At 67.2% G+C, this 50,386-nt stretch carries 36 protein-coding genes and 3 pseudogenes; 19 read left to right on the forward strand and 20 right to left on the reverse strand.

From position 1 onward, the window contains the following. The 7 genes from IE170_RS00480 to IE170_RS00510 all read right to left on the reverse strand — a co-directional run. Positions 1 to 2,883 (reverse strand): hypothetical protein (locus tag IE170_RS00480; protein ID WP_229884528.1); only part of this gene is annotated, 2,883 nt, incomplete at its 3' end. Positions 2,884 to 2,927: 44 nt separating this feature from the next. Next, positions 2,928 to 5,102 carry a hypothetical protein gene (locus IE170_RS00485; RefSeq protein WP_229884529.1) on the reverse strand — a complete coding sequence of 725 codons (2,175 nt, stop codon included), beginning with the start codon at positions 5,100 to 5,102 and terminating at the stop codon, positions 2,928 to 2,930. A 171-nt stretch (positions 5,103 to 5,273) separates the two neighbouring features. After that, positions 5,274 to 6,152, reverse strand: coding sequence for a hypothetical protein (locus tag IE170_RS00490; protein ID WP_229884530.1), 879 nt, complete (start codon positions 6,150 to 6,152; stop codon positions 5,274 to 5,276). Between the two features lie 525 nt (positions 6,153 to 6,677). Further along, positions 6,678 to 7,328 (reverse strand): topoisomerase C-terminal repeat-containing protein, encoded by a 651-nt coding sequence (locus tag IE170_RS00495; protein ID WP_223856620.1) that lies wholly within the window; start codon positions 7,326 to 7,328, stop codon positions 6,678 to 6,680. 26 nt (positions 7,329 to 7,354) lie between these two features. Further along, entirely contained in the window at positions 7,355 to 8,455 is a 1,101-nt protein-coding gene (locus IE170_RS00500) for a hypothetical protein (RefSeq protein WP_189807285.1), read from the reverse strand. Beyond that, entirely contained in the window at positions 8,452 to 8,757 is a 306-nt protein-coding gene (locus IE170_RS00505) for a hypothetical protein (RefSeq protein WP_223856619.1), read from the reverse strand. The genes IE170_RS00500 and IE170_RS00505 overlap by 4 nt, the downstream gene beginning before the upstream one ends. A gap of 217 nt (positions 8,758 to 8,974) precedes the next feature. Next, entirely contained in the window at positions 8,975 to 9,769 is a 795-nt protein-coding gene (locus IE170_RS00510; protein ID WP_229884531.1) for a hypothetical protein, read from the reverse strand. 596 nt (positions 9,770 to 10,365) lie between these two features. Between IE170_RS00510 and IE170_RS00515 the strand changes: the two genes are divergently transcribed. Then, the gene (locus IE170_RS00515) at positions 10,366 to 10,650 is read left to right on the forward strand and encodes a hypothetical protein (RefSeq protein ID WP_189807287.1); all 285 of its coding nucleotides are present in this window, start codon (positions 10,366 to 10,368) and stop codon (positions 10,648 to 10,650) included. Positions 10,651 to 11,007: 357 nt separating this feature from the next. On the opposite strand, the pseudogene IE170_RS32305 reads toward IE170_RS00515, so the two are convergent. Both IE170_RS32305 and IE170_RS00520 read right to left on the reverse strand, forming a co-directional pair. After that, positions 11,008 to 11,509 (reverse strand): annotated as a pseudogene (locus tag IE170_RS32305) (transposase family protein); the annotation flags it as partial. Positions 11,510 to 11,948: 439 nt separating this feature from the next. Further along, the gene (locus tag IE170_RS00520) at positions 11,949 to 12,185 is read right to left on the reverse strand and encodes a hypothetical protein (protein WP_189807288.1); all 237 of its coding nucleotides are present in this window, start codon (positions 12,183 to 12,185) and stop codon (positions 11,949 to 11,951) included. A 426-nt stretch (positions 12,186 to 12,611) separates the two neighbouring features. Here IE170_RS00520 and IE170_RS00525 point away from each other — a divergent pair, with 426 nt between their 5' ends. The 5 genes from IE170_RS00525 to IE170_RS00545 all read left to right on the forward strand — a co-directional run bounded on the left by IE170_RS00525 (position 12,612) and on the right by IE170_RS00545 (position 19,410). After that, complete coding sequence (locus IE170_RS00525) at positions 12,612 to 15,557, forward strand: PEP-utilizing enzyme (RefSeq protein ID WP_189807289.1); 2,946 nt, start codon at positions 12,612 to 12,614, stop codon at positions 15,555 to 15,557. Beyond that, a complete protein-coding gene (locus IE170_RS00530; protein ID WP_189807290.1) occupies positions 15,554 to 16,216 on the forward strand; it encodes a gamma-glutamyl-gamma-aminobutyrate hydrolase family protein in 663 nt (220 codons plus the stop codon). Before IE170_RS00525 ends, IE170_RS00530 begins: the two co-directional genes overlap by 4 nt. 24 nt (positions 16,217 to 16,240) lie before the next feature. Beyond that, positions 16,241 to 17,041 carry a phosphocholine cytidylyltransferase family protein gene (locus tag IE170_RS00535; RefSeq protein ID WP_189807291.1) on the forward strand — a complete coding sequence of 267 codons (801 nt, stop codon included), beginning with the start codon at positions 16,241 to 16,243 and terminating at the stop codon, positions 17,039 to 17,041. Next, positions 17,038 to 18,438: a glutamate ligase domain-containing protein gene (locus IE170_RS00540; RefSeq protein ID WP_189807292.1), complete on the forward strand. Its 1,401-nt coding sequence runs from the start codon at positions 17,038 to 17,040 to the stop codon at positions 18,436 to 18,438. The genes IE170_RS00535 and IE170_RS00540 overlap by 4 nt, the downstream gene beginning before the upstream one ends. Positions 18,439 to 18,957: 519 nt before the next feature. After that, the gene (locus IE170_RS00545) at positions 18,958 to 19,410 is read left to right on the forward strand and encodes an NUDIX domain-containing protein (protein ID WP_189807293.1); all 453 of its coding nucleotides are present in this window, start codon (positions 18,958 to 18,960) and stop codon (positions 19,408 to 19,410) included. 113 nt (positions 19,411 to 19,523) lie between these two features. On the opposite strand, the gene IE170_RS00550 is transcribed toward IE170_RS00545, so the two are convergent. Then, a complete protein-coding gene (locus tag IE170_RS00550; protein ID WP_229884532.1) occupies positions 19,524 to 20,276 on the reverse strand; it encodes an NUDIX hydrolase in 753 nt (250 codons plus the stop codon). 1,248 nt (positions 20,277 to 21,524) lie between these two features. Here IE170_RS00550 and IE170_RS00555 point away from each other — a divergent pair. From IE170_RS00555 to IE170_RS00570, 4 genes are all read left to right on the forward strand, one after another. After that, on the forward strand, positions 21,525 to 21,752 hold the full coding sequence (locus IE170_RS00555; protein ID WP_189807294.1) for a hypothetical protein: 228 nt from the start codon (positions 21,525 to 21,527) through the stop codon (positions 21,750 to 21,752). Between the two features lie 854 nt (positions 21,753 to 22,606). Further along, on the forward strand, positions 22,607 to 23,788 hold the full coding sequence (locus IE170_RS00560) for a hypothetical protein (protein ID WP_223856618.1): 1,182 nt from the start codon (positions 22,607 to 22,609) through the stop codon (positions 23,786 to 23,788). Positions 23,789 to 24,175: 387 nt separating this feature from the next. Then, positions 24,176 to 24,748: a P-loop NTPase family protein gene (locus tag IE170_RS00565; protein ID WP_189807295.1), complete on the forward strand. Its 573-nt coding sequence runs from the start codon at positions 24,176 to 24,178 to the stop codon at positions 24,746 to 24,748. An 88-nt stretch (positions 24,749 to 24,836) separates the two neighbouring features. Next, positions 24,837 to 25,433 carry a MerR family transcriptional regulator gene (locus tag IE170_RS00570; RefSeq protein WP_114055104.1) on the forward strand — a complete coding sequence of 199 codons (597 nt, stop codon included), beginning with the start codon at positions 24,837 to 24,839 and terminating at the stop codon, positions 25,431 to 25,433. 111 nt (positions 25,434 to 25,544) lie between these two features. On the opposite strand, the pseudogene IE170_RS33565 reads toward IE170_RS00570, so the two are convergent. The 4 genes and pseudogenes from IE170_RS33565 to IE170_RS00590 all read right to left on the reverse strand — a co-directional run. After that, positions 25,545 to 26,484: pseudogene (locus IE170_RS33565) on the reverse strand (pentapeptide repeat-containing protein); the annotation flags it as partial. Positions 26,485 to 26,492: 8 nt separating this feature from the next. Further along, positions 26,493 to 27,773, reverse strand: coding sequence for an acetate and sugar kinases/Hsc70/actin family protein (locus tag IE170_RS00580; RefSeq protein WP_189807296.1), 1,281 nt, complete (start codon positions 27,771 to 27,773; stop codon positions 26,493 to 26,495). A 58-nt stretch (positions 27,774 to 27,831) separates the two neighbouring features. After that, complete coding sequence (locus IE170_RS00585; protein ID WP_189807297.1) at positions 27,832 to 28,299, reverse strand: hypothetical protein; 468 nt, start codon at positions 28,297 to 28,299, stop codon at positions 27,832 to 27,834. A gap of 3,081 nt (positions 28,300 to 31,380) precedes the next feature. Continuing rightward, the gene (locus tag IE170_RS00590) at positions 31,381 to 31,716 is read right to left on the reverse strand and encodes a histone-like nucleoid-structuring protein Lsr2 (protein WP_114055107.1); all 336 of its coding nucleotides are present in this window, start codon (positions 31,714 to 31,716) and stop codon (positions 31,381 to 31,383) included. Positions 31,717 to 32,092: 376 nt separating this feature from the next. Here IE170_RS00590 and IE170_RS00595 point away from each other — a divergent pair, with 376 nt between their 5' ends. The 6 genes and pseudogenes from IE170_RS00595 (at position 32,093) to IE170_RS00620 (ending at position 38,812) form a co-directional block, all read left to right on the forward strand. Then, on the forward strand, positions 32,093 to 33,775 hold the full coding sequence (locus IE170_RS00595) for a CPBP family intramembrane glutamic endopeptidase (protein WP_189807298.1): 1,683 nt from the start codon (positions 32,093 to 32,095) through the stop codon (positions 33,773 to 33,775). Between the two features lie 191 nt (positions 33,776 to 33,966). Continuing rightward, positions 33,967 to 35,141, forward strand: a pseudogene (locus IE170_RS00600) (IS110 family transposase); the annotation flags it as partial. A gap of 372 nt (positions 35,142 to 35,513) precedes the next feature. Next, positions 35,514 to 35,906 carry a hypothetical protein gene (locus IE170_RS00605; protein ID WP_189807299.1) on the forward strand — a complete coding sequence of 131 codons (393 nt, stop codon included), beginning with the start codon at positions 35,514 to 35,516 and terminating at the stop codon, positions 35,904 to 35,906. A 194-nt stretch (positions 35,907 to 36,100) separates the two neighbouring features. Continuing rightward, positions 36,101 to 36,664 (forward strand): hypothetical protein, encoded by a 564-nt coding sequence (locus IE170_RS00610; protein ID WP_189807300.1) that lies wholly within the window; start codon positions 36,101 to 36,103, stop codon positions 36,662 to 36,664. 8 nt (positions 36,665 to 36,672) lie between these two features. After that, the gene (locus IE170_RS00615; protein ID WP_189807301.1) at positions 36,673 to 37,908 is read left to right on the forward strand and encodes an MAB_1171c family putative transporter; all 1,236 of its coding nucleotides are present in this window, start codon (positions 36,673 to 36,675) and stop codon (positions 37,906 to 37,908) included. A gap of 274 nt (positions 37,909 to 38,182) precedes the next feature. Next, entirely contained in the window at positions 38,183 to 38,812 is a 630-nt protein-coding gene (locus IE170_RS00620; protein WP_189807302.1) for an HAD-IA family hydrolase, read from the forward strand. 242 nt (positions 38,813 to 39,054) lie between these two features. Here the strand turns inward: IE170_RS00620 and IE170_RS00625 are convergent, their stop codons facing one another. Further along, the gene (locus IE170_RS00625; RefSeq protein ID WP_189807303.1) at positions 39,055 to 39,930 is read right to left on the reverse strand and encodes a helix-turn-helix domain-containing protein; all 876 of its coding nucleotides are present in this window, start codon (positions 39,928 to 39,930) and stop codon (positions 39,055 to 39,057) included. 241 nt (positions 39,931 to 40,171) lie between these two features. Between IE170_RS00625 and IE170_RS00630 the strand changes: the two genes are divergently transcribed. Continuing rightward, entirely contained in the window at positions 40,172 to 40,690 is a 519-nt protein-coding gene (locus tag IE170_RS00630) for a hypothetical protein (protein ID WP_189807304.1), read from the forward strand. A 102-nt stretch (positions 40,691 to 40,792) separates the two neighbouring features. Here the strand turns inward: IE170_RS00630 and IE170_RS00635 are convergent, their stop codons facing one another. Continuing rightward, positions 40,793 to 41,257: a LysM peptidoglycan-binding domain-containing protein gene (locus tag IE170_RS00635; protein WP_189807305.1), complete on the reverse strand. Its 465-nt coding sequence runs from the start codon at positions 41,255 to 41,257 to the stop codon at positions 40,793 to 40,795. Between the two features lie 704 nt (positions 41,258 to 41,961). Here IE170_RS00635 and IE170_RS00640 point away from each other — a divergent pair. After that, positions 41,962 to 42,369, forward strand: coding sequence for a hypothetical protein (locus IE170_RS00640; RefSeq protein ID WP_189807306.1), 408 nt, complete (start codon positions 41,962 to 41,964; stop codon positions 42,367 to 42,369). Next, entirely contained in the window at positions 42,329 to 42,874 is a 546-nt protein-coding gene (locus tag IE170_RS00645) for a hypothetical protein (protein WP_189807307.1), read from the forward strand. The genes IE170_RS00640 and IE170_RS00645 overlap by 41 nt, the downstream gene beginning before the upstream one ends. Before the next feature lie 178 nt (positions 42,875 to 43,052). Here the strand turns inward: IE170_RS00645 and IE170_RS00650 are convergent, their stop codons facing one another. The 4 genes from IE170_RS00650 to IE170_RS00665 all read right to left on the reverse strand — a co-directional run bounded on the left by IE170_RS00650 (position 43,053) and on the right by IE170_RS00665 (position 50,318). Next, positions 43,053 to 43,367, reverse strand: a complete 315-nt coding sequence (locus IE170_RS00650; RefSeq protein WP_223856616.1) for an HU family DNA-binding protein — start codon at positions 43,365 to 43,367, stop codon at positions 43,053 to 43,055. A 132-nt stretch (positions 43,368 to 43,499) separates the two neighbouring features. Continuing rightward, complete coding sequence (locus IE170_RS00655) at positions 43,500 to 43,865, reverse strand: hypothetical protein (RefSeq protein WP_189807309.1); 366 nt, start codon at positions 43,863 to 43,865, stop codon at positions 43,500 to 43,502. A gap of 41 nt (positions 43,866 to 43,906) precedes the next feature. Beyond that, entirely contained in the window at positions 43,907 to 45,646 is a 1,740-nt protein-coding gene (locus IE170_RS00660) for a hypothetical protein (protein ID WP_189807310.1), read from the reverse strand. Position 45,647: 1 nt separating this feature from the next. Further along, positions 45,648 to 50,318 (reverse strand): hypothetical protein, encoded by a 4,671-nt coding sequence (locus tag IE170_RS00665; protein WP_229884533.1) that lies wholly within the window; start codon positions 50,316 to 50,318, stop codon positions 45,648 to 45,650. Positions 50,319 to 50,386 lie beyond the last annotated feature (68 nt).

Genomic DNA, 50,386 nt, shown 5'->3' on the forward strand with positions numbered 1-50,386 from the left:
ACCCTGGGAGCCCGCGCCGAACTGCGTCGGTCCCGTCTGACCGGCGACAGCCCCACGGGCTCCGCTGGTCGGGACAGAACCAGCGCCGTTGGCGCCGCTCTCGCCCTGAGCACCACCACGAGAACTCGACGGGTCCGTCGACGAGGAAAGCACCTCACCTTGGATGACCTTGTGGCCGTCCGCGGTGTACCCGAGGTTCGACAGGCCACCCTGGGCGCTCAGACCCTGCGCCGTCTGCTTGTCCGAGCGCGAGCTGCCCGCTCCGCCACTCGTCAGCTGCAGCGGACCACCCTTGTCAGCCGGTCCGTCGCGACCGGGCGTGCCCAGACCACCGGCGGGACCGATGCCGCCCGGCAGAGCCTTGACGCCGTCACTGCCGCCGCCGGAGCCACTACCACCAGGACCACCATCCAGCACCGGACTGTCCGGTCCATCCGGACCATCGTGCCCGCCGCCCTCGAGGGCCAGCTGCTGCTTGCCGGACGTCAACTCCGTGGCGCCACCGTTCGTGCCGCCGGCGTTCGTCGACGCCGTCTTGCCCGTGGGCTTGCCCCCGCTCGGGGACGCCCGACCGCTGGTCTTGCTGTCGAACCCGTTGGCGAGCTTGTTGCCCATGGCCATACCCGCGCCGGCCCCCGCACCCGAGGCCAGAGCAGGCATCAGCCCGCCCTTGTCCGGCTTCGGCGTGCTGTTCGTCTCGAGGAACTTGTCCACGAGCTTGGTGACCACCTCGTCCATCGCCTGCAGCACAGTCTTGCGCACCCGTAGCAGGGCGAAGGTGATGCCTATGATCACCAGCGAGGAGATCAGGGTCAGGATCACCACGATGATCCCGCCGAGCGTGGGGCTGCCCCACAGGCCACCCGGGCTCATGAAGCTCGACACGGGGCCGGCCATGATGTCCGGGACCGAGATCAGGAATTCCGAGACGAACTGGTAGACGAACAGCGTGACGAGGACTTCCATGATCATGGCCGTGGAGTACACGATCACTTTGGCGATCGCCTGCAGGGCGCCCAGCGTCGCAAACGGTACGGCGGCCACCAGGCCGAAGGTCCGCTTGATCGCCCCGGCCAGCATGCCGATGGCGTACCAGAAGCCGAGCAGGACGATGGAGCCCAGGACCGTGGCCGCGTTGCTCCAGTACATGAACTTCGCCGGCCCCGTGCCCACCTGGCTGACGGCCATGTGGTTCTCGCGGGTGAACCCGCTGGTGGCGTTGTTCGATGAGTACATGGCCAGTGAGCCGGGGTTGAACCCGGTGTTGAGGTAGTTGTACGCCGCCAGGGGAGACAGGTTGCACGAGGAGGGTGTCTTGCCCACCGTGAAGCCGCAGCCACCCTTCGTCCCCGTCGTGGTGAAGACCGTCGAATCCTTACCGGGGTGAGAGGAGGTCAAGCCCGTGCCGTCGGTCGAGATCACCGGGTGATCGACCGGCTTCGGCCCGTTTTCCTCACCGAACTCCGCCACGTCGCCGTAGCTTTTCTTGTCGACGAACCAGCGCTTCTTGGTATCCGCGCTCTCGTCCAGTTGCGTGATCGAGGTCTTGATCCCCGACTCGAAGTCCGAGGCTGCGATCTCGTTGCTCGCGATGTACTTGCCGATGATCCCGAAGGTCGAGAACACCGCTTTGAAGTCGTCCGAGGCACGGCCTCCGACGGAGACGGTGCCGTCCTTCCAAGCCGACTCGGCGTCTTTGGCCTTCGTCCCGATGTTGATGCCGTTGAACGTCGCCCCGTGGGACTGCTTGTTGATCGCCAGCGCACTCGTGCGCACAGACATCATCGCGTCCGGGCTGGCCTGGCCATCGTTCCAGGAAACAGTGGCCTGGTCCGGAATCCCCAGGCGGTCGTTCATCATCCACGCCTCGAAGTCGACGTAAGTGCTCAGCACGACGCGCGTCGGGCCGGCGTGTTGACCGAGAACGGAGTCGTCGAACTTTCCGAGCACGCTGGAGTACATCGACCCGACGAGTGGCAGGCCGACGCCGATGAAGACGACGCGCACGACGAGCTTCTTGATCGCCGAGCCTCGGTCCATCTTCTTGAACATGACCAGGCCGATGAGCAGGAAGCCGATGAAGATCGGCACGAGCGCCTGCCACGAGATGTCGACGAGCAAGCCGTACCAGCCGCTGATCCAGTGCTGCAGACCCGCGAGGGCGCCGCCTCCGGTAGCGCCTCCCGTCATGCCCTCGGCAAAAGTCGGATTCACCGCCGCGACCGCGTTGTAGAACCACAGGAAGGGGTTGACGAGCTTCAGGAACTGGATGATGACGTAGAACAGCGTGCCGACCGCCAGCGCCAGGGCGTAGAGGACCCAGATGATCGACCCCCCGATCACGCTCACGATCTGGCCGCCGATGCCCGAGGACATCGTGTCCAGGCCGAGATCGTTGTTGGCCGCCCCGAAGTGCGCGTAGTCGAGCATGCCCGCGTACTTGGCGTTGCCCTTGTCGTCCTTCGCGGCCAGCGTTTCGTAGGTGACGGTCTGCGAGGAACCCGACACCTCGGCGAAGAACCAGCCCACGATGTTGCCCAGGCTGAACTCCGGGTCGGCGTAGCCGAGAATGGAACCGCCCGAGGACGGGCTGGACGTGACCGGCTTCCAGTTCTCGTGCATGCCCTTGTCGTTCTGCGGCGAGTTCTTCTCGCTGAAGTACGAGCTCGCGTTCGAGGCCAGCTGGTAGAGGCTGTAGTTGTCGCGCTCCTTCTTGTCGTCCGCAGACGCCGGCGAAGACGTCGCCATCATGAAGACCGGCACGAGCAGCGCCGCCAGGAGCATGAGGGCGAGCCCGCGCACGGGCCTGCCCGGGCGGACTGCACCCACGCTGTGGCCGGCCCGGGCACGCAGCCTCGCCACCGCCGTGATCGTCCGGTTCATGCTCTCTCCTCTGCTCCTCGTCCTCGTATCAGTGCCGACCTCGCTCATGTCTTTTCCAGCTTCTTGGGCTTGGGCCTTGTTGCCGGTCGCCTTGCGTTGCCATCGGGCCGCTGCAGGCTCTTGGTCTCGCTGCGCTTGATCGCGTCAGCCTGGCCCGCGTCGGCCCCACCGCCGTCGCCCTCGCTGTGCTTCCGGATGCTGGTGAGGTTCGCGCCAGGCGTCGGCTTGTCGTGCATGATCGAGTCCATCCGCGCCGTCTCTTCGGCCTTGGCCGCCTCCAGCCGGACCTGCCTGCGTTGGGCCTCGCGGTAGGGGTTGATCCCCAGTGCCAGATCCAGGTGGAAGACCACGTTGGAGACGCCCCGGCGCAGGTACGTGAGGTTCTCGTCCTTGGTCGTGATGAGTCGGGCGAGATCCGGCGGGATCCGCTGGTGCAACTGCTTCTGGTACTCCGCCACCGTTTTGTCGCGCATCGGGCCGAAGAGCGTGTAGTCCGCAGCGTCGAACTTGTTGAAGTCGCTGTCGGCCAGCATCTTGTCGACGTCGTTGTAGCTGTAGACCACCCGGCCGCCGCGTTCGTGCATATGGTCGAACTGGTCCTTGAGGTACTTCTTCACCCGGTCGTCGATGTGCTCGGTGCCGTGGATGATCACCGTGTCGCCGATTCCCAGCTTGCCGACGGCGAAGCCGACGATGTTCACCAGCTGCGCCATCGCCACGCCCTTGCCGCGGCGCATGAGCCGCGAGAAGTCGTAGACCACGCGCCGCGAATCCCGGACCCCGTCCACGGCCGAGGCCGTGTGGTTGTTGAACAGGTCGCCATTGGTGCTCAGCATCGCGTTGGCGATGCCTCTGAGCACGTTGTAGGCGCGCAGCTGGTCCGGGTCGGTCTTGCTGGAGTTCAACAGCGCCTTGTGCGCGGTCGCCAGGTAGGAGACGAACATCTGAAGACGCGGCACCTGGGTGTGCGGGATGTTCACCACGCGCAGGCGGTTGCGCTGCTCCTTGGCGTTGTGCCGCCACATGCCCTGCTCGATGTAGAAGTCCGTGGCCGTGTCCTCGAGGGCACTGCGGATGATCGAGCCGACGGCGCCGTCGGTGGACTCGTAGAGCTGCTCGAACATCAGCTTGAGCTTCTCCATCTGAGCGGAGAAGACCGTCAGCTCGTCCTCCTCCTCGCCGAACATTTCGAACATGTTCACGTCGCCCTGGTTCAGGTCCACGCGCGAGGTGAGCCGCTCGAACCTCGGGCCGAGCTTGTCGAGATTCGCCCCGTCAAGGACGAGGTGGACGACCTGGCCGTTGTTCAGCAGCGTCGCTTGCGAGATCTTCGAGCACCACATGTTGGCCACCCGCTGGCGGTCGAGGTACTCGCTGAGGGTGGCGTCGGCGACGATCACGTGGTGGGCGTAGGCGTTTACGTCCATGAGCACGGCGCTGTTGTTGACGTCGCCGACCATGTAGCCGACGTACTCGCCGCCCTTGTCGTTGAGGCCGTTGGTCACCAGTGAGTACGAGCCGGCCAGCTCGGTCGAGGTGAAGTGGAAGCCCTTGCCCTTCTTCTTCTCGTTGTTCTTCCACAGGCCCGAGAGCTCCTGCCGCTGCTCGCCTGCGTAGGGCGCAGCCTTCAGCGTGCCGAAGCGGTCGATGTACAGGCGCGTGACCCGGTCGATCGTGTCGTCCAGGGTCGCCAGATCCGGGGCCTTGAGAAAGAGCCGGTTGTGCACCGAGAGGTAGCTCGCGCCGTCTTGGAGCTCTCCGATCGTGACCCCGAGGTCACCGGAGATCTTCGCGGCCTTGCGCTTGGAGGAGGTTGTGCCCGTCTCCTCCTGCTCGTTGGCATCGAGCCGTTCCAGCTTCTCGGACTGTTTCGTATATGAGTCGATCCACTTGTCGTCCATCCGCTTGACCTGCTCAAGCACGACCGCGGTGACCCGCTCGTCGAGGCCGTCCGGGATCCGATCGATGCCCCAGAAGGCGGCGAAGTTGTCGTGCGCGGCGTCGTCGTGGAAGTACGCCAGGATGCAGGCGACCGAGCCGTCGACCTCGAAGTAGTCGGAGCGGAAGAGGTACTTCTCCTTCGGCTTCAGCGCGAGCAGATGCGGATAGGCGTCGAATGCGCCCTGGAGGTGCTTCACCTCACGGCGGCGCTGCCACCAGTTCTTCTTCGGCTCGGCGGCTTCGTCGGCCACGCCGTGGACTGCCGCAGTGGTCTGCACGCCCTCAGCCCGAGCAGCGTCGTCCGCGGGCAGATCACCGACCGGAAGCTCCCCGCTCTCATTCGTCTCGTCAGGCTTCTTTCCCGGGACGCCGAGCTGTGCCCGGACTTTCGTCATCAGCGCCATGGTGTCCTTCGTTCGTTCCTCGTCGTGCGGGTCGGCCTGGCGCTGTCAGTTCAGCGACGTCTTGAGGTCGAGCAGTTCGTCGTCGATGCCCTGGTAGAAGACCCGCAGCATCGGCTCGACCTCCTCGCGGTCGAGCATCGTGGCTTCCTTGATCATGAGGGTGGAGCCGCCGACCTCGGCCTGGAGGACTTGGTGTCCCTTGCGCAGTGCGTCGGTGTTCTTGCCCTTGAGCAGCAGGTACTGGTGGATCGAGGGGAACTTGCCGCCCACGTGCTGCGTGAGGATGTCGTACTGCTCGTTCTGCAGCTCGATCAGATCGGGGTCACGGAGCTGAAGGGCCTGGTTGCGCCGCTCCAGGTTCGCCACCTGGTGGTAGATCCGCTGCGGCTCCTTCGTCGTGATGAAGCTGTGCTCGCACGTCGTCTCGACTTTGCGCCAGAAGGAGTCGACCCGGTCGAGGATCCCGATCCGGTCCTCGTCGAAGAGCAGATAGCTCGCTGAGCCGACGACCAGGTAGACCCGGCCTTCGCCGCCGTCGGAGAAACGGATCAGCCCGTCCTCGTCGATCCCGTCGATGCCGACGATCGAGTAGAAGTCCGTGGGGTTCGAGCTGCGACGGGTGAAGACGTGGCGGGCGCTGCGGGGCAGGTAGGCAAGGAAGGCCGGCACCCGCATGATGCGCAGCTCCTTCGTCTTCATCAGCCCGCCGAAGTAGGCGATCGCCGCCAGTCCCCAGAGAACGAAGAACGTGATGGCGACTGGGCCCGAGCTCGCGACGAACGTCGACGTGCTGAACCACAGCAGGGTGAGGATGCCGCCGCCGAAGAAGAGCAGTTGCTTGATCGGGGAGGGCTTCGCCGCCCAGCCGCCCTTGCTGAGCGTGATCTCGTGATCCAGAAAGCTCCTGTTCAGCGAACTTGGCACCTTATAGGACAGTTTCGCCATGAAACTCCCATCCCCCCTGCCATCGCAATGGCCATTGCTCGACCTGTCGAGAAGCCTTCATGTGTGAGGCGCGCGAATGGCATCCTATCTTAGGCGAGTCATTCGAAACGAGAGCGAAAGGGAGTCGGATGGCTGTGTGAGGCGAGTCTGACTGGCGGGTCCGAGTCATCGAGTGTTGTTTGAACGGCTGACGGATCAGTCGCACCGCGGAAGCGGTGGCGCTCATTCCATCGCTTCCGCCGCGAGGCGCGGAACGTCGTCGCCCAGGCCGAGCACGGCCAACGCATCGGCGGAGCCGTACTGGTCGAGGCGTTCCTGACGAACCGACATCCCGTCGAGGACTGCCGGCTCAGAGTGCCGAGGGGGGCGTGCCCGGCGCCGCACAGCGTCTCCCTGACCGGACCGGACCGGACACGACCGGACGCCTCCTGTCAGGAAATGGCAGCAGCGGGAGCGGGCCCCGAGGTCCGGGACCCGCTCCCACTCGGCACTACCCGGCCGCCATCAACCGAACGACGGGACGATCTTCTTCTTGCCGCCCTGTTTCTTCCACGAGATGCGGGCGTCGAAGGTCTTGCCCTTGGCCGAGACGAAACCCGTGCCCTGGATGGTCTTACCGGCCGCCAGGTCCTTGCGCTGCGCATCGGTGAAGGTCACCTGGCACCAGGACCGCGGTGGCTCGTCGTCGGAGCCGAAATCAGGGATGATCTTCCTGGCCTGCGCGTCCCAGGTGACCTTGCAACCGAAGGTCTTGCGAGTCCGCGCGCTGACGAAGTCGTCGATTTCCAGCGCTTGGCCCGCCAGGAGCGCCGCGACCTCCGCCGGCGTGAACGTCCGGCCAGACCACTTCGTCGGCTTGTCCGGCGCCTCCAGCTGGAACCCGACGAACTTGCGACCCCTGAAGGTGCCCACGCCGAGCGCACCGGTGGCCGGGAAGGGCTTGTTCTCCTTCGACCTCGCCTCGAACGAGATCGTTTCGCCCGCGAGCAGCTCTGCCACCTCGTCATCGCTGAACTCGTGGCCCGACCAGACCTTCTTGAAGACGACCCTCTTCGGGCCACCTGGAGCGGCCTGCCACACGCCCTCGGCGCGGGCGGCGCCGACCTGGTCTTCCAGGCCCAGCTCGGCGCGCATGGACGAGGCGTTCTTCGCCATCGTGGCGAGCTCCTTGCTCCTCGCGGTCATCGGATCGGCCTCCCTTCCCGCTCGCGTTCGAGCCTCGACTGCTTCCTGGTCGCCTCACGGGCCATGTCCCGGAGATGGATCGCCTCCTTGTGTGTGATCGGCGCGTCATGAAGGTTGTGCGAGCCCCGCAGGAAGTTCTCCGTGCGGTCGGCGATGGAGTATGCGAGCGCCTGCTCGATCACCGCGCTGGTCTGACGCACCTCGCCCAGCTCGTCGCGCAGCTTGCGCAACAACCCGTCCCGCTCGCGTTCGACAGCCTCGATGCTCATCAACCGTGTCAACACGCTGCCCAGCAGCGGGTCGCGGGAGCGGAACAGCTCCACGGCGCGCTCGGTGGCGGGATCGGCATCAAGGCGCAGGTCGAGCTGTGCCAACAGGAACGCCATCACCAGCGTGCCCTGGCTCAGCCGCCGGCTGAACTCCCGAGCGGCGCTGTCGCTCACGCCCAGCTCACGGACCGCGGCTGCTCGCAGCTGCTCCCGCAGCGCGTTCATGACGCTCTCGGGCAGCGCCTTGATGTGCGGCTGGCTCTGCATGCCGACGAGCCGGAAGCCCGACTGGGGGAGCGTGGCGGTCTCGGCTGTGCTGCCCGAGCCCCTCTTCGACGGCGCGCTCTGCGCGGCGCGCCGATCACCGGTGAACTGCAGCGATCCGGGCCCCACCTGCTCGGGTTCGTCCGGTGGGGCGATGTCGTCGGCCGCAGGGCCCGCCGGCACACCGCCCGGGAACACCCCGTCAGCAGTGTTCTGCCCGCCGCCGGCGCCACCGCGCTGATTGGATCTGCCGGCGCGTTCGGACTTGCCGACGTCGGGCTCGCGGTCCTGCTCCAGGTTCGGGCGATCCGTTCCGGCTCCCCCGTCGAGATCAGCCCGCGGACCTTCGACCCCGAGCTGAGAGTCGATGGCGCCGGTCGCATCGAACCGCACCTCCGGCTCGGGTGCTGCCGCCGCAGGCCCAGGCTGTGCGGCCTGAGCCTGGACGCGCTTCAACTCCTCGCTCCCACCACGCCGGTAGGCGTCGAGGAAGGACGTGTCCACATCCATCACCTCGTCGGTGGGCGTGGCCGCCTCCAGCATCTCTGCGAAGTCCCGGCTCATACGAGCTCACCGTCCTCCTCGTCGAGCAGGTAGTTGTCGCCGCGGGTGAGCCCGATCAGCGAGTCGAAGCCCGTGGTGACGACGCGTTCGAGGTTCGCCGAGTTCTTCGCCAGCGCCGCGACCTGATCGACGAGCTCATTGAGCCGCGCGATCTCCAGGGTCGGCAGGTCATAGTCGAGGTTCTCGCGCCGGATCTTCTCGACCACCGCCTCGGCCACGTACTCGCTCACCGAGGAGAACCCGCGCTTGTCGGCCCAGTACTCCGCGCGCTGCTTCTCGTCCGAGCTCAGCCGGACGAACATGCCCTGGCGGCCACCGCTGCTGGCCTGTGTCCCGCCCGACGGCTTTTTCCTCACGCCGCGCACAGGTTGCGTCGTCCTGTCCAACTCGTGTGCGGCATTCATCTGCGGCTTCTCCATGCCTTGCCTCGCCAATCCGTGAAGTCGCCCTATCGGCGCTGGTGGATAAGACATCTGCCACTCTTTTGGTTTCAGGTGGGCCAGTCTGATTGGCGCCCGCTCAGGGTTCGGACTGGGGAGTCGGCGTCGCGTTCGCCGTGCAGTCGACAAGCTCCTGGGTGAACCTCGGGGATTGCCAGATCGCCTTGTCTTTGTCGTTCGGCACGTGGTCGACGATCGACCCGGTGCCGAGCGGCGCGCCACCGGCGAGGAAGTGCAGCGTCTCCTGGCTGAAGCCTGCCTTGTACACCGAGGTCGCCAGGCACTGGCCGGCCGCCGCGTAGGTCTTCTTCTGGCTCTCGTCACGGGCGTAGGAGGAGAACATCGAGACCAGGCCCTTGGTGAGCTCGATGGATGAGCTGACCGGCTGATCCGCGCGGACTGGGTAGGCGGGCGTCGGGTTCGGCTTGCCCACCACTGGCTTCGCGGCTGCCTCCGGCGGCGTGTAGCTCTGGGCCTTGGGGCTACCGCTGTTCGGAAGTACGGCCTCGCTGACGCATCCGTCGAAGGCCTCGCGCAGCGACCGCGAGGCCAGCAGAGCGGCGTCGTGCTCGCTCACCTTGCTCAGTCCGCCGATGACCGTGCCCATGTCGTCGCTGTCGGCCTTGATGATGTAGGCCAGCGCCTTCTCCGACACTCCCGCCTTCCGCACCGCGCCACCCAGGCAAGCTCCGCTGTTCTTTCCGGAGCTTCCGGCGCCCTGGAAGGCGAGCTTGTCCAGCGCCTTGCCGAGAGCCGTGTCGGCGACCTGGGCTGTGCTCGCGGTCGGGCTTGGTACAGGCGACGGCTGCGCCTCCTTGGCCGTTCCGCCGTTGCCGCTGGAGCACCCGGCGAGCACAGCGCCCGCAGCCAGCACCGCAGTGGAGAGTCCAACCTTCCTCGTCCTCCAGGTCCTCATCTCTTCTCGCCTCGCATCCCCTGTGCCGACCAGTCTGATTGGATCCACTGGTCTCTGAGGGTATCTTATTCGAGTGACCATTCAATGGTGGTCTGTGGTGAGTCGGAATGTCGCGCGATAGGGGTTGTAGAGGCTGCACAGAGCGGGACTCGGTTGCGCAGAGTGGCTGCGGGCCCGTCTGGCGCTTGGGGATCAACAGAGTTGATCCGGAGGGCTCTGCGAAAGCAGGGCGCAGCCTGGTGCAAGGAACGGCCGTGCCTCGCAGTCGAGATCGCCTCGACCTGCTGCTGTCGGCTCCCCAGGAGAGCGCCGGGCAATGCACGGCGCTCACCACCCAGACCTTGGCGTTGCCTGGGGTACGACCCGCCAGGGCGCAGCAGGCGCCGGCCCCAACCGGTCAGCACCGTGGTGAACCCGTCGCGGTGGTGAGTTGCCACCACCGCGAACCGCAAGGTCCACGAGGCACCCGAGGACCTCACATACGACACGAGCGCAGATGCCGCCGCCGGCGTCTTCCGCGCCGCCAACACCACCACGACGGACGGAGACACGACATGGCGTTCGCGATCGGCGCGCTGCTCGGCTGCGTGGCCACTCTGCTCGCCCTCGCCATCCGGCGCAGCCTGACCCGGACGCCGCACTGCGGGTGGTGCGCGACCGCCTCGAACTGGCCCACCTCCCAGCACGACGCCCTGCTCTGCCGCGGCTACGTCCAGGACCGCCGCCGCGAACGGCTGCGCGACATCAGGCACGGCCGCCCCGTCGAGGAGCCGAACCCGTGGGGCGAGGCGTACCTACTCGACGAAGAGATCGCCCAGCGAACGAAAGCCGACGCATGAGTGCCGCGACCACCTCGGCCGCCGCCGGTCCCGCCCAGGCGCTCGCCGGGCCGGCCGCCGCATACCCGACCGACCCGGAAGGCACAGCACCCGTGATCGCCAAAGTCACCGACCCGGCGACAGGCGAGCAGCACCGGTCTCGATCGACCCCGGCCGGCCCGGCTGGGTGAACGCCCTGGTTCGGGGCGGGCGGGACACCTGCCGCGCCGCCCGGTGCCGCGGCGCTCTTTCACCCTGATCCGCCGGCCCGGTGTCATGCCGTCCGTCATTCCTCGTCTTCGCAATGCCCCTGGTGTTCCGGTTCATCACCGCAACGCTCCACGGGGTCGAGATCACGGATCCCGGACACGTACAAGTCTTCATCCGGGCGAAGGTGTGCTCGACGCGGGCACGGACCCGCCGGTGTCCGGCGTTGTCCCCCTCCTGCCCCCGCAACGGGCCGACCGGCCCTTCTGTGGTGCTGGGTGATCAGCCCGGTGCCCAGGTAGGCAACGTCCCCGGTCACCGTCGTCCCGGCGGCCACGGCCGGCAGGTTCGACGCCCCGCCACACGTGGGCATCGGCCTTGTTCTCGGCGCCGCCAGGCCGATGCCATGACCAGCCGGGTGTGTACGACCGCGACGGGCCAGCGTTGCCGGCTCCAGCGCCGGCAACGGCCTCAGCCGCTGGGTGACCCGGCCGACCACGCCGGGGAGATACCGAACAGGGGGGGGGCGCCTGCCGCATCGTGAGGTTCGTGCGGTAGTACACCGCCACCGGCAGAAGGCGGCCCGTCAGCGGCAAACATCACGGTCGGCCGCCACCGGTCCTTTCCCGCCCCGCTCCCGCACCACTCTCACCGGCTTCACGAACCGATCCATCCGCAAGCCGTGAACGTCTGCGGGATGGTGACGGCTGCCGGGAGCCGTGGTTCTTGTCCGCCGGCCCGGCGGACCTTGACGGTGTCCATGACCTCCTCGAAGCGGGTTGAGTCGGCGGCGTTGCCGCCGGTGAGGATGAAGCCGAGAGGCCGGCCGCGGCCGTCGCAGGACAGGTGGACTTTCGTGGTCAGTGCGCCTGGGGATCGTCCAAGGGCGTGATCACATATTTCGTCCCGCCGCCCTGCCCCTTTTTACGGGCGCCCACGGCATGCCGGTGGGCCCGCGGGACCGTGGAGTCGACCGACGCCAGCCAGCCGTCACCAGTCGCGTCCCTCCTGGCCTGGGTGGGGCGGCCGGCACTCGCGTGAACGTCCGGTCCATCACCCACCTGCGGAAACGGGCGTAGAGGGTCCTCCAGGGCCCGTACCGTGCCGGCACGTCACGTCACGCCGACCCCGTCCGCGGCTTCCACACGATTCCGTTCAGCACCCGCCGGTCGTCCAACCTCGTTGTCGAACTGGGGGCGTCGCGCCGTGAGTGGTCGGTTGCTCGCGAGGAGCGTGATGTTGATCGGCGAAGCCGATCCGGGGTTCGGAATGGCGAGGTATTCGGTCAGCGCGGCCGTCTCGGAACTCGTCGACTCATGACGACGCCCCGTGCCGACATGATCCCGCATCAGCACCCCTGGAAGACACGCCTCGGCGCAGGTCAAGTGACTGCCGAGCCAGGGGACATCACGCCGTGGTCTGGTCGGGAGTGGCCGGTTGCTTGGTGAAGAACACGAGTTTGATCGGCGAAGCCGATCCGGGGCTCGGAATGACGACGCATTCGATCAGCACAGCTGATTCGGATGAAGCACTGAAAGAGAAAATCATGTGATCGGCAAAGCCGATCCGGATGGGGGCATGACGGACAACTGAATATCTCGTCCCAATCAGCCAATTGCGCTCGGGCGACGTCGTCGATCCGAGCGCTGTGTTGTGTGTTGAACCCATCGGGGTTGGCCGTGTTCAGGCCGGATCCCGCACTTGACCCCTTTTCCCTGAACACCCATGTGGTGGGCAGCGCTTTGTGCTGCCCGCGCTGTAGGAGGAGAAATCTGATGGATCACGAGTCCACGATGTTGCCGGTCGCTTTCAATGGGGCCGATGACACAGGTAAGACCACGCAGGTCGGCCCGCCGGCCCGCCGGACCGGTCCGGCTGCGGCGCCCGCCGGCGCCCTGCACGACCACGACTCTTCTGCGAAGGACGCCACTACCGGCTTCCCGTCGGCCAAGCAGGTGGCCGTGATACTTCCCCGACCGGCGGGGACGGCGGGACCGTGGTCCGACAACGACCGTCTCGCCTCGGTCCTGACCGAACTTGTGGGCACCCGTGTCACGGTCGTCGAACTCCAGGACACGGACACGGACGCCGATCTCCGGTCGCTGCCGGACCGTACCGCCTTCGCCTCCGTGCTGTGGTGCCAGCTGAGGGCACTGCCCGCCGCCGAGTGCAGCGGTGCCCTCCTTGACGACCAGGGAATCAGGGTGTGGACGGGCAAGGAGGCCGACGAGGTAGTCGCCTACAGCTTCGGACATCTTGCTCTGCGCGCCCACGCCGCCTGCATCGTCAACTGCCCGCCGCGCGCCAAGGCAACCATGATCGAGACTGTCCGGCACCTCATCGAGGAGCATCACGTTCCGTTCCACGGACGTGAGCACGGACTGGTGCCCCTGACCGACGGAGACCAGCGGGCACGGCTCCTGCTCGGAGGGAAGGACGTGTCGCTGCGCAGGCTTGCTCCCGTCTTGCCGGAACTGCATGTCGACCGTGGCCACACGCTCACCTGGACGGCGTGGCAAGACAACCGGGCAGCCGCACTCCGCGATATCCGCCGCGTCTACGGCACCTCGCCCGTGATCGTCCGCAGCTGCGCCGTTGCCGAAGACTCCTGGGAGCGCTCGGCCGCCGGCGAATACGACAGTGTGCCTGTGACCGGTGGCGGTGACACGCTTCTGGCCCAGGCGATCACCAAGGTGTTCGCCTCCTACCCGGCCCCCGACGCCGCCAACAAGGTGCTCGTCCAGCGCTTTCTGCAGCCGGTGCTCGCCGCCGCAGTGGTGACCACCCGCACAGTGTCCGGAGCGCCCTACTACGTGGCGGCGCTCGACAGCACCTCAGGGCGCACGGACATGGTCACCAGCGGCACCGGCGACCACGTCGACACCTGGTACGTCCACCGGGACAGCCTGGAGCGTGTTCTGGAGAACCCGTCCGCTCACGGCCTGCCGGACTTCGCCGCCCGCGTTTTGGGGGCAGCGGCCCAGACGGAGGATGCGGCAGGGACGAACCGCCTCGACACCGAACTGGCGATCACCGAAGACGGCGTGCACCTGCTGCAGGTCAGGCCGCTTGCCGCGGGGCGGGGCCGGACGACCGACGACGCCCAGATTACCGCCATCCTGTCGGCAGCCCGGCGGACAGTCGAGGACATGAGCATCTCGGACAACCGTCTGCTCGGAGACCGGCCCGCCCTGTCCTGTATGGCGGACTGGAACCCTGCCGAGATGCTGGGCCGGCGACCTCGCCCGCTCTCCATCTCGCTCTACCGCCACTTCATCACCGATTTGTCATGGGCACGTCAGCGAAAGGAGTACGGGTACCGCGATCTGCGCGGTGTCCCGCTCATGCACACCCTGGCCGGACACCCCTACATCGACGTGCGCGCGTCGTTGGCCTCCTTCCTGCCGGCCGGCCTCGGCGAGAAGCAGGCGCGCGAGGTGCTCCAGGCGCAGATCGCGCGACTGAGCCAGGACCCGGACTCGCACGACAAGATCGAATTCGAGATCGCGGCCACCTGCTGGACGCCCGACCTGAGCCAGCGCACCTCCTACCTCACACAGTCGGGAGTCGGCCAGACGACCCTCGACAACCTGCACGACCATCTCCTGCGCATCACGCGGACCGGCATCGGGCGGCTGACGGGCGACATGAACGATCTCGCCCGGCTGGGCCTGCCGACGGAGAAGGACACCCACCCCAGTCGCCTCGAGGCCACCCTCGAACGGACGCGCCGCGCGGGCCAGGTCTTCGCTCATCTCGCCCGCGCAGGCTTCGTAGCCGTCGATCTGCTGCGCTCGCTGCGCGGGGCGGGGCAGGCCGACCGCTACGACGACTGGATGCGTGGTCTCGGGACCGTCACCACGCGCATGCAGCGTGACGCCGCCGAGGTTGCCGCAGGTCGCCTGAGCTGGGAGACGTTCGTCGACCGGAACCGATGGGTCCGACCCGGCACCTACGACCTCACGGTCCCCAGTTATGGGCAGGACCCGGAAGGCTACCTCCGCCCCCTGCTGGACCAGCACTACCACGTCGAACCTCTTTGCGGCGCTCCGTGGTCCCCAGATCTCAGCGACCAGGTCTCCGGCGTATTGGAGCCCCTGGGGATCGATGCGGACGGCGCGGAGGACTTCTTCCGCAAAGCCATAACCGCCCGCGAACACGGCAAGGCCGTCTACGCGGCATGGGTCAGCGCCTCACTGGAAAGCATCGCGGCGCTGGGTGGAACCGCTGGCCTGAGCCGTGACGACATCACCCACCTCACCATCGCCGACCTCCTGACCACACCCTCGGACACCTGGCCTGCGACCGTACTTCGCCGTCGGGCCATTGGGGCCGCGGAGGCGCAGGTGGAACTGCCCGAGGTCATCACCGACACCGGCGACCTGCACTGCTTCCGCCGGGGATCGGGGCGCACCAACTTCATCGGCACCGGACGCGTGGACGGACGTGTGCACGCTGCTCCCGCACCGGCCAGCCCGCCGGAGCCCGGCAGCATCATCGTCATCGAATCCGCCGACCCCGGCTACGACTGGATCTTCGCTCACCGGCCGGGAGCACTGGTGACCGCATACGGCGGGGCCAACAGCCACATGGCCATCCGGTGCGCAGAACTCGGCATCCCGGCAGCCATCGGAGCCGGCCCCCAATCCCATGCCGCCTGCGCAGTCGCCGACCGCCTGGTCGTCGACTGCGACGCACGCCGACTGGAAGTGATCCGATGAAGGGACCTGGATGGATCGCGATCACACAGCGCCACGTCCCCTACCCGCACCGATCCGAAGAAGGCGACTACCTGGACCGCCAGTGGTACGCCCTGGAAGCGGTCAGCAACCGACGCCTCCTGGCCGTACCGAACAATCTCCCCCTCGCTCAGCGCACACTGCGGGGCCTGCCCCTGGCGGCTGTGATCCTCACCGGCGGCAACGATCTGCCGTCCGTCCCGGACCCGAACGACGTGGCTCCTGAACGAGACCGCGTCGAAACGTGGCTCCTTGAGCAGGCGGAGGAACTGCGGACACCAGTCATCGGCATCTGCCGTGGTGCTCAATCCATCGCCCACCGCTTCGGTGCCCGGCTCGTGGACGGACAGCACGGCCACTCCGGTACCCGCCACCACGTCCGAAGCACAGGTGACGCCCCCTGGCCGTGGCCCGAGCAGTTCACTGTCGCCTCCCACCACCGCTGGGCCATCCCAGCCGATGGTCTGCCCGAACAACTGCGCTCCCTCGCCCTGGCGGAGGACGACACCGTCGAGGCGTTCGCCCACCGTGACCTGCCCTGGTGGGGACTGATGTGGCATCCCGAGCGAGAGTCTCCCGCAGGTCCCGCCGCTGATGCCCTCACCTTCATCCTCAACCACTCCACGAATCCGTCCCACTGATCCCAGACGAAGGAGCACCCGCAAATGCGCACCATCATCCTCGCGGCTGGCCGCGGTTCACGTCTCGGTCCGCTCACCGACCAGCGCCCCAAATCCCTCGTGCCGCTGGCCGGAATCCCCCTGCTGACCCGGCTTCTCAACGCCCTCCGTACCGCGGGGCTGAGTGACATCACCATCGTCACCGGCTACCAGTCGGACCTCATCAACAGGGCTGCTCCCGGCTGCCGGACCCTGCACAGCCCCCGGTGGGCCCACACCAACATGGCCGCCAGCCTCCTGGTGGCCGCAGACGCGGGCCTGCTGGAGGACGGCGCTGTCATCTCCTACAGCGACATCGTTGTTGAGCCTCGCGTCGTGACCACTCTGCTGAGCGCCCCGCGCGCTCCGCTGACCCTGCCAGTCAACACCGCCTGGCTCGATGTGTGGAGCGAGCGCATGGCGGATCCCCTTGCCGACGCGGAACGCCTCATCCTCGACGCCAACGGAAGGCTGCTGGACATCGGCGGCGCCCCTCGTGGCCTGCACGAGGTGCATGCGCAGTTCATGGGGCTCCTGCGTCTGGACCCGGACGGGGCCCGACAGCTCATCTCCTTCTACCGCGAGGCCCTCGACGCCGACAGTGCAGCCGAGCGCTGGGACACCACCACTCTCCTCAGCGCCTGGCTGAAGGCTGGCGGAACAGCCCACACCGTGCCTGTCCGCGGCGGCTGGCTGGAGGTCGACACCCCCGAGGACAAGGACCGCTACGAGGAACTGCACAGCCTTGGGCGCCTGGCCGCCATCTGCGCACTCGACACCACCGAAAAGGACGGCGACAACCGATGACGAACACCCTCCCCAGCACCAAACTCCCGACGGCTGTGCACTTCAGCGGTCTCGGTGGCAAGGGAATCGCCCCCGCCGCCTCCCTGGCCTTGGCCGCCGGCATGCGAGTGACCGGCGACGACCTGGTGCCCAACCACCGCACTGACATCTTCACCGCCCACGGCGTACCTGTGGCTCTCGGCGTCAATCACATGCCCCGTGACGTCGACCTGCTCGTCTCCAGTGCGGCTGTGCCCGTGAACACGGCTGCCCCCATCCACCAGATGGGGCGGCTGGAATTCGTCCAGCACCTGTTCTCCGAGCACCGCAAGCGCATCCTGGCCGTCGCCGGATCGCTGGGCAAGTCCACTGCCGCAGCCATGGTTCACCGCATCCTGTCCAGTATCGCTCCCTCCGCCTACATCGGAGCCGACGTGCCGGGGCTGCTGTGCGGCGGAGAACTCGCGACCGGGGAATGGGCCGTGGTCGAAGCCTGCGAGTACCGCAGTGCCTACAGCGCTCTGACCCCTGAGATCGTGATCGCCCTGAACATGGTGCAGAACCACGAGGACGATCTGGGCGCCGGAACGGCCGGGTTCGAGCGGAGCATGACCAGGTTTCTCACCGAAGGAGCCACTCCTCCCGGCCTGATCGTCATGCCCTCCGAGGTGGCAGGCCTGATGTCCCCCCACCTCACCGCTGCCGGAACTGCCGGGCAGATCGAGGTGATCGGGGCCGGCGGTCCGTGGCAGGTTCACGTTCTGCGGCAGGACACCAAGGGCTCCACCTTCCGGCTCACCCATGGCGGGCGCGATGCCGGAACATGGACCGTCCCCGCTCCCGGACCACATCTGATTCCCGGCGCAGCCTGCGGCATCGTCTCCGCGCTGCACCTCGGGCTCCAGACGAGCGACATTGCCGCCGGACTGGCTGACTTCCGTCTGCCGGGACGGCGCATGAGCGTCGTGCACTCGGACGAGCGACTGGTCGTCGTGGACGACAACGCACGTCAGCCGGACCAGGTCCGTGCCCTCATCCAGGCACTCCGCCAGGCCCACCCCGACCGAACCCTCGTCATCGCGGTGGCCCCTTGGGGACGCCGCAACAAGCGTGACCTGACCGCCTGGCCGGAAGCGCTGTCCGGGGCAGACGCGGTATGGGTCCTGCCTGTCGGCGACAACGCGGCCCCGGGAGGGGAGGACCCGGACGCTGATGTCCGGCTTACCGCGTTGCTTCGCCGCTCGGGAACCGTCGCACACGCCATCCAGAATGACATGAACCTGCCAATCCGGGGAGGTGGTGCGAAGGGCCTCGTCATCGCCACCGCCGGCTACGACGCCAATGCAGCCGAATTCGCCACGCTGCACCGGCAGGCCGTCAACGCCCTCGGCAGTCCCGCACAGGAAGCCGGAGAGTAAATGTCCACCCGCCGCCGACCGGCACGCTTCACCGCCCTGCTGGTCACTACGCGCGAAGGGGCCGTCCTGCTCACGCAGGGCGGCCCCCGCCCCGGGGACCTACCCCATAGCAGAATTCGGGCCCACGAGAACCCCTACAGCGCAGCCCAACGTCTGGCAGCCGGCCTGAACCTCTCCCTCGCAGGGACGACGCTCCTGGCCATCGACGAAGCCGAGGGTTGCAACGGGCCGCAGACCGTCCATGTCATGTCCGCACGCCTGTCTCCCGGCAGTGCTCCACCCTCAGCCGGACACTGCCTGACCCCAGTGGGTCAGGCAACCGCTGCCATGACACCCTCTGCCGCGTCACGGCTGAAAGCCGTATGCCGGGCAACGATCCTCAACACCATGTCGCGGACCTGCCAGGAGCCCCTGAGGCTTGTCGACGGCCGCAACATTCTCCAACCCGCAACCAAAGCAGAGCGAACCCGATCCCGCTTCACCTGGCATCCCCGCCTCACACCGCCCGAAGAGATACCAGTGCAACAGACCTGGGGATGGCTCGTCGATCCACATGGCCGTGTTCTGGTGATGCTCGACCGGCACGGCGTTCCGAGCCTGCCGGGAGGGCGCCCCGAAGCCGGGGAGAGCCCCTGCGAAACCCTGGCCCGGGAGGCAGAGGAAGAAGTGCAAGCAAGGCTGAGCACCCCCTACCCGCTGGGCTATCAGCAAGTGCGGGAGCACGGCCGTCCGCCTTACGCTCAGTTGCGCCTGGGAGCACTCCTGCGGGGCCTCGATTCCGCAGCCCCAGACCTCGACACCGGGGAGAAGTACCAACGAGTACTCATTCCTGCTCGACAGGCGAACCTGCTGCTCGGCTGGGGGCCGGAGGGAGACGCACAAGCACACGCAGTCTCACGGATCTGGCCTCCCCGCACGACACGTCCCGCCCAGTACGTGCCTGAAACCGGCCTGGATTTCACCGAGGAATGACTGCATGTGCTGCCTGGCCATCGGACCAGGCAGCACATGCCGCACCATGCACAGAGAGAAAACCGGCGGGCCTCCCCTGGGAGGGCGAACCCAGCCCAGAGCCTCGACAGGAACTAAGCGGAACCAGAAGAAGCAGAAAACTCAAAATTCCGCCGGACGATCGGCTGCAGGTAGTCTACTTGTTCCCCGGCAAGAAAGGACAACTCGGCTTCGGAGTCGATCAGCGCGATCCTGTCGAGTTCAGAAGCCCGACCCTGTTCTTGCTCCGAGGACACCAAAGCCGCAAATCGTTGATGCAGGAATTCGGCGGGCAGGGCAGGGGCGCGAAACACAAAACCGACACTACCCCGCGCGCCACGCGTGACAACCCACAGAGACAGGGATTCAGGCAATGGGTCGATGCCGAGCTCCTCCATAAGCTCTCGGGCCGCATGTCGGCGAAGCGGAGCCACATCGAGAGACTCACCCCTAAGAGGGGGCTCCATGGAGCCCCCCGGCAGTTGCCATCGGCCGGGGGTGGACGTTGAAGAAGACATACGGGCCACCAGAAGACGTCCGTCCTCCGTCGGCTGGGCAACGCACACGAAAACGGATGAAACGGAGGGAGCGTCGGGAATCTGACGCAGCATACGGTATCTGTATGCCGCCCTTGCCCAGGAGAGAATCAAACTCCCTGGTTCCTTCCACTCTACATCCATGCAAGCTACTGTGGGCCCATCGAAAAGGTTCGGATTTTCCTGAACCGCTTCAGACCAAGCACGTTCCATAGTCAGGCGGTCTGGCTCAGAAATTGGGTGCCACGCCTTTTCGACGAAGCGGATGCGACGGACATCGAAAATCTCTACACCAGAGGATGCGTTAGTCACTGACCTATGCTCTCACATCGCGTGCGACGTGCGAGCAGATTGGTCCGGATCGAAGGATGGCGGTCTCTTTCCAGAACGTCCATGCCGGCCACAGCTACACCTTCAGGAGTCAGGTGCGCCGGCTGATCCTCGGCGTACGCCAGTGGGCACACCGTGCAGACCGACCACGGAAGAGGTTTGATGCCTGAGCGCTGCAGATGATCCCTGGGGCGTGTCCCTGGAGATCTCTGCAGCTCCGACTTCCCCAGCACCCCGGTGCACGCTCTGCCTTCGGGCAGGTGCGGCGCCGGGGGGCTGTGTTTTTTCGTGGCCCGCCTTACTCGCCCCGTGAAGGCAGTGAGCACAAGGGATCAGCAGAGCTGATCCGGATCCGACGTTGAAGAACATCCCTGTTCCGTCGGGAGTCGAACCATGAACTGCCCGAACTGCGCCAGCGATATGGAGTCGAGCGCCTACGGCATCCGCGCCGGCAAGAAGGTCACGCACACGTGCTCCGAGTGCGGTTACAGCGAAACACGCTGAGCGGCTGCTTCTCCCTTTCAACTGAGATCTCGAAGGAAACCGTGATCCTCGCCGAGGTGGTTGCCAAAACGCAGCCCCCGGCCTTTGGCAGGGAGGGCGTGCGCCCGCTGGGCGCCGGCGACCCGGTCGCCGTGCGCGACCTGTATCCCGATCGAGCCAGGCAGATCGCTCCTTTCGTAGCCGTCGCCGTCGGCTCACCCATCGCCTGGTGCCTGCTGCGGCATCCGACAAGACCGGTGTTGCGACAGCGGCCGACACGGCCGCTTTGGTTGTGGCGCCACTTCTGCGTCAACATCGGAGCCGCGCTCGCCGGATCACACGGGAGGTGCCTCGCTTCCACAGCGGGACTACCGACGCTGTTCTGGTCAACGCCTGCGCCCGCGCACTGTCCGGGAGCGCCGCGGTGCTTCTGCTCCCGCCCCGAAGAACCGGACCGGGCCTGGAGTACAGCCGGTCCCAGCTACTCCAACGCCCTGCCTGGCAGCCGCCTGTGGTTGCTCTCCCTGGCCAGCCTCTGTGCTCTCACCTGCGCCGGCAGCGTCTTCACCGCACTGGCCGAAGCTCATGAACTCCGATGGTCTCGACGCGACCGCATACGGATGGACGCAGGTGGCCAATACGGCCGCCGTGCTCCTCCTTTCCCGCTGACCATCGACGAGTGGCCCAGGAACCTGCTCGTCGAACTGCACTGGCCGCAGCCGCGCACTCACCAGGCCTTACACGACCGTGGAAGACCACGACGTCGTCGTACCCAAGAGCGTGTCGGTGAATGAACAACGCGAGCAGCCGCAGCTCTTCTGGCGCCACCTGACCTTCACCAACGGCATCGAGGTCCGGATCATCGATCCACATGAGGCAGACCGGACGCCACGCCTCGAGCGGCTGCGCTGCACGGTCGAGGAGAACCCCCAGTCGGCTACGGCTGGATACTGCCGTCCGGCACGAGGATCGTGATCCGGTCCTGGCACAGTTGCCGGCCATTTCTGCATGATCAGCGGAGCTGATCCGGTCTGGCCTTCGGAAGATCACGTCCACGCCAGGAGTGCAGCCGTGAGCCAGGCGCTCCGCTGCAGAGCAGCGGCGGGGGTCTCACTGCCGAATCCATCACATCTTCCGGGGAGATCGCCGTGCCCGGGCGGACCGAGCACACCCTGCTCAACTACAAGTATGTCGACGACGCCCTCGCCGAGCAGGGCGTCGCCGCAGTCGAAGGCGCGATCTCTGGCATCAGCCGTCGGCCGCTGGCCCGCGAGGTGGAGCGTCTGGACACCAGCCCCCCGGGCTGGTTCGCCATGTTCCGCAGGCTGGTGCCCGTGGACTGGCTCATCGACGCAATGCGCGCCTCCGCCGCATGGGCACCGTCCCCGCCCTGCTCGGCGTGCTCTGGCTGCCACGCAGTCCAGTGTTCGTGGATGCGGCCCTTCTTGGCCCGGTGGGGGTGGCGGCCGGGGGTCACAGGTCGGGCGGGGACGCCCCGGAGGGCCTGGCGGCCCTCCGGGGTGGTCTGGCGGGCGCCTTCGGCGCGTTCACCGCCAGACCATCCCGCGCGAGCGCGGGACGCCAGGCCGGGCGCCTTCGGCGCGTTCACCGGCCTGGTGGCTGGCCCTGCGCAGCAAGCTGCGCGCACCGGGCCAGCCATCACCGCCCTTTGCTGTGACCCCCGGCCGCCACTCCCCACCGGGCCCGCCAATAAACCCGCTTTGACCTGCGGTTTTCGCCGACTTGTGGTTCGAAATGCTGTAAAGTTTGTCTTGTCGGAAGGGGCGGCACACCCCGACCGGCGACCAGCGTCTAGGGAAGGAAATCGAATGACCCGTCAGCTGCTCCCCGCCGCTCTGGAGAACCGACGCAGGGACATCCCGGTCGTGGACTCGCTCCCGGCGAAGGGGTTCCCGGGATACGTGAACGGCCTCCGCCGCATGGGCACCGTCCACGACGTCTACGGCTGGACCAACGTGTTCGCGCACATCAACATGTCGGCCGACGAGGCATACGCCCTCACCGACAAGCGCAGCCCGCACGCCCTGTACGAGCTGATGCTCATGTCGGCCGGAACCGAGCCCCGTCCGGGGCTGCACGACCACTCGCCGGAGTTCGGCCGGGCGCTGGGAGTCATCGCGGCCCGGTTCGCGGAGCACTGCCGCGCCTACCAGCTGAGCCCGGTGGTCTCCTGGAGCTACGACCCCCACACCGTCGACCGCGAGTCCATCCAGGGCGAAAAGCGGTTCCACGCCCACCTTGTGGGCCGTACGCAGGCCGAGCGCGCGGACGTCGCGGCGCGGGCGGTGCGGGCAGGGCGGCTCTCCCCCGTCCGGTCGCGCCGCATCGTCGAGGAGGCGTCCGTTCTGGGGGCGCTGATCAGCGCGGACATCGTGGACGGGGACGCCCTGCGGGTGCTGGAGCCCGTACCGGCGCTCTCCACCCACACGGCCACCGCGACGGCGCAGTACCGCCTGCCGGACGGCTGGGAGAGCCTGGCCAGCCCGGACCTGCACGCCGACCTGACCTACATCCACCGCAAGCTGCGGCGGACGTACGACGAGATCACGCGCGTGTGCACCACCGGCACGGCCGGAATGTGGCGGCGGCCCGTGGTCCGGGAGTTCGACCCGCAGGACATCGACGTACCGCTGCGGACGGCGACCCGGGCGACGCTCGCGCACTACCTCCGGGGGCTGCGCCCCGAGCTTCTGTCCGAGCCCGTGGAGCGGTCGCGGAAGGCGTACGTCTACCCGCTCGCCGATCTCGCCTACGCGGTGACGATCGCCGAGCAGGACGAGGGGGTGTTCCTGCACCTGCGCACCAACGTGTTCAGCGACCTGGGGGGCGCAGGAATCAGCATCATGGACGGAGTGATCGTCAAGACGAAGAAGGGAGTGGGCGACATGAGCCCCGCAGAGACCGCCGGGCGAGCCGCGTTCCAGAGCGACTTCCTGCGGATGCTCCACCGCCACCCCGAGGCCGCACGAGCCCTGTTCCCCCGCCTGTAGAACCGCAGGGCCGGACCCGGTCGCCGGGTCCGGCCCCCGGCCGGACCACCCGCCCGCCCCCTTCATGATGATCATGAAGGGGGCGGGCGTGCGGGAAAAGGACAGCCGCAAGCGGCTGGCGTCCGCCCCTTCAAGCTCCCTTCGGTCGCGGGGCGGACCCAGGGGAAACGCCGCCCCCTGAGTGGCCTGCGGCCACGGGCGGCTCTCTTCTGCCCTCCGGGCAGGCGCTGCGCGCCGGGCCCCTTGAAGCTCCCTTCGGTCGCGGGCCCGCCCCTGCGGGGCCAAGGAGCCGCCTCCGGCGGCACCCGAAGCGGCCGGCAGCCCGACATGGACGGCTCAAAATGCTGTAAGGTTTTTTCTGTCAAACCTTGCAGAGATGAGGCGCACATGCGACGGGTCGCACTGTTCGGGCCCCCGGCCACCGGGAAATCGACGCTCGCCCGCTGGCTCTCGACGGAGCTGAACGAACCCCACACCGACCTCGACGACATCCTGTTCACCCCCGAGGGGCCGCTGCCGCTGGAGGAGTTCCGCCGGCAGGCCGCAGCGATCACCGCGACCGACGGATGGATTGTCGAAGGGAACTTCTCCAAGCTCGCGGACGTCGTCTGGCACCGGGCCGACACCCTGATCTGGCTCGACTTCCCGCTGCCGCTGATCCTGTACCGGATCGTCCGCCGGAGCCTGCGCCAGCTTGCCGGCCGCGAGGACAGCGCCCAGGCCCGGCGCCTCACCTGGTCCGCGGCGTTCTTCGCCCGCCGGTCCCTGCTGCGCACCGCGATCCGCAAGTACCGGACCAACCGGCCCCGGTACGCCCGGCAGATAGCCGAGACCGCCGGCCTGGGGGTCGAGGTCGTACGGCTCCGCAGCCCGCGCGAAGTCCGGCGCTGGAGGCAGCAGACAGCGAAAGGGCCGGCGGAGAGCCGCTCACGAGCGGCCCGGCACACCACCGGCCCTTAACCAGCATCTCCACGACCAGCTGACGCCGGCGCGGGGAAGCACCCCCAGTGTACAAGGCGCGCCGCCCCCGACAGCCCGAAGGAACCCTGTGATCCCCCGCAACCGCCCCGTGATCAACGAACGGGACATCGCCGAGAGAGCCGGCGTCCCCCTCACCACCTGGAGACGCCGGGACGCACCAGCTTTCCGGCAACGGGTACCCGCCCTCTTCGACGGCCGCGTACTCGTCTACGACCAGGCCCAGGTCCACGCCTACCTCAACGGACAGCCCATCCCCCCGCTGCCCGCCTCACCGCACCCCGACGACCTGCTCAACGACCAGGAAGCCGCAGCCCTCCTCGGAGTGACACCCGGCACCATCCGCGCGTACGCCAGCCAGAACTACCTCCCCAGAGGCACCACCGTTTACGGCCTCCGCCTCTGGACCCGCCAGGACATCGAAGCCCGCCGCGACACCCCGCCCCGCCAAGGGCAGGGCGGCGGACGCCCCCCGGGCAAAAGCGGCCCCACCAAGGCGCACGCCTACGCAGACGACCCCCGCCTCCGCCTCGCCGCACAAGCCCTCACTGCCTCACCGGACACCCCCCGCACGCGCCTCGCTGCCGCCCTGGCCGAGCAGCACGGCAGCTCCACCCGCACCTGGGAACGCCTCCTCGCCCAGGCCGCCCGCACCCCCGCCCAGTGACAGAAGTCCATCCATCACAAATCCGGCTGGGCCACCTTGCCGCCGCCAAGCACGTCGGCCGTGGCTGGGGCTGCACCTGCGGCGCGGACAACCCCAGCGACCACGACGACATCAGCGCTTGATGCGGCCACGGATGGCAAGGACGGCGGGGGCGAGGAGGGAGGGTTCGAGGACGCGGGAGGTCATCTCGATGTAGGTCCCGATGGTGGTCAGGTCCTGGCCGCTGGAGCGGAAGACCACGGAGTTGAGCGTGACGTTCAGGGCCTCGTCGAAGCGTTTGCCGGTGAACCTGTCCCCGGTGGGGTTCTTCACGTCCTGCTTGTCGATGACGAAGGTGACGGTGCCGCCGCCTGCCGGGACGGTGCCGGTGGCTTTCTGCTTCGGGGACGACATCGGCAGGCCGAAGGCCATCAGCAGCACGACGGTGGCGACCATGGCCGCGGCGAGCCAGCCCAGGGCGCGGCCGGCGCGCAGACCGTAGCCGGAGAGCAGCCAGTACGCCCACAGCAGGCGGCGTTCAGCTTTCGGAGTGCCGCTGCGGTCGTGCCGGCGCATCTCGCACCGCACTCGCCGTAGTAGAAGTCGGCGGCCCCGGGTTCGTTCTTGCCGTCCTCGAACGCCTTGCGGAGCTGCCGGTACAGCGGGGCGATGTCGTCGGGGTCCGGGGTAAGGACGGGGTCGGGGTGGAAGCGAGGGTGGTGCGGCCCTCCAGCCGGAGCTGGCCGAGGTGGAAGGCCCCGGAGAACAGGCAGTCGGACAGGTCGGTGTCGGTCAGGACCAGATGCGCGGCGTCCACCCCCTGCACCGACACCACTCGCACCGCCCCGCTCCCCGACAACGTGCTCTCGTCCACGATCGCGGTGAGGGCGAGAGGGGCCTCGAACACCGCATGCCCAAGATCCACAGAAGCATGGCGAACCCGGACGGTCGCGGTCGACTGCCAACGGGTCCGCGTACACATCACCTGTCACGCCGCGACCTCCAGCATTACCGGTGCCCCGAACACCGCTCCCGACAATTCCACCGTCCCCCCGCACACCACCGGGCCCCACCACGAAGTCACTTGCCCGCGGGCTTCGCGGCGAGGGCCTGCTGCTCGACGTGCCGTGCCGCGATGTACAGGCCCTCGCGGTTCAGGTGCCGCGAGTAGCTCGAGTCGAGGTAGAGCACGGGCACATCGCCGGCGGCCTTCAGAAGCGCAGGGTGCAGCAGGTGCTTGATGGGGCCCGAGCCGCCGCCGTAGACGTAGACGACCTCGGTCGTCGCACCGGCCTGGGAGAGGACGTCGCCGAAGGAAGAGACGATCTCGTCGACCAGGTAGCCGGCCTCGTCCTCGACGAAGCCGACGGCGCGCTGGTGACGATTCCTCACCAGCACAGACGGCTTCGCGTGGAGGAAGTCCGCCAGCTGCTTGCGCGAGGAGAACTGCAGCGTTGCGTCCGACTCACTCATGCGCTCCATGGCGTTCATCAGCGCGGTGCCGTAGCCCTCGTCGAGCGTGGCTGCCGCCTCGGGGTTGAAACGCCCATCGGTGAAGACGGGGAAGTTCACGGTGCCCTCACCGACATCGACACCGATGGTGTTCTGCACCGCCACCAGATCGGAGGCCGAGACCCCTTCCACCACGGATGCGTCGCGAGTGCGCAGGTCATCGAGAAGAGCCTGGGCCAGCGGTTCGCCCTTGTCGGTGATGGCGAACTGCGCGGAGGCACCCTCGGCCATCACCTGAACGTCGACGAACTGCAGGCGGACCGAGACCGGGGTGCTGAAGTTCTTGATCGTCACCAGGTGCACCGCGGGGTCGGAACTGCCCAGCAGGCCGATGAACTCTGCGGCGTAGGCGTGGCGGCGCGCGACGAACTCGGAGATCGGCAGCGCCAGGCCGGCGCGCACCTGCACGCGCAGTTCGTGACCGGGCAGCGCGCCGTTCTCGCGGACGTAGTCGCGCAGGGCCTTCGCGGCGAAGACACCCAGGACCAGGACCTTGCTCAGCTCCTGATCGGCCTTGGAGTGCTTGCCCAGTACCTCGAACTCGGTGAACTTCGAGCCGCGCACGCTCAGCGCTGCCCGACCGAAGATTCGGCGGTCCGACGCCGCCACCAGGGTTGTGGTGAGTGAGCAGTCGATCTGGTTGTAGAAGTCGCCGGCCATCACGGCGGCCGCATCCGCGTCGGGGAGCGGCACCTTCGGCGAGGTGCGGGACGTCGAGACGACTGCGCTGGGCAGATCGATCTCGTCGAAGATCTCCCGCTTCGTATTCTGGATGACGCCCTTGACGTAGCCGTTGCCGACGTCGATGCCGCCGGTGAGGGTGATGATGTCGTTGCTGTTGGCGCTCATGAATTCGGCCCCTCGGTATCTGTGTCGTCTGCCTGGAAAATGAGATTCACCGCGTCACTCAGCGCCGAGTACTCGCCATGATTTCGTCAATGGAAGCCTGCTTCGGAGGCTCCGGGTTCGGGCCGGTGGCACTTACCGCAGGATCATCGACCGTCTCAACAGGTGTGGTAACCGGCTCGGGTCGGGCTGCCGGCGCTGGTGCCGTCTTCTCGATGACGGCGTCGGCCTGGTCGGCGACCACGGGCTGTGGCCGCCGAACGGGCATGGCGGCCGGACGGCGCTCGGTGACCGCCTCGTCGTCCTCGCGCTGTTCGGTGCTCTCCAGGGGCGGCCGGCCGCGGCGCGGCAGCTGCTCGACGGGCTTGTAGTAGACGTCGACGTATCCGTCGCGCTGAATGGACTCCCGAATGAGCAGTCGCAGCGACTGCGAGATGTTCTCCTGCCGGTCGAGCCACTCGATCACCGATGTGTCGGCAGCGGGCACGGTCCAGCGGACCTTGCGCGGTTCACTCGGCCGATTCGCCATCGCACCCACCTCGCCCCGCCACTCGCTCCTGCACTCCATCCGGTCGTTCGCGGGATGTCTCTCGCTTTGTCACATGGACTCACCACCCTTCATGTTCTCTTTTGAATGTGAATCGCTATGAGTCGACTCTAGTGTCCCTGTCGAGACCCATGCAAGTCCCACTCGATACGCGAGTCCGGCTCCATTGATGCCTTCAGTCGTCTCTGGTGAGGGCACCTGCGAGACGCCACAGTGCCCCTGCCGGAGACGGCCGGGCGCAAGCCGAAGGCGCCATGTGCCCATGAGTCCCACATGCAACGCAGCAAGGGCTCCCGCCGGACACCTGCGAGACACCTGGCGTCAGGGCGTGGTCTCCGGGAAGCCGCACGGGGGCCCAGGCAGGCTTCCACTCGTGTCCTGACTGTGTCTCGTGAGAGACACCACTCGGCTTCCCGATGCAGATGTGTCCCCCGAGGGCACTGTGTGCGACACCGGAGCGGCACCGTTGGAGCGCGCGCGAGATGCCGTGCGGACGCGCATTGGACTTCGAGGGATCCAGTAGTGGCAGTCGGTGTCTTGTACGTGTCCCGATCACGGCCCCTGCACGTTCCGATGGGTCACCGCAGAGACGCGAGATGAGCGCTGATTCACGGGGCCGCGAGGCCTGACCGCACCCCTTGCTGCAGCCATCCGACGGGTACGTTGCGACGGTCACGGACGCCGGCGGAGCGCGGCCGGCACAGCTCTGAGCAGACACCGACGCAGTGCCGGTGCGGCGGCCGGCGCAGGGGTGTCATCGACCCGACGAGGTTACGCAGAGAGAGAAGGGGCGAAGGGGGGGAGCAGGCCCCCACGCCCGGCGAGCGTGGGAGGAACGACGTCCTTGCGCAGCATGGGCCGCGGGGTGGAAGAGGCCTGGAGGCATCGCTGCGGAGGCCACCGCCTGGAGGAAGGCGACAACGCTCCGGTACCCCTCGGGCTGCTCGCTGTGCCCGATGGGCAGATGGTGCAGCAGCCGGGGCTCTCTTCTTCCGATGCGTCCACGAGAGACCGCCCCGGGCTTGCCGCGCAAGAGCGAAACGAAACACGGCCCGGGGCCGGATCGTGTCGACAAGGCAGTGCCCAACGCCCGCCTCGGCCGCGGTGCGTAACGTGCGCCGGCATGCTGCCGACGCAGTACCGGAGGAACGACTGGAGCACGGCAAAGCCAGGTTGGTGCAGCCGGCGCAGCACGATGGTGCGAGGCCGGCTACGCCGTCAGCGGCGAGCGGTGAAGTCGAGCGTCATCCACAGTCGAAGGGGCGGCGTCGCGAGAGGACGGATCCGCTGCTGGGCGAGAGTTGTGCCGCCTGCGGCGGCGAGGGGATGCACCGGTGCTGTGCCCCGTCGGGAGCAGACCCGTACCCCGCCTCGTTCGTGCCTCACGAGGTCGGCTCGGCACGGGGGTACGGCCTTATCCCGAACGGCGAAACAGCAGTACCGCCCAAAGACGTGATGGCCAGGGGAGACAGCCTGCCCCGTACCCCCGCTGAACGAAACGGGGGAGGGGTACGAGTCGAGAGGGTACGGCCCGTTTCCCCTGATGTTCCAGGCTTTCGCCACTGCTCCAGCCGGGGAACGGTGGGATGGCGACAGAGAAGTGAAAGGGCATAAGGGAATCTGATAACACGTGTCCTGAGGACCCTCGCTCCGCTCGGCCTCTTCACCCCGCTCCGATGACGTGTCAGACATGGCCGAGGGGTCCCAGAGGTCGATTGGCTCGCCGGTCCGTCGGTCGCCGGCGCCTCCTCTGGTCACGTCGGCTCTGCGCTTGAGAGACGACCCCCGACACCGCCCCGCCGCAGTCGTCCACAGACGTGTGGGCAGGGGCGAACGGTGCGGTAGTGGATGGGCGGGCACGCAGCGCCTGGCGCAGCCGAGAAGTGACGCATCGCGCGGTGGCCGGCAGTGCGATCCGGCCCGGGGTAGATCACCCCAGCGAAACCTTCGGGTCGTCAGCCGACAGGGCCGCCGCGGGAGCTGGGCTGAACATCGAGATCGTGCGGACCCGCCGGGGTCCGCACTCGATGGGCGCTACTCCACTCGAGTCCACGAAGAGGCACACCATGACATGGCTCCGGCCTGAACTCGTCCTGCGATGGAGGAGCCCGCTGCGTGCCGAAGTTGTAGAAGTCAAACAGCGAAGCCGTTGCCGAGGATGCGCTCCGGCGAAGTCGGGGACGTCGACGACGTCGACGACGTCGACTCGACTGACGACGAGAACAGCACGGTCGTCACCGTGAACATCCCCCCGCAGCGGTGACGGAATGTACATCGTCCACCTCATGCCGATGTGTGGTGACGATCGGATTCGCGTCTGGCTCCAACGGGAGAAGGACCTGGCCGTGATCGGGTCCAGTACCGGGCGGGCGGAATGGGGCAGCGGCACGCAGGCCGCCGCGCCGGCACAGAGGCCAGGACCGCGGCTCTCGACTCCAGCTGTGGAGACCGCCGAGTCACCAGGAGAGGAGAATCGAATGATTGCTGAAATGATTCGAGAATCGTTCTCGCACGTCGTCCTGGTCGCCGGTTCCCGCAGCTGGAACGAGGCGAAGAGCATGCGTAAGGCGTTCGACGACGCCTGGCGCGGCCGTGGGCCCAGGAACGTCACCCGGCCGGTGCTTCTTTCGGAGCACTGTCCAAGGGGCTGACGCGAGGGTGGAACCGATGTGCGGGACTCAGGCTCGGAGCTCGTCATCTTTCCCGCCGACTGGTCGGCCCGGGAGCAGCCGGATTCCAGCGGAACCAGGAGGTGGTCGACGCCGGCCGGGCCTTCCGCGAGGCCGGGGCTCAGGTGCTGTGCACGGCCTTCCGCGACCTCTGCCGGAAGCCCGGATGCCCGAAGCGAAGCCGGGAGCAGCTCATGCCGGAGGCACCGGGCACTTCTCGCACGGCACCATCCGCTGCACGGCTCGAGTGTGAGCAGTGTGAGCTGTGGGGACCAAGACGACCCATGTGATCTCTATCCGGTCTGAAGACGCGCGAGGGGCCCTGCAGTGTGCTGCAGGGCCCCTTGGGGGTGAATGAGAGAGATCGGCCCGGAGGCGAGCACCAGGCTCGGCGCTAGTTGCTCCGATCGATGCCGTGAGCCTCGTCGTAGGCCTTCATGACCTTCTTCGGGATACGCCCCCGATCCGCGAACTCGTAGCCCTCTTCCTTGGCCCATGCGCGGATCTTGTCTCGCTCCTCGGCAGTCGTCTCAGGTACGACTCGCTTCTTGGGCGCAGGCTTCCCGGCTTTCCGGCTGACCTCCAGGTACGACTTCAGCGCAGCCTCAAGGGCCTTCTTCTCCTCAGCTGTGAGGTCGACTTCGTACCAGGTGTCTCCCAGGCCGAAGGTCACGGTAGCCGCATCCGGCTTACCGCTGAGATCTGACTCGACAATGCTTCGAATAGCCATACCAGTGAGGGTAGCCGATGCGCAAGGACTTTGGAAAGCCTGTCGAACTCATTCGATATAAGTGCGCCATTTGGAACGCGAATGAGGCTCAAAGGTGCTGGTGAACCGGCAGAGGGAGTGACCGTTACTGCTAAAATCGCAGCAACGTTGCAGGGCGTCTCGTACCTCGTTCTCCACCGACCAGCGACCTCATCGAGAGGGCCTCCACCATGTCCACGCTTCATGCCGCCGACGACCACTTGCTCCCCGACGAGGACGTCGACCTTTCCGCGCTGCTGTGACAGCGCACAGGATGGTCGGATCAGTACCTGAAGGAGAACGAGTCGACATCGACCGCGCTGTCGCCGCCGCGCGTGTCCCGGGCTGGACGACGTTGGTGACCGACCACCACGAGGAGTTCGCGCCGGGCTCGACCGCGGACATCACTGTCGACCCGCGCCGGATCGACGAGACCTACGCCCACACCGGGGTCTGCGGTGGCCACGTCCTTGCCCGCCTGCTGCGCGTCGCCGCGCCGAAGACCATCCCCCATCCCCGGGGTGGGTTCGACGCCGACCCCGATGCCATCGGCATCGGGCGGTCGATACCGGTGCGGCCGCTGCGCACCGGGCAGCACCACCCGGTCTGCTACCGGGGCTTCGATGGCTTCGCGATCGTGCTGAAGACCTTCGCCCGAGTCGGCAGGATCCGAGACGTCGGCGACCACGACGAGGGCTTCTTCGGCTTCGGAAGAACCCACCGCCGGGGACCTGCCTCTGGCCCCGCGGGTGTACCTCTCGGGCGACCCGGCATGTACGGACTGCCGGCCAACCGGATGACGGGGTTCAACGGCCACCCGGTCGTCGTCGTCAACCGGCCTGCCGGCCCCGACGATCCCGTCAGCGGTTCCGGCCGCGCGCCGAGGTGGTTCGACATCACCACCAGCCCGGAGCGGCACGACGGTCTCAGCGCCACCGGACACCAGCAGGCCTGCGGCCTTCGCGTCGCGACGGCCGAGAAGCCGGGCCACCTGGCCGCCGTGCTGCAGGAGACCGCCCGGGTTGTCCTGCTCGCTGTCAGCACCGACGGCCCCAAAGGCGATCTCGTGCTCGGCCCGGACGCCGACTGCGACGCCGGCCCTCAAGATCTGCGGCCCCTGTTCGAGCTGGTGCGCCGGACCGAGGGCCGCAAGCCCTTCGGACACGGCTTCACCCCGCCGGTCGTCGAGATCGAAACAGCTCACCACGGGTGCTTGAGCCCCGTACAGGAGGAGACCATGACGACACCACCGACCACTTCGCGTCTGCTCGGCATCGGGTGGTGCGCCCTCGTGCCGTTCGCCGTCGTCGCGCTCTACCTCGGTCTGGGCACCGTCGCAGTCAGCCTCATCGGAGAGCCGATCGCCGCGACCTGCGTCCTGGGCATGCTCGTTGTCATCCTGGTCGGCTCAGTGAGGGTCCAGCGGCCCCAGTGGCTCGCGCATGCGCCGGCCCCGCGGCCGCGCGTGGAAGTTCCGCGCTTCGGGCGGACCGCCGTCGGCTGCGCGGTTCTGGCATTCCTCGCCGGGCAGTCGATGGCCTTGTGGATCTACGCCACGACCGGGTCCACGGGCTTCGACGCGTCGAGCCAGACGAGGCAAGCGGCCGGAGTGCTGACGACCCTGCTGCTCGCCATGGTCGCGGCTCCTGCGGGGGAGGAGGCCCTGTTCCGGGGGCTGGTCTACCCCTTGCTGCGCAAGCGGGTGAGCATCCTCGCTTCCACGCTGGTCACCGCCGTGGTGTTCGGCCTGCTGCACGGCAACGCCGTGCAGTTCGCCTCGACCCTGCCATTGGCGGTGCTCCTGGCCCTGATCTACGAGCACACGCGCGTGCTGTGGCCCTGTGTGCTCCTGCACCTGGGCTTCAACCTCGCTGCCGCCCTTGTCCCGGCACAGGTGCTCTTCCCTCTGGCGAACCCCGTCTCCGCGGCGCTCCTGTACCTGGCTTTCGCCGGCTGTGCCTTTGGGCTCTACCGGCGGGTCGCCGGCTTGACTGCGCCGGGCGCGGTCAAGGCCTCGGGAAGCGAGTCCGCGATGCAGTGAGCGAGGTACTCAGCCTCTTCTGAAAACGATGTCGCCAAGGTCCTGACCTCCATGCCCGGGGATCGGCGTCAGGACCGAAGCACGGACCCCCATCGACGTCGGCGACGGATCCAGCGCTCAAACCGGCCTTCTCACTTTCTTCGTTCGCTGCACCGACCAACCCGACCTCCCACACCTACTGCGACAAGAAGATCAGTCAAGGAGGGCACCACGCCCGAGCCCTCCTCTGCCTCGCCGGACGCCGAGCCGACGTCCTCAAGACCGCCCACCGCCGCCACGGGCTCACCCCGGCCGGGAAGAAGGTCTTCGACATGCCGATGCACAACAGCGAACCGAAGCTGCGCGCCGTCTTCGAAGAGCGCAAGGCCAAGTTCGCCACCGTCCTGGCCATCGGGGTAGCCCGCCTCGATCGGCGCCCTGCCCCTGACCGTCGCCCGCGACGCCGGCTGCGAAGTCGCCTACCTGCCCGGACTCGCCATGCGGCGGGTCGCCGACCTCTACCCGTGCGAGACGAAAGCCGATGCGAAGGACGCGGTAGTGATCGCGGCTGCGGTCCGGATCATGCCGCAGCCGCACAGGCTGCGCTCGCTCGCGCTGCCCGACGAAATCACCGCCGAGCTCAGCGTCCTGAATGGCCTTTGGCCAGGACCTCGCCGCAGAAGCCACCCGCACCAGCGACCGGATACGCGGCCTGTTCATCCAGTTCCACGCATGACTGCGAGCGGGTCCTGGGTCTACGGCCGGACCACCCTGCCGTCACCTGGCTCCTCGAGCGCTACGGATCCCGGCCGCACTGCGCAAGGCCGGCCGCCGCAGACTCGTCGAGCTGATCCGGCCCAAGGCTCCGTGCATGGCCACCCGGCTGATCGAGGACGTCTTCGACGCCCTCGGCGAGCAGACCGTAGTGGTTCCGGGAACGGGCACCTCGGCGTGGTCATCCCCTCGCCGGCCCGCTCCCTTGCCGCGGTCCACGAACAGCGCCGGGTACTGGAAGCCCGGATCGGCACCCTGCCGGTCCTGGCCTCGATGCCCGGAGTCGGAGTCACGACCGCCGCCGTCCTGCTGGTCACCCTCGGCGACGGCATGGCTTCCCCAGTGCCGCCCACCTCGCTTCCTACGCCGGCCTCGCTCCCACGGCCAGGTCGCCGGTGACCCCGATCCACGGCGAACACGCCCCAAGAGAAGGAAGCCGCTGGCTCAAACGCCGATGTTCCTCTCCGCGTTCGCCCGCATGAACACCGACCCGGCCTCACGCACCTGTGACGACCGGCAAAGAGCCCGCGGCAAGACGCACACCCGAGCACTCCTCCGCCTCGCCCGCCAACGCATCAGCGTCCTGTTCGCCATGCTCCGAGACGGCACCTTCTGAAATCCAGGACTCCTCAAGCCACGCTCGCCGCAGTCGAACGTCACCACGCCGAGTACCCCTCGACGATGGTGCCCGCGGCGCTCGCCGTCGGCAGCCTGATGCGGCGAGCGTAGATGCCGGATACACCCGAACGCCCGCCGAATGCAATCGACTTGACAGGATCGTTGTACGTAGGGATATCGTTCGAGCTCTCAAGTAGGCTGGAAGATCGACACATTTGGTTGACCCGGCCATGCTGTTCTGTTCCGCAACGGGGGGTAAGGCCAGTACATGCGGTGGAAAGCTCGCCGCGTCGGCAAGGGGCCTACGGTCAGCCACCGTGCCGTACGCAGGGCGGCCGGGAACATCGTTGAGGAAGCCAAGCGCCGGGTGCAGCCGTTCGACGACATCTTCCGCCCGCGCAGTGTCCGTGGACAACGACCAGTCCACCGCATTGTTACCCGGGCGTTCACGGGCGCCGTCATCGCGTTGGCCTTCGCGTTCACCGTTGCGTTCGAACTTGTCGCTGAAATCCCGTACTTCATGGAACCGCACGCCGGTGTCCTGGGTCTACCGATAGGCATGGGCCTGTTCTGTCTCTGCACCGCTGCCGTCGCGGTCTGCGCGGCGCAGCGGGGCGGCGCGGTCAAGCAGACACCCGGGCGGGCGGTGGATGCCGTGGCAATGGTGCTGGACGCCGTCTACGACGTGCTGCACATGGCCACCACACGTCGTCACGCTGGGCAGCCAAGCGAGGGCTCACTGCACACGCGAAAAGTCTGACGACTACTTGGCTCAGCCTGCCGACGCATGACTGAGCGCGGGGTGGGTTGGAGCTCCGAAAGCAAACGGGGCAGGGCGAGGGGGACGAGGCGATGAGGTGGGCTGCTCTACGGGGGACCGCCCGGAGCGGGGAGAGTGGCGGGCTGCGTGCAGAACCAGGCGGTAGAACGCCGATGCACCTCGCGAGAGCAGTCATGCAGTGGCACAGGGACCCTTCGCGGCGCGCCCTCTTGAAGGAATGCGAGAAGCTGCTTGCCGATCTGCCTGTGCCCACTCCCTTCAGTGTCGAGGCGCTGGTCCGAAACATGGAGCATGCGCTGAAGCGTCAGATTCGGCTGGTGGCTTTTGACGACCCAGACGGAGGGCTGGGCACAGCCTGCGGCCTTCGAGTCAGGACGCCGGAGTTCACGGTCGTGCTCTACCGGCGCCGGTCCAGCCGGAACCAGACCGAGCACATCATCCTTCATGAGCTGGCGCACGAGTGGCTGGACCATGGGAGCACCCTGACCGATGAAGAGGTCGAGCGATACGTCCCTGAGCACATCCGGGAGGAAGTCCTTCGTCGATTCCCCCTGGCCCTGGTCCAAGGCCGCGTGAACTACGACAGCCCGGAGGAGCAGCAGGCCGAGTTGTCGGCGTCCCTGATCAAGCGGTCGGCCCGCCGTCAGCCGTTGGCCGGCGACGACATGGTCAGCCTCTTGGAGTCCTCGCTCTCCCACCCGGTTGCTCCGCCGCGGCGTGGCCCCAAGAGCGCATGACGGACGGCATGCTCGACTTCTTCAGGTACCTGACCGCGGCCGTGATGACCCTCATAGCCGTTTGGCGATTCCCCGCCGTCCGGTACGGTGACGCGCACCGCCGAGCCCTCTGGGGCGGCTACGCCGGATTCTCCGTGGCCTTGTGGCTCTACACCCCAGCAGCGATGCAGGCCGTGGACCGCATCCCCGTGATCGATCTGAACGCTCTCCTGAGACACTTCGCCAGCACCGCCGCCCTCATCGCGTCCTTGACGTACGTTGCGACCAGCTACGGCAAGAGCTCCGAAGCCGTGGTGCCACGGCACGTCACGGTGTCGCGCTGGATCGCCCGTGCCTCCTACCCGGTGGGCGCGATCGGCGTGACCCTGCTCACCATTCTTTTTTTCACCGTTGTGGACCGCCGGCGGCAAAGTGAAGACTTCCTCAGCGATCATGCAGGGGAATTAGGCGCCGCCGCGTATATGAGCGTCTTCTACTTCTTCCCGCTCGTCACAGCCGCCGTCTGCGGCTACCAGTGGTCGCGAGGGGCGCGAGAAGCCGAGACGATCAGTATGCGAATCGGTCTCAGGCTCATGGGAATCTCGATGTGGATGGGGCTCCTCCACACGACGGCCCGAATCGTCATCGTGTGGACGGCGGTATTTTTCCCGCTGAGTCATTCCACAATGGAGATGCTCATTGATCTCACGGCGATGTGGATGAACCTGCTCTTCCTGATCGTGGCCGTAGGCGCGAGCATCCCCACCACCAGCGTCGTTGCCGCTCGCTGGAAGACATGGAAGACCCTCTACCGGCTGCACCCGCTCTGGTTCGACCTGGTGAGGGCGTTCCCCGGAACGAGTCTCTACCCGCCCGGGTCGCGCCTGGCCGAGCTGATCCACATGCGGGTCCCCAGCGATGTCCGCCTGGACCGATGGACCCAGGACATCGCTGATGCCTGCGAGAAGCTCCGGTACTACGCTCCGGAGACGCTCCTGTGGGCTGCTGAGGAGGCAGCCGCGTCGCACCCCGACCCCGAGCCGGGCGCCGAGGCGTACTGGATCGCCGCGGCGCTCCGTGCCGCTGCCACCACGAAGCCCAGCCAATACGCGACGGGCCCGCTCCAGGAGAAACCCTTCGTCGACACGAACAGCGAGGCGGCTTGGCTCGTGCGAGTGAGCAAGGCTTACGCGGTCATCACCCCGGGCGATGCTCAAGAGCTTCTGGAGCAGTCTGCGGAGCTGAGTCTCGAACCGGACGCGTAAAGCGCTGAAGAAGTCGACTCGATTGGGAGGTCGCGTGAAATAGAGAACAGCCCCCAGGTGCTATTGCCGCCCTTCGGATTCGGGCGGGGCCGCCAGTCCCTCAAAGACGTGGCTGGTACCTTGGGCCAGACAGTGGGTGGCATCGTCTTCCGCCCTGTAAATACCGCCGACCCTGGAAAGCGAAGCGCAGGCGCTGTCGCCGCCACGCGTATGCCGGGGCCGGAACGCTGTCCAGTACGGGCGGCGCCCAGATCCTCAGCACTGGAGTTCCTGCATGTCTCAGCACACCGGCCTCGTCCTCGACTTCGGAGGCGTCCTCACCACACCGCTCCTGCCCGTGGTGCTGGCCTTCGAGCAGCGAGAGGGGCTTCCCCAGGGTGCATGCATCTCGGCCCTGTACCAGGACGAAGAGGGCGTCCGGATCACCGGCGACCTCGAGCGCGGAGCGGTCAGCCAGACCGAGTGGAACGAGTTCGCCGGCAAGAAGCTGGGCGTCTCTCCCGACAACCTGATGGGCAGGATCTTCGGAGGCCTGCGTCCGGAGCCGCTGCTGATCAACGCGGCCGCCGCGGCGCGGCGAGCGGGGATCAAGGTGGGCATCCTGTCCAATTCGGTGGGCCTCGCGCCCTGGGACCTCTACGACGGCTACGACCTCGAGAAGCTGTACGACGTCGTGGTGATCTCCGAGCACCACCAGCTGCGCAAGCCCGACCCCGAGCTCTTCGAGATCACGCTCAAGCTCATGGAGATGCCTGCCGAGCAGTGCGTCTTCGTGGACGACACCGAGGCGTACGTCCAGGCGGCGGAGCAGCTCGGTTTCGCGGGGGTGCACAACAAGGACCCCAGGCAGACGGTGGTCGACCTGTCGAACCTGCTGGGCGTGGACCTCACCGCCGCGCCGTAGCCGTCCTCCGAGCGGGCGGCTGGTCCGGCCGCCCCCGGCTGTTGACCACCTCACTGCGAGGTGGTCAACAGCCGGCGATCTGCGTTGTGCCGGTGCGGCTCGGGATCCTGCTCGTGGGCGTCAGGGCAGGCGAACCGCATCCGGTACGCGGAAGGTGGCGTTCCGCCACCGGACGAAGCCCGGCCGTCGGTTACCTCGACAGGCGGACGGCTCGGCGGCGCTGTCAAGGCGTGGCGCCGACGTCACTGCTCGCTCTGCTCGCCCGGCAGCTTGTTCTTCAGCTCTCCGACGACTTCGTTGATCTTGGCCATCATTTCGGCCGACAGCCCCGCCTGGTTGCCCCGGGCGGCGAGGCCGAGGATCTGGCCCTGGTGGATCGACCCCAGGAAGCGGATGGCTTCGAGGAATTCACCGGCCGCAGGGCTCAACTCGGCGTCGTCCTGGAAGAGGGCGATGTCGACCTGGAGAGCATGGGCCAGGCCGGCGCGTACTGCGCCCGAGGCAGTCGTCGGGGCGCCCGAACGCAGCGTGGCGATGTCATCGGCAGTCATGTGCGTTGTGCCGCTGTGCTCGTTGACGGCCTGCGCGATCTGCTCGTTGGACGGAGGCGTCCGGCCCGCGTACCCGTGCTCCAGCAGATAGTTGATCTTCTCGCCGACGGTGCGAGGTGCAGACGGACGAGCTTCCCTCGGGGGCCGCGCCCTGCGGAGCCCGAACGAGACGTCCTGCGCGGCCAGCAGCTCTTCCGTCGTCACCCCGTAGGCGTGCGACAGAGGTCCCACGTAGGCGTCCTGGAGCCGACGCCTGCCGGACTCCGCGTTGCTCAACGGCACGCGACTGGCGTTGATGGCCTCGGAGGCCTGCGCCACGCTGAGGCCGGCGTCGCAGCGGAGCAACTGCAGGTCCACGGCGCCGTCGTAGGGGAAGAGGGCGTCGAGGTCCTGACCGAGTGCTGACGCGATCCCCGGGAGCTTCTCCCCCTTGGGGAACTCTTCGCCGCTTTCCCATCGCGCCACGGTGGGGCCGCTGACGCCTACTCTCGCGCCCAACTCCTTCTGGCTGAGCTCCTTGCCCCGTCTGACAGCTCGCACTCGGCTGCCGTCGAATTGACGTGGCACATGAACTCCTGCGACTTGGCGGTCTAGACCTCGGGTGCTGATGAGAGAACCCTAACGGAAACTGGCTTGATCGATCCATGCATCTAACGTACGTTTCTGTATCGCACCTGATGGTGGGGCTCTGCTCGCGCGTCGATCTTATGCCCTGCGGTTAGTCCATCGCTGAACTACCTGCCCTGTACAAGGCGGGTCCGCCGGACCCGGTCATGCAACGGCCCAGGAACCTGGAAGGATCCCACCGATGATCCAGTCTCACCCAGAGGTGTCCGACTCTGGCGAGTTCAAGGGTTTCAACGAAGCCCGGCGCATCATGTGGTGCTACGAGGCTCGCGCCCGCGTGTCCGAGCGTTTCGAGGAGACGAGCTTCCTCGCTGATGCCAACGTCGCAGCGGTCCACGTCGACAACACCACTCGGGCGGACCGCGTGTTCCTCGTGGCGTTCGACGAGGCCGGCCGGCAGGTCGGCGTTGACACGCTCTACGTCGACGGGCCGAACCAGCACCTGGACGTCGCTTCCGAGTTCGACCATGACTTCACTGGGATGAACGTCGTGCTGGACTCGCAGCTTGACCAGGCCATCTCTCGGGAGAACGGCTGGGTCGTCGATCTGAAGGTGCTGCGCGAGTACGAGCCCTTGGCCGATCGTCGGGCCACGCAGCGCGCGGTGTTCTTGGTGCATCTGCAGGACATGATGAAGAACGGCGAGGTCCGCGGATTCCTGTTTGGCCGAGGTGAGTCCGACGAGGCTGATGCGGCGTGAGGGACCGCGGGTCTGCGAGGAGACGACGACGCCCTGATGGCCCCGCGGCGTCAGGGCGTCGATTCAGGCGCGGGTACGTGACGGCGTAGCCCTGTCGCGTCGTCACGCCCGTGGGAGGAGCGACGAGACCCACGCGTGGATGAAGTCCGGACTCAAGATCTTTTTCGCCTCGATCAGGATGTCGATCGGAACCCCCGTCGCCCCCGAGATCGCGGCGAGCGTATCGCCTGGCGCGACGGTGTCCGGCTTCGTCTTCGGCGCGGGCCGGCTCCGTGCGTCCGATCCGTTGGGCTCGTTCTCGCCGCCGCGACCGGGCCTCGAAGTCGGACCCGCCCCGCTCTCGTCCTGCTTCCCCGCGGCGCTCTCGCTCGGCTGCGGGGCGCTGCTGCTTCCGGCGTGCTTCTCGTCAGGGTTCCCCGGTGCCTCGGCCGGGGCGTGATGGCCCGGCCGTGCCCGGGTGAAGCCGCCGTCGGAAGTCGCGAGCTGCGTCAGGCCCCAGCCGACGAAGAGCGCCGCTCCGCCCGCCATGACGCCGACCGCGATCAGCGGCCCCTTGCCGAAGCCCATCGGGCCGACGTGACTCGGGGCAGTTGCTCCCGTCTCTGCCGTCGGCTTCGACGCCGGCCCCTCTGGCTTCTCAACCGTAGCCGCCATCCCTGCCCCAACTCCTCTATGAATAGCATGCAGAGTCATCCGTGCCTGCCATTGGCATTCTACTCAGAGTCTAATCTAAGTCGATGCAATAAGGGACTGAATGGTAGCACGAACCCTGTCCGAGAGATCGCCAATGGCTCCCCGAACCATCGACCGCCAGGCCGAACGTAGGAACCGCACCGCCATGGGTCAACTGCTCCGGCCTCTCTTCTGCTGTGGCCGATCCGAGCAGGGCGACCGCGGGTTCGGCGTCCGAACTGCGACCTGGGGCCGGCTGGGTCAACCCCGGGGGAGTGGACTGTCGATGCTCTGCTCCTGATGGGCAGACGGGGAGGCATCCGCCCCCGACCGCGCCGTCAAGTACGAGCTGTTCGACGCACACATTTGTGACGCCTTGCGACGTCCTCTCGGCCCTGGACGGCCATCGTGACTGTCCAGGAATCAGGGCCCGTGCTCCAGTCTGCACCGTGCGGGACTGGAGCACAGGCTCCTCCTTCTCCTGCCTGGCCCGCCTCTCAGGGATGGAGCGAGTCATCATTCAACGTCCGTGTCGACTCGGCGATAACCCTCGTATACGAGTCGAAAACAAGTCAATCGAGACTGACTATAATGAAGGCATGACTCGCAACGACAATGCCCACGGCGGCAGCAGTCCCGGCGCCGAGCTCCCGAAGTTCTCTGTCAATGTCGTCCCGACAGACCAGCTCAGGCACGAGGAACTCGCCACGGTCCTGAACCTCTATCGCCGCGGCCAGGTCACGCCGCTGATCTTCGGAGACGGCAACAAGCCCGAGGCCGCGATCATCCCCTTCGCAGCGTTCGTGCGCCTCATGAAGTACGACCACGCGGCCCACGTCCACGCCGAGGCTGATTTCCAGGCCGAGCTCTCCCGTCGCATCCAGGAGTCCGACGCCTCCGGCGAGGCGGGCATGACCGTCGAGGAGCTGGCCGAGAGCCTCGGCCCGCTCGGTCAGCAGTGGGCGGATGACCATCGTGCTGCCCAGCAGGAGAAGCGTCATGAGTGAGCGTCGGCCTGTCATCCGCATCCTGCCGACCGCCGGTCTCAAGCAGGACCTCCAGGCTCTCCACGACGCTGCGCTGAAGAAACCTCAAGGACCAGAGGGCCGGCTCCTGCGCGTGGCTCTCAACGAGCTGGGCCGGATCCAGCAAGGCGTGCCGGGCACGCACCCGCTGGGGTACATGCCCAGTTATCCCGATCTCTCCGATTGTGAGACCACGTACGTCGGCGCAGATCCGAACGCAAAGCCCTCGCACCGGATCGTCTGGCGGGAGCGCGCGCCCCAGCGCCCGGGCGAGCCCGTCATCCGCGAGATCATCGCCCTGGGGGAACGCGCGAACGGGCAGGCCTACCACATGGCCGGCCAGCGTCTGGGCCGCCCTGTGGGCTTCACTCTCGCCGAGCTGGCCGCGCAGCGGCAGCCGATTGCGAGTCCCTCGCGACCCAGGCAGCGCTTGACCGGCAGTTTCGACACGCCATCCATGAACGAACCTGACCACCAGTTCGAGTGACCATCGCCGACGGCTGAGCCTCGCGGCCGAACTCGTCTCATCCACAAAGAACATACCCGTGATGCATGCAGGTATCACGGGTATGTTCTTTTCTGCCGGCCCCTCGCTTTCTGCGATCCGGGCCGCAGCTCACGACCCTCAATAGCGTTTTCGAACTTGCCGGCATCCCCGATCGTCTCTAGGCCCGTGGTGAGGCGTCGTCCCCATGGCTCCCCAGTCGGCGGTTGAAGCTGCTCGATGCGGAGAACTTGAGAACCACGTAGTCACCGACGTTGCTCTTGCCGAAGCGCACCTTGTGACCCTTGTGGTCCTGCCGGTAGAAGCGGCCGAAGCTCGTGAGTACGACCGCCTCACCGCCGCTGACCGCTCCAGTGAGCTCATCCAGCAACGACTCGTATACCTCGTTCACCACCCGGATGGGCAACTTGCTGCGAGTCGCGACCCGTGAGATGAACTCGCGCTTATTTACGCGCGGTGTCTTCATCGTTTCCATGTCCATACCATGCCCTATCGCGGCTCATTAGGCTGTCCCACTTGGTAGCCAATCTATCGGAGATGGTCATGAGTTGAGAAGGAGGGTGGGGCCTGTCAAATGCAGTGGCCGCGCTTATCGTGGCTCATTCGGCTAGATTTCCAGGTCCGGCTCGATGCCCTCCCGGTCGCCCCTGGGCTCATAGACGACCGACTCGATGATGCTCCGCGTGTTCGGATCGCGGCGCTGGTTCAGGACCCTGTCATGAGACTCCTCGAACCGCTGCTGCGCCGCCACGCGGTGGGCCGCATCGAGCTTCGCGCCGATGGTGCGCTCTCCGAACTCCATGATCGAGCTCAGTGCCGACGTCGCGCCCTGCCGGAGCGCGCTGACGTGCGGCTTGTTCTGCGCCCGCTGCTGCTCCCATCGGCTCCGATCCTCCGGTGTGACGTAGCCGAACATCCGTGCGAAGCGCGATCCGAACCTGACCTGATGTCCCTCGTCCTGTTCCTGGTTCAAGCCCCCTCCTCCTGCTCCTCGTTCGTGTTTTCGGATCGCGCTCAGGTTCGCTGGAAGTCCTCGGAGTCGGCCTCGGCGTTCGGGCCGTCGTTCTGCGCGCCGGCCTCCTGCTCGGCCGACGGACCCGTAGGGCGCGACCGCGGCCTGAGCCGCTGCTCCTCGAAGAAGGCCCCGGGGTCGTCGACCGCCGTCTGCAGTGTTCGCTGCCAGTTCTCTCCGAGGCTCCGCTTCAGCTGCGCCTCGAGATCCGGGTACTTCTCGTTCACTGCCTCCATCGCGTCGACGTAGGCGTTGGAGTAGACCCGCTGCTGCTCCTCGGGCGGCAGACCGTCGATGTCCATGCTCGCGATCATCACCTCGGACTGGTCCAGGCGGTGCTGCAGCATGTCGGGCAGCCCGCTGGTGTCCAGACCCTGTTTCTGCGCCGCGAAGCCGACCAGGTAGCCGAGCATGTTGCCTCCGTAGGCCTCTTTGTCGCCGCGGCCCAGCGCGTTGAGGAGCGAGGTCTTCATCGTCTCGGCGAGCTGAACCTGGTGGGCGTCCGCATCCATGGGGCGGCGGAGTGTGAACATCGCGTCCTCGGGCAGACGCCGGCCCAACTGGTCCTCGAACTCCCCGCTCCAAACGGTGCGGACCCGGTCGGAGCCCGCGATCCGCTCCTCGTGTGCGGGGGCCTTGACGATCCGTCCGTGGGCCACGCCGTTGAACATGGTGCGCAGCTCGGGCTCGTACTCCATCCGCTCGCCGATGATCTTTCGGGCGCGCTGGACGACCTCCCGGCGCTCCAGGCCGTCTTCGCTGATCTGCTCGTACAGGCGCTTGCGCAGCGCCCGGTGGCTCTCGCGGATCAGGCCGACGTCCGCGCCCGGCTCACGCATCTTCCAGAAGGCGTTCTCCATGAGAGCGACCTCGGTCATGGCTGCCGAGTCCGTAGTGAACATCTCCCGGTGGCCGCGCTCACGATGCTGCATGGCGTCCAAGCGCGTGCGCCACTTCTTCGACAGGTGGTCACGCGGATCCGTGCTGCCGATCAGGCGCTCGCGCCGGGCCCCGCTCGGCAGGTCCTTGAAGATCCTCTGCCGGTGCGTGATACCGCTCTCGGCAAAGGCCACCATGCCACGGGTCCGGGTGTCGATGCGCTCCTGGATCTTGTCCTTGAGGGGTTGGAGGTAGCTGTCCATCTCCTTCTTGAAATCCGGGGCGAGCATCCGCATCGTCATCACCATGCCGACCGCCTGGATGATCGAGTTGGCATTCACTCCGCGCGAGAGCGGCTTGAGACAGGACTGCATCATCATCTGCATGTAGACGTGGTGCATGACGCCGAGATCCTGCGTCCGCTCCTCGTCGGTGAAGCCGGGCACCAACAGCTTCGAGTCCCGCAGCGAGGCCATGTACTTCTCGCAGGCCAGCCGCGTCTCCGCCCTGAGTTTGAGCAGCTGCTCGCGCTGATCCAGGCCCTCGCTCTCGTCCTCGGCCCGGTCGACGTCGATCCCGTGCACGCGGTCACGGTCGGCCATCCGCTTCCGGGTCTTCTCACCGAAGAATTCGCGGGCACGGTCCCGGAGCCGCTCACGCCAGGCGCGCACACCGTCCCCGTCCTGCGGCCCCGGACCGTCGATCACGTCGGCGTCGATCGGCTCGCCCGAGCGCGAGTCCCCGTGGGCGTAGGCGTTGCCTCGCGGCTCACCGGTCCGAAGCCGATCGCCGCCAACCGGAAGCGCCTTGGTCGCGCGCCGGCGAACCGCGGGTCCTGTTCCCAGTTCCTTGGGCTGTGCCATCTCAGTACCCCATCCCGTAGTCGTCGTCGTTGGCTTCGGGCTGGTCGATCTCGATGCTCGGCGTGTAGACCGGGCGCCTCGCGCCCACGACCACGGCATGCGCGGAGCGGCGCTGCGAGCCGCGGGTGCGGGACGCCGCTGCGTCTTGAGAGATCACGTCGCGCTTGACCACCGAGTCATCGACGGCGATCACGGCGTGGTCCAGGCCGTGCCTTCCGGTGGAGCCCAGCTGATCCAGCTGCGACGACATCTGCACCCGAGCCTTCAGAGCCGCCGAGGACGCGAACTGCTCGTTCTTTTCGCCGTCGTAGACGCTCTCACGGTTCTTGGCCGCCTCGACCAGATCGGCGAACGCGCCGGCGTAGGCCATCCGGTCCATCAGGGTGCCCCGCAGCGACACGTCTTCTTCCAAGTTGCGGATGAGCCCGGTCGCCGGGTCCTCCAGCGCACTGGCCACGCGGGCCACGTACTCCGGGTTGACCCTGACTCCGAAGCCATCCTTCGATTCGTAGAACTCGATGAACTGCTTCTTCCACTCCTCGGCCGCAGCCTGGACGGGCTCACCGTCCATGAATACCGTGCGCCACTGGCCCGGGCCGACACGTTCGATGCGGCGGCCCCTCCAGAGATCACGGCCGGGGCCCTGGAGCATCGCGTATTTGTGCCGTGCCTCGGCAGCGTCGTGCTTCGCCTGCAGGATCGACTGGGTCACCGGGTAGGTGACCTCCAGGACGGCCTTGAGATCCTCGCCGCGCAGCGCGCGCACGGCGCGCTGGCTGAACGCGCCACCCAAGCCGGTGCCGTGGGACTTGATCGCCGTGGCGAACATCGAGGCTTCCTGGTCGGATTGGGTGATGCCGGGCGTACCCTGTGCATCGCCCAGGTTCCGGGCGTAGTCCTCGAGCTTCTTCTCGCTCCCCTTCGCGCCGGTCCTGACACAGACCTCGCGCACGCTCTGCAGGTGTGCCTCGCGATCCGCGAACGTCAGAGCCGCACCGAATTCGCCACGCTGCGCCCGGCGGTACAGCCCGCTCAGCTCCTCCGTCACGATCTGCTGGGCGAGCCTGACGTCCTCGGGAGAATCGGAACCCGTGACTGCCCGCAGCCGGAGCCGGTTGGCCTCGCTCCGCGAACTCTCCAGCTCTTGGGCCATTCTGGCGTTCTTGGAGAGTGCGACCTGGGTGTCCAGCGACACCTGCATGGCCAGCGGGTGTGAACCATCGCCCTTGACCACTCCGGTGTCCAACAGGTTGGCCGGCACCGAGAGCTTTGCCAGGGCCTCAGCCTTGGCTGCCTCGCTGTGCAGCTTCACCACGGCGACGGCATCACCGTCGAAATCGCCGTCAAAGCAAGCGTCCATTACCGGGTTGATCGCCGCGCCGGTGAGCCGGTCGTCGATCGCCACCCGCATGTAGCGCACACCGGCGTCACGGAGCACCGGGTCACGCCACACCAGCGCGTGGTCGCCCTCGGCGAGCCCCAACTTCGCAGCCTTGACCGAGCTGAGGGCGACTTGGTCGACGTCCAGCCGTGGGTCTGCGGTCCACACCATCGTCGCCGAGTCGGTGAGCCGTGAGGACATCAGCCCGGTCTTGAAGATGTTGCTCGTGCCCGTCAGCACTCGGTTCTGGACGTCGGTCGTGATCGCTTCGAAGGCGCGCTGAGCGCGCGAGACCGATTCGCTCATGCCGCGACGCACCTTGGCGCGCTCCTCGGCAGACAGACCCTGGCTGTCCAGCTGCTCGGCCATGTAGCGGTAGCGGCAGGCCTCCACGAAGACGTCCTGGTAGCTGCGGGTGTAGTCGTGCGTGACGGAGGACCCGTCCTCGAACTCCTGACCACTACGCAGATGCGAGGACATCACCGGCAGCTTCCACGAGCTCGCGCTCACCGTCTCGGTCTGCTCACCGGTCGGATACGTGAGCGGAAACGGGATCTCCATGTCGCCACCGCGGTCGCCGATGAGGTCGCCGAAGGACTCGCGCATCGCCATGATGTTCAGTCCAGGGAGCTGGCCCGCCCCGCGCGGCTGCGTGCGCAGCAAGTCGGGCATCGGGATGAACCGACGCTCGGTACGCTCGTCGAGGCCCTCGGCCTGGCCGATCACGCGCAGCGTGCCGTCAGCGTCCATGTCCATGCCGGATACCAGCAGGTACTCGCGCAGGCTCGACTCGGCACCGCTGTTGTGGCCGTAGAACTCGCGCATGATCGCCGGACAGTCCTGAGACTGCAGCGCCCAGGCCAGCTGAGCGGAGGCCTTACGGCCCTTGCCGGCACGCACCTGCTCGTCGTCGTAGATCTTCGTCTTCTCGTCGACGGCCATATGGGTGACCACGAAGCGCATCTCGCCCAGGGCACTCGGCCGCAGTTCTCCGTTGGGCGAGCGCAGATCGGAGACGTTCCCGCTCATCAGCTCGCGCGCCGAGCCCGCGTTGCGCCGGGAGATGAGGCTGAACGGACTCATCACCACGTCCAGACCCGGGTTGGCCCGGAACCAGTTGACCTCTTCGACAACGGCCTGCCGCTGCGCGTCGTGCAGAGGCATGTCCCGGTCGACGATCAGCGAGATCACGCCCTTGTTGCCGTGCAGATCCGAGATCTTGTCGCCCACGACGAGATCGCGCTCCCGACCGCCGGCCCCGCGGATGCGGTGGCGCCCGGCGAATTCCTTCGACACCACGATCGGGTCATCAGCCGTCCAGCCGCCGAAGGTCATCAGCGCCGTCTTCGCCGGTGCGGTGACCTCAGAGGACTGCATGATCGTCGAGGCCGTCATCTGCTGACGGTCGAAGGGGTCGTACCGCAGCGTCTCGAGCTCGGGGAGAGCCATGAGCGGCGCACGCTGTCCGGCCACGCTCTCGTCGCCCGGCACGATCCGACCATCGCTGTCGACCCGGGCCTGAGTGGTCAGGTACCGCACGATGCCCTGGTTGGTCGCGCCTCCGGTCATCACCGGGTCGAAGTAGCCGCTGGGCGCCGCCACGTTGTTCCGGTCCTTGCCGGTGAGCACCGCCATGTTGCGCCCGCCGGTGAGCCGCCAGGCGTCGAAGTGGTTGTCATCAGCCGGGTCGGTTCGGTCGCGCTGGGCCCTGTACTCGGCGTAGACGGTCGAGCCGGCCTTGATCTCGTTGGAGTAGCGCACACGGCGCGCCTCGGTCTGCAGGATCGCTGCCGTCCACTCGTCCAGGTGTGCCTTGATCTCGCCGGTGGACTCGTCCTGCCGGTACGTGGTGGCGCGCTCGATGTAGTCGATGGGGTGCCTCGTGCCGTAAAGCTGTGAGTAGACCGTGTTGAGCGAGGAGGGCTCGCCGGTCTCGCTCCGCCCGGTGATGACGTCACCGGCGATCTGGTACTGGATGCGCTCGTGCATGAGCTGCTCGTAGCCGCGCAGGCGCGTGCGCTCCTCGACCGAGGTCGGAGCCTCGCCCGGGGTCTGGGCCGTGATCGTGGCCTCGTAGCCGGGCACGATCAGGGCGTTCTGCCCGCCGGCGAAGGCGGTGGTGATCTCGCCGTACCTGCCGACGTCGAACACCTGGCCGATCTCACCCGAGATCGGAGTTCCCTTGCCGTCACGGCGAAGCTTCTCGCCACTCCAGCGAATGACGCCGTGATCGTCGACCAGGATCTCGGCGACCGTCGCCGCGTTGCGCTCGATGCTCTCGCGCACGGTGACCCCGATACGCCGCATGAACGCGGATTCGTGATCGGCGATCGGCACGGCACGCTCGGCGTTGAAACGGACGAGCCGGTCCTTGAACCGGGTCGTCTGGAAGGTCGAGCCCATGATCTCGTCAGGGGAGATCTCGCAACGACGAAGCGCTGAGGCGAGGTTGTCGAGGTTCGACCACTGCCCGGTGGGGCTGGTCATGTATCGCGCCACCCGCTCCGGGTTGAAGCGCTGATCGACCCACTCGCCGTCGACGTCGTGGGGCTCCGCCTCCCAGGTCCCGATGAGTTCGAAGGGAACGTCCTCAGCGTGCTGTCGGACCTTCTCTGCGGCGGTGCCGCCGTAGGCAAGGTTGCCCATCTCGGGCGTCTCCTCGGCCTGCAGCTCGCCGATCTCCTCCAGCCGTTGCCGGTACATCTCTTCGGTCGCACCCGGGCGCAGCAGTTCGCTGTGCGCGCCTGTGAGCACGTCCCAGTACGAGCGCTGGATCGCAGCGACCTCGGAGTCAGCCGAGTACTCCGGCGCTTCGATCGCATCCAGCTGTCCGCCGGTTCGCTCCAGCTCCATCTCGGCACGGGCAATGAGGTCCTCGACGCCGAGGGCTGCCCGCAGGTTCTGCCGAGCGCTCTCGACGGCGGTCTTCGCATAGGCCGCGGCCGACTCGGTGTCGATGAAAAAGGCCGGCAGCGAGCGTTTCTTCGCGTCCCGGCGCAGCATCACCTTCGAGCCGGGCCTGGGGCCGGACTCACCGGGGGCCACGTAGTCGCCGACCACGAACATCGACTCACGGTCACCGTGGTAGCTGTCGGGTACATCCACCACCGTGCGGCCACGGCCGCGCTCCTGGTGCGTCGCGCCGGTCTCGCCGGCCGCGCGCCCCGGAAGATCCGTACGCTCGACGCGATGTCCCTGGGCGAAGCGCAGTAGTTGGACGGCCTCCGCCGGCGAGGGAGAGTAGACCGCCATGCCGCCGGGAACCCGGTGGTTCGTCGAGTAGCGCAGCACGGTGCCCTTGTCGTATATCCGAGCTCCGGCGTACTCCTCCTGGCGTGTGTCGATGAGGCGGATCTCCA

Origin of the sequence: Streptomyces toxytricini (assembly GCF_014649915.1) — a bacterium.
Classification (GTDB): domain Bacteria; phylum Actinomycetota; class Actinomycetes; order Streptomycetales; family Streptomycetaceae; genus Streptomyces; species Streptomyces toxytricini.

What these genes read in the sequence shown, in the direction of transcription:
- IE170_RS00615 (WP_189807301.1), top strand. Translation starts at nt 36,673, where the DNA reads ATGCTCGACTTCTTCAGGTACCTGACCGCGGCCGTGATGACCCTCATA.
- IE170_RS00590 (WP_114055107.1), bottom strand. Translation starts at nt 31,716, where the DNA reads ATGGCTATTCGAAGCATTGTCGAGTCAGATCTCAGCGGTAAGCCGGAT.
- IE170_RS00540 (WP_189807292.1), top strand. Translation starts at nt 17,038, where the DNA reads ATGACGAACACCCTCCCCAGCACCAAACTCCCGACGGCTGTGCACTTC.
- IE170_RS00580 (WP_189807296.1), bottom strand. Translation starts at nt 27,773, where the DNA reads ATGAGCGCCAACAGCAACGACATCATCACCCTCACCGGCGGCATCGAC.
- IE170_RS00660 (WP_189807310.1), bottom strand. Translation starts at nt 45,646, where the DNA reads ATGGCACAGCCCAAGGAACTGGGAACAGGACCCGCGGTTCGCCGGCGC.
- IE170_RS00500 (WP_189807285.1), bottom strand. Translation starts at nt 8,455, where the DNA reads ATGAGCCGGGACTTCGCAGAGATGCTGGAGGCGGCCACGCCCACCGAC.
- IE170_RS00520 (WP_189807288.1), bottom strand. Translation starts at nt 12,185, where the DNA reads ATGCGGGATCATGTCGGCACGGGGCGTCGTCATGAGTCGACGAGTTCC.
- IE170_RS00585 (WP_189807297.1), bottom strand. Translation starts at nt 28,299, where the DNA reads ATGGCGAATCGGCCGAGTGAACCGCGCAAGGTCCGCTGGACCGTGCCC.
- IE170_RS00525 (WP_189807289.1), top strand. Translation starts at nt 12,612, where the DNA reads ATGGATCACGAGTCCACGATGTTGCCGGTCGCTTTCAATGGGGCCGAT.
- IE170_RS00530 (WP_189807290.1), top strand. Translation starts at nt 15,554, where the DNA reads ATGAAGGGACCTGGATGGATCGCGATCACACAGCGCCACGTCCCCTAC.
- IE170_RS00515 (WP_189807287.1), top strand. Translation starts at nt 10,366, where the DNA reads ATGGCGTTCGCGATCGGCGCGCTGCTCGGCTGCGTGGCCACTCTGCTC.
- IE170_RS00630 (WP_189807304.1), top strand. Translation starts at nt 40,172, where the DNA reads ATGATCCAGTCTCACCCAGAGGTGTCCGACTCTGGCGAGTTCAAGGGT.
- IE170_RS00560 (WP_223856618.1), top strand. Translation starts at nt 22,607, where the DNA reads ATGACCCGTCAGCTGCTCCCCGCCGCTCTGGAGAACCGACGCAGGGAC.
- IE170_RS00635 (WP_189807305.1), bottom strand. Translation starts at nt 41,257, where the DNA reads ATGGGCTTCGGCAAGGGGCCGCTGATCGCGGTCGGCGTCATGGCGGGC.
- IE170_RS00565 (WP_189807295.1), top strand. Translation starts at nt 24,176, where the DNA reads ATGCGACGGGTCGCACTGTTCGGGCCCCCGGCCACCGGGAAATCGACG.
- IE170_RS00640 (WP_189807306.1), top strand. Translation starts at nt 41,962, where the DNA reads ATGACTCGCAACGACAATGCCCACGGCGGCAGCAGTCCCGGCGCCGAG.
- IE170_RS00650 (WP_223856616.1), bottom strand. Translation starts at nt 43,367, where the DNA reads ATGGAAACGATGAAGACACCGCGCGTAAATAAGCGCGAGTTCATCTCA.
- IE170_RS00610 (WP_189807300.1), top strand. Translation starts at nt 36,101, where the DNA reads ATGCAGTGGCACAGGGACCCTTCGCGGCGCGCCCTCTTGAAGGAATGC.
- IE170_RS00495 (WP_223856620.1), bottom strand. Translation starts at nt 7,328, where the DNA reads ATGGCGAAGAACGCCTCGTCCATGCGCGCCGAGCTGGGCCTGGAAGAC.
- IE170_RS00535 (WP_189807291.1), top strand. Translation starts at nt 16,241, where the DNA reads ATGCGCACCATCATCCTCGCGGCTGGCCGCGGTTCACGTCTCGGTCCG.
- IE170_RS00645 (WP_189807307.1), top strand. Translation starts at nt 42,329, where the DNA reads ATGACCATCGTGCTGCCCAGCAGGAGAAGCGTCATGAGTGAGCGTCGG.
- IE170_RS00505 (WP_223856619.1), bottom strand. Translation starts at nt 8,757, where the DNA reads ATGTTCGTCCGGCTGAGCTCGGACGAGAAGCAGCGCGCGGAGTACTGG.
- IE170_RS00620 (WP_189807302.1), top strand. Translation starts at nt 38,183, where the DNA reads ATGTCTCAGCACACCGGCCTCGTCCTCGACTTCGGAGGCGTCCTCACC.